This window comes from Pseudomonas sp. WS 5051 (assembly GCF_012985715.1).
GTDB lineage: Bacteria > Pseudomonadota > Gammaproteobacteria > Pseudomonadales > Pseudomonadaceae > Aquipseudomonas > Aquipseudomonas bubulae.
Window position 1 is genome coordinate 228,369 of the sequence record NZ_JAAQWV010000003.1, and the last position, 55,297, is coordinate 283,665.

General features: G+C 60.0%; 53 protein-coding genes and 1 pseudogene (2 of these 54 only partly in view). 26 read left to right on the top strand and 28 right to left on the bottom strand.

From position 1 onward, the window contains the following. Positions 1–446: the 5' portion of a TetR/AcrR family transcriptional regulator gene (locus HBN79_RS05810; RefSeq protein ID WP_094999788.1), read on the bottom strand. 223 nt of this gene lie to the left of the window's left edge; 446 of the gene's 669 nt are visible here — the first part of the coding sequence; the start codon lies at positions 444–446; its stop codon lies off the left edge, out of view. 158 nt (positions 447–604) lie between these two features. Here HBN79_RS05810 and HBN79_RS05815 point away from each other — a divergent pair, with 158 nt between their 5' ends. From HBN79_RS05815 to HBN79_RS05825, 3 genes are all read left to right on the top strand, one after another. Continuing rightward, positions 605–2,035, top strand: coding sequence for a coniferyl aldehyde dehydrogenase (locus HBN79_RS05815; protein ID WP_094999787.1), 1,431 nt, complete (start codon positions 605–607; stop codon positions 2,033–2,035). Positions 2,036–2,206: 171 nt separating this feature from the next. Then, positions 2,207–2,689, top strand: coding sequence for a pantetheine-phosphate adenylyltransferase (gene coaD / locus HBN79_RS05820; protein ID WP_004419754.1), 483 nt, complete (start codon positions 2,207–2,209; stop codon positions 2,687–2,689). 99 nt (positions 2,690–2,788) lie between these two features. Beyond that, positions 2,789–3,040 (top strand): YfhL family 4Fe-4S dicluster ferredoxin, encoded by a 252-nt coding sequence (locus tag HBN79_RS05825; RefSeq protein WP_016782613.1) that lies wholly within the window; start codon positions 2,789–2,791, stop codon positions 3,038–3,040. Positions 3,041–3,169: 129 nt separating this feature from the next. Here the strand turns inward: HBN79_RS05825 and mutM are convergent, their stop codons facing one another. After that, complete coding sequence (gene mutM / locus HBN79_RS05830) at positions 3,170–3,982, bottom strand: bifunctional DNA-formamidopyrimidine glycosylase/DNA-(apurinic or apyrimidinic site) lyase (RefSeq protein ID WP_095026833.1); 813 nt, start codon at positions 3,980–3,982, stop codon at positions 3,170–3,172. A 150-nt stretch (positions 3,983–4,132) separates the two neighbouring features. Between mutM and HBN79_RS05835 the strand changes: the two genes are divergently transcribed. After that, on the top strand, positions 4,133–5,329 hold the full coding sequence (locus HBN79_RS05835) for a class I SAM-dependent rRNA methyltransferase (protein ID WP_094999786.1): 1,197 nt from the start codon (positions 4,133–4,135) through the stop codon (positions 5,327–5,329). A 167-nt stretch (positions 5,330–5,496) separates the two neighbouring features. Here the strand turns inward: HBN79_RS05835 and HBN79_RS05840 are convergent, their stop codons facing one another. Then, on the bottom strand, positions 5,497–7,188 hold the full coding sequence (locus tag HBN79_RS05840) for a DUF4153 domain-containing protein (protein WP_169916442.1): 1,692 nt from the start codon (positions 7,186–7,188) through the stop codon (positions 5,497–5,499). A 381-nt stretch (positions 7,189–7,569) separates the two neighbouring features. Here HBN79_RS05840 and ilvD point away from each other — a divergent pair, with 381 nt between their 5' ends. Further along, on the top strand, positions 7,570–9,417 hold the full coding sequence (ilvD, locus tag HBN79_RS05845; RefSeq protein WP_094999784.1) for a dihydroxy-acid dehydratase: 1,848 nt from the start codon (positions 7,570–7,572) through the stop codon (positions 9,415–9,417). Between the two features lie 210 nt (positions 9,418–9,627). On the opposite strand, the gene HBN79_RS05850 is transcribed toward ilvD, so the two are convergent. Beyond that, positions 9,628–10,644 (bottom strand): haloacid dehalogenase-like hydrolase, encoded by a 1,017-nt coding sequence (locus HBN79_RS05850; RefSeq protein ID WP_232527654.1) that lies wholly within the window; start codon positions 10,642–10,644, stop codon positions 9,628–9,630. Positions 10,645–10,902: 258 nt separating this feature from the next. Between HBN79_RS05850 and HBN79_RS05855 the strand changes: the two genes are divergently transcribed. Continuing rightward, entirely contained in the window at positions 10,903–12,294 is a 1,392-nt protein-coding gene (locus HBN79_RS05855; RefSeq protein ID WP_083369724.1) for an L-cystine transporter, read from the top strand. Positions 12,295–12,415: 121 nt separating this feature from the next. Here the strand turns inward: HBN79_RS05855 and HBN79_RS05860 are convergent, their stop codons facing one another. Continuing rightward, positions 12,416–12,928 carry a dihydrofolate reductase gene (locus HBN79_RS05860; RefSeq protein ID WP_094999782.1) on the bottom strand — a complete coding sequence of 171 codons (513 nt, stop codon included), beginning with the start codon at positions 12,926–12,928 and terminating at the stop codon, positions 12,416–12,418. A gap of 90 nt (positions 12,929–13,018) precedes the next feature. On the opposite strand from HBN79_RS05860, the gene HBN79_RS05865 reads away from it, so the two are divergent. Then, positions 13,019–14,401, top strand: coding sequence for a DUF2868 domain-containing protein (locus tag HBN79_RS05865; protein WP_133144082.1), 1,383 nt, complete (start codon positions 13,019–13,021; stop codon positions 14,399–14,401). Then, complete coding sequence (locus tag HBN79_RS05870) at positions 14,394–15,758, top strand: GTPase/DUF3482 domain-containing protein (protein WP_095024869.1); 1,365 nt, start codon at positions 14,394–14,396, stop codon at positions 15,756–15,758. Before HBN79_RS05865 ends, HBN79_RS05870 begins: the two co-directional genes overlap by 8 nt. 106 nt (positions 15,759–15,864) lie before the next feature. Here the strand turns inward: HBN79_RS05870 and HBN79_RS05875 are convergent, their stop codons facing one another. From HBN79_RS05875 to HBN79_RS05905, 7 genes are all read right to left on the bottom strand, one after another. Further along, on the bottom strand, positions 15,865–16,422 hold the full coding sequence (locus HBN79_RS05875) for a phosphonate degradation HD-domain oxygenase (RefSeq protein ID WP_095017838.1): 558 nt from the start codon (positions 16,420–16,422) through the stop codon (positions 15,865–15,867). Further along, positions 16,422–17,561: a TIGR03364 family FAD-dependent oxidoreductase gene (locus tag HBN79_RS05880; protein WP_169916443.1), complete on the bottom strand. Its 1,140-nt coding sequence runs from the start codon at positions 17,559–17,561 to the stop codon at positions 16,422–16,424. The genes HBN79_RS05875 and HBN79_RS05880 overlap by 1 nt, the downstream gene beginning before the upstream one ends. A 139-nt stretch (positions 17,562–17,700) precedes the next feature. Then, positions 17,701–18,723 carry a putative 2-aminoethylphosphonate ABC transporter substrate-binding protein gene (locus HBN79_RS05885; RefSeq protein ID WP_094999977.1) on the bottom strand — a complete coding sequence of 341 codons (1,023 nt, stop codon included), beginning with the start codon at positions 18,721–18,723 and terminating at the stop codon, positions 17,701–17,703. 35 nt (positions 18,724–18,758) lie between these two features. Beyond that, positions 18,759–20,483 (bottom strand): putative 2-aminoethylphosphonate ABC transporter permease subunit, encoded by a 1,725-nt coding sequence (locus HBN79_RS05890; protein WP_095017840.1) that lies wholly within the window; start codon positions 20,481–20,483, stop codon positions 18,759–18,761. A gap of 1 nt (position 20,484) precedes the next feature. Further along, positions 20,485–21,561 carry a putative 2-aminoethylphosphonate ABC transporter ATP-binding protein gene (locus HBN79_RS05895; RefSeq protein ID WP_095026828.1) on the bottom strand — a complete coding sequence of 359 codons (1,077 nt, stop codon included), beginning with the start codon at positions 21,559–21,561 and terminating at the stop codon, positions 20,485–20,487. A gap of 125 nt (positions 21,562–21,686) precedes the next feature. Next, positions 21,687–22,550, bottom strand: a complete 864-nt coding sequence (locus tag HBN79_RS05900; RefSeq protein ID WP_095017842.1) for a LysR family transcriptional regulator — start codon at positions 22,548–22,550, stop codon at positions 21,687–21,689. Between the two features lie 16 nt (positions 22,551–22,566). Beyond that, positions 22,567–24,822 carry a heavy metal translocating P-type ATPase gene (locus HBN79_RS05905; RefSeq protein WP_169916444.1) on the bottom strand — a complete coding sequence of 752 codons (2,256 nt, stop codon included), beginning with the start codon at positions 24,820–24,822 and terminating at the stop codon, positions 22,567–22,569. 86 nt (positions 24,823–24,908) lie between these two features. Here HBN79_RS05905 and cadR point away from each other — a divergent pair, with 86 nt between their 5' ends. The 6 genes from cadR (at position 24,909) to HBN79_RS05935 (ending at position 30,078) form a co-directional block, all read left to right on the top strand. Continuing rightward, positions 24,909–25,358, top strand: coding sequence for a Cd(II)/Pb(II)-responsive transcriptional regulator (gene cadR / locus HBN79_RS05910; RefSeq protein WP_094999775.1), 450 nt, complete (start codon positions 24,909–24,911; stop codon positions 25,356–25,358). Between the two features lie 106 nt (positions 25,359–25,464). Beyond that, positions 25,465–26,505 carry a DUF5924 family protein gene (locus HBN79_RS05915; RefSeq protein ID WP_094999774.1) on the top strand — a complete coding sequence of 347 codons (1,041 nt, stop codon included), beginning with the start codon at positions 25,465–25,467 and terminating at the stop codon, positions 26,503–26,505. Between the two features lie 79 nt (positions 26,506–26,584). After that, positions 26,585–27,715 carry an MlaE family lipid ABC transporter permease subunit gene (locus tag HBN79_RS05920; RefSeq protein WP_094999773.1) on the top strand — a complete coding sequence of 377 codons (1,131 nt, stop codon included), beginning with the start codon at positions 26,585–26,587 and terminating at the stop codon, positions 27,713–27,715. A gap of 8 nt (positions 27,716–27,723) precedes the next feature. Then, complete coding sequence (locus tag HBN79_RS05925; protein ID WP_153326752.1) at positions 27,724–28,515, top strand: ATP-binding cassette domain-containing protein; 792 nt, start codon at positions 27,724–27,726, stop codon at positions 28,513–28,515. Between the two features lies 1 nt (position 28,516). After that, on the top strand, positions 28,517–29,455 hold the full coding sequence (locus HBN79_RS05930; protein WP_094999771.1) for an MlaD family protein: 939 nt from the start codon (positions 28,517–28,519) through the stop codon (positions 29,453–29,455). Then, complete coding sequence (locus HBN79_RS05935; protein ID WP_094999770.1) at positions 29,452–30,078, top strand: ABC-type transport auxiliary lipoprotein family protein; 627 nt, start codon at positions 29,452–29,454, stop codon at positions 30,076–30,078. Before HBN79_RS05930 ends, HBN79_RS05935 begins: the two co-directional genes overlap by 4 nt. Before the next feature lie 229 nt (positions 30,079–30,307). Here the strand turns inward: HBN79_RS05935 and HBN79_RS05940 are convergent, their stop codons facing one another. From HBN79_RS05940 to HBN79_RS05950, 3 genes are read right to left on the bottom strand one after another with little or no spacing between them, the layout of a single operon-like run. Further along, a complete protein-coding gene (locus HBN79_RS05940; RefSeq protein ID WP_094999769.1) occupies positions 30,308–33,370 on the bottom strand; it encodes an efflux RND transporter permease subunit in 3,063 nt (1,020 codons plus the stop codon). After that, positions 33,367–34,434, bottom strand: coding sequence for an efflux RND transporter periplasmic adaptor subunit (locus HBN79_RS05945; protein ID WP_094999768.1), 1,068 nt, complete (start codon positions 34,432–34,434; stop codon positions 33,367–33,369). Before HBN79_RS05945 ends, HBN79_RS05940 begins: the two co-directional genes overlap by 4 nt. Beyond that, positions 34,431–35,522: an efflux RND transporter periplasmic adaptor subunit gene (locus HBN79_RS05950; RefSeq protein WP_095020494.1), complete on the bottom strand. Its 1,092-nt coding sequence runs from the start codon at positions 35,520–35,522 to the stop codon at positions 34,431–34,433. Before HBN79_RS05950 ends, HBN79_RS05945 begins: the two co-directional genes overlap by 4 nt. A gap of 117 nt (positions 35,523–35,639) precedes the next feature. Between HBN79_RS05950 and HBN79_RS05955 the strand changes: the two genes are divergently transcribed. After that, positions 35,640–36,803, top strand: a complete 1,164-nt coding sequence (locus HBN79_RS05955) for an AAA family ATPase (protein WP_169916445.1) — start codon at positions 35,640–35,642, stop codon at positions 36,801–36,803. 51 nt (positions 36,804–36,854) lie between these two features. Here the strand turns inward: HBN79_RS05955 and HBN79_RS05960 are convergent, their stop codons facing one another. The 3 genes from HBN79_RS05960 to HBN79_RS05970 form a co-directional block, all read right to left on the bottom strand. Next, positions 36,855–37,637: a MetQ/NlpA family ABC transporter substrate-binding protein gene (locus HBN79_RS05960; protein WP_095017848.1), complete on the bottom strand. Its 783-nt coding sequence runs from the start codon at positions 37,635–37,637 to the stop codon at positions 36,855–36,857. A 222-nt stretch (positions 37,638–37,859) separates the two neighbouring features. Next, on the bottom strand, positions 37,860–38,756 hold the full coding sequence (locus tag HBN79_RS05965; RefSeq protein ID WP_169916446.1) for a sigma 54-interacting transcriptional regulator: 897 nt from the start codon (positions 38,754–38,756) through the stop codon (positions 37,860–37,862). A gap of 49 nt (positions 38,757–38,805) precedes the next feature. Next, the gene (locus tag HBN79_RS05970; protein ID WP_094999763.1) at positions 38,806–39,387 is read right to left on the bottom strand and encodes an alpha/beta hydrolase; all 582 of its coding nucleotides are present in this window, start codon (positions 39,385–39,387) and stop codon (positions 38,806–38,808) included. Between the two features lie 121 nt (positions 39,388–39,508). On the opposite strand from HBN79_RS05970, the gene HBN79_RS05975 reads away from it, so the two are divergent. After that, entirely contained in the window at positions 39,509–39,988 is a 480-nt protein-coding gene (locus HBN79_RS05975; protein WP_094999762.1) for an Mpo1-like protein, read from the top strand. 100 nt (positions 39,989–40,088) lie between these two features. Here the strand turns inward: HBN79_RS05975 and HBN79_RS05980 are convergent, their stop codons facing one another. Both HBN79_RS05980 and HBN79_RS05985 read right to left on the bottom strand, forming a co-directional pair. After that, on the bottom strand, positions 40,089–40,736 hold the full coding sequence (locus HBN79_RS05980; protein WP_095024863.1) for an HAD family hydrolase: 648 nt from the start codon (positions 40,734–40,736) through the stop codon (positions 40,089–40,091). A gap of 22 nt (positions 40,737–40,758) precedes the next feature. Beyond that, on the bottom strand, positions 40,759–41,307 hold the full coding sequence (locus HBN79_RS05985) for a gamma carbonic anhydrase family protein (protein WP_095017850.1): 549 nt from the start codon (positions 41,305–41,307) through the stop codon (positions 40,759–40,761). Between the two features lie 75 nt (positions 41,308–41,382). Between HBN79_RS05985 and prlC the strand changes: the two genes are divergently transcribed. Further along, a complete protein-coding gene (gene prlC / locus HBN79_RS05990; RefSeq protein WP_153326711.1) occupies positions 41,383–43,461 on the top strand; it encodes an oligopeptidase A in 2,079 nt (692 codons plus the stop codon). Further along, on the top strand, positions 43,458–43,736 hold the full coding sequence (locus tag HBN79_RS05995; RefSeq protein ID WP_094999759.1) for a YheV family putative zinc ribbon protein: 279 nt from the start codon (positions 43,458–43,460) through the stop codon (positions 43,734–43,736). The genes prlC and HBN79_RS05995 overlap by 4 nt, the downstream gene beginning before the upstream one ends. Positions 43,737–43,862: 126 nt before the next feature. Here the strand turns inward: HBN79_RS05995 and HBN79_RS06000 are convergent, their stop codons facing one another. The 5 genes from HBN79_RS06000 to oscA form a co-directional block, all read right to left on the bottom strand. Next, positions 43,863–44,843: a sulfate ABC transporter ATP-binding protein gene (locus tag HBN79_RS06000; RefSeq protein ID WP_094999758.1), complete on the bottom strand. Its 981-nt coding sequence runs from the start codon at positions 44,841–44,843 to the stop codon at positions 43,863–43,865. Between the two features lie 3 nt (positions 44,844–44,846). Continuing rightward, positions 44,847–45,719, bottom strand: coding sequence for a sulfate ABC transporter permease subunit CysW (gene cysW / locus HBN79_RS06005; protein ID WP_094999757.1), 873 nt, complete (start codon positions 45,717–45,719; stop codon positions 44,847–44,849). A 13-nt stretch (positions 45,720–45,732) separates the two neighbouring features. Further along, positions 45,733–46,551 carry a sulfate ABC transporter permease subunit CysT gene (gene cysT / locus HBN79_RS06010; protein WP_095017851.1) on the bottom strand — a complete coding sequence of 273 codons (819 nt, stop codon included), beginning with the start codon at positions 46,549–46,551 and terminating at the stop codon, positions 45,733–45,735. Positions 46,552–46,641: 90 nt separating this feature from the next. Further along, entirely contained in the window at positions 46,642–47,655 is a 1,014-nt protein-coding gene (locus HBN79_RS06015) for a sulfate ABC transporter substrate-binding protein (protein ID WP_095017852.1), read from the bottom strand. A gap of 65 nt (positions 47,656–47,720) precedes the next feature. Continuing rightward, positions 47,721–47,903 carry a sulfur starvation response protein OscA gene (gene oscA, locus HBN79_RS06020; RefSeq protein ID WP_016782652.1) on the bottom strand — a complete coding sequence of 61 codons (183 nt, stop codon included), beginning with the start codon at positions 47,901–47,903 and terminating at the stop codon, positions 47,721–47,723. Between the two features lie 430 nt (positions 47,904–48,333). On the opposite strand from oscA, the gene HBN79_RS06025 reads away from it, so the two are divergent. Further along, positions 48,334–48,582, top strand: coding sequence for a TIGR02647 family protein (locus HBN79_RS06025; RefSeq protein WP_094999754.1), 249 nt, complete (start codon positions 48,334–48,336; stop codon positions 48,580–48,582). Between the two features lie 33 nt (positions 48,583–48,615). Continuing rightward, positions 48,616–49,860, top strand: a pseudogene (locus tag HBN79_RS06030) (class I adenylate cyclase); the annotation flags it as partial. A 23-nt stretch (positions 49,861–49,883) separates the two neighbouring features. Here the strand turns inward: HBN79_RS06030 and rnk are convergent. The 3 genes from rnk to cyaY form a co-directional block, all read right to left on the bottom strand. Continuing rightward, the gene (gene rnk / locus HBN79_RS06035) at positions 49,884–50,297 is read right to left on the bottom strand and encodes a nucleoside diphosphate kinase regulator (protein ID WP_019828269.1); all 414 of its coding nucleotides are present in this window, start codon (positions 50,295–50,297) and stop codon (positions 49,884–49,886) included. A gap of 292 nt (positions 50,298–50,589) precedes the next feature. Then, on the bottom strand, positions 50,590–50,808 hold the full coding sequence (locus HBN79_RS06040; RefSeq protein ID WP_153326713.1) for a DUF1289 domain-containing protein: 219 nt from the start codon (positions 50,806–50,808) through the stop codon (positions 50,590–50,592). Further along, the gene (gene cyaY, locus HBN79_RS06045) at positions 50,805–51,137 is read right to left on the bottom strand and encodes an iron donor protein CyaY (RefSeq protein ID WP_094999751.1); all 333 of its coding nucleotides are present in this window, start codon (positions 51,135–51,137) and stop codon (positions 50,805–50,807) included. The genes HBN79_RS06040 and cyaY overlap by 4 nt, the downstream gene beginning before the upstream one ends. 203 nt (positions 51,138–51,340) lie before the next feature. Here cyaY and HBN79_RS06050 point away from each other — a divergent pair, with 203 nt between their 5' ends. The 6 genes in view from HBN79_RS06050 to HBN79_RS06075 are tightly spaced (at most 13 nt apart) and all read left to right on the top strand, a layout consistent with a single transcriptional unit that may run on beyond the window. Then, complete coding sequence (locus tag HBN79_RS06050) at positions 51,341–51,496, top strand: lipoprotein (protein ID WP_019828266.1); 156 nt, start codon at positions 51,341–51,343, stop codon at positions 51,494–51,496. Positions 51,497–51,505: 9 nt separating this feature from the next. Continuing rightward, positions 51,506–52,753 (top strand): diaminopimelate decarboxylase, encoded by a 1,248-nt coding sequence (lysA, locus tag HBN79_RS06055; protein WP_094999750.1) that lies wholly within the window; start codon positions 51,506–51,508, stop codon positions 52,751–52,753. A 4-nt stretch (positions 52,754–52,757) separates the two neighbouring features. Then, positions 52,758–53,588, top strand: coding sequence for a diaminopimelate epimerase (gene dapF, locus HBN79_RS06060; protein ID WP_094999749.1), 831 nt, complete (start codon positions 52,758–52,760; stop codon positions 53,586–53,588). Between the two features lie 13 nt (positions 53,589–53,601). After that, a complete protein-coding gene (locus tag HBN79_RS06065; RefSeq protein WP_095017855.1) occupies positions 53,602–54,318 on the top strand; it encodes a DUF484 family protein in 717 nt (238 codons plus the stop codon). After that, positions 54,319–55,215, top strand: a complete 897-nt coding sequence (gene xerC, locus HBN79_RS06070) for a tyrosine recombinase XerC (RefSeq protein ID WP_094999747.1) — start codon at positions 54,319–54,321, stop codon at positions 55,213–55,215. Beyond that, positions 55,212–55,297, top strand: partial view of an HAD-IA family hydrolase gene (locus tag HBN79_RS06075; RefSeq protein ID WP_094999746.1) — the 5' portion only. It continues 601 nt past the right edge of the window; 86 of the gene's 687 nt are visible here — the first part of the coding sequence; it begins with the start codon at positions 55,212–55,214; the stop codon falls past the right edge of the window. Before xerC ends, HBN79_RS06075 begins: the two co-directional genes overlap by 4 nt.

Below are 55,297 nucleotides of genomic sequence, written 5' to 3' on the forward strand. Positions count from 1 at the left end.
TCAATTTGCCGGGGGCTCATGCACAAGATTTCGGCCTCGACAAAGCCAGCGTATATGGCCTGGGCCTGTGTGAGGCAGTGCTGGGAAAAACGTCGATAGCGGATGGCCAGTTCCGTGTCGCTGTGCAATAAATGCTCGATATCTCGATACAAAAAACGGTAGCGCCACATGGCATCCAGCAGTTGCTGCAGGTAGTGGTGCTTGTCGGCAACGGTTGGCAAACGCCCTTGGGGTGGGTGCAAAAAGCTCAATACCAGCGCTTCGTACTCGCTGAACAAGACCGCGATAATCGCCTGCTTGTTGGGGAAGTGGTAGTACAGATTACCGGGCGAAATTTCCATATGGGCCGCAATGTGATTAGTGCTCACACTGCGTTCGCCCAACTGGTTGAAAAGCTCCAGGCTGCTGTTGGCGATGCGCTGACTGGTTTTTAGTCGTATGGCCATGGGCTTGCGCTTAAATTAAAAACGAAAGGCATCTTACGGCCTAACCTTGAATCGATAAACAACACGGGGCAGGCCTTCAATTGACAGGTTAGAGCACAAGCTCTAAAAACATAGTGCTCTTCTACGATAAATACCGATAAAAACCGCCTGGAGCCATCATGCCTGTCGACAGCACTCACACTCACGACGCCCCGGTTCAACCGGACGCTCTCCAGTCCCTGCTCGACAAGCAGCGCCAGGCCTATGCCGCTCATCCATTCCCGCCACTTGCGCAGCGCCAGCAATGGCTCAAAAGCCTGCGCCAGCTGTTGAGCCGCGAGCGCGAGGTGCTGATCGATGCCATCAGCCAGGATTTCAGCCATCGCAGCCCGGACGAGACCCTGTTTGCCGAATTGATGCCGTGCTTGCACAGCATTGATTATGCCCTCAAACACCTTAAGCGCTGGATGAAACCTTCCTCACGCAGCGTAGGCATGATGTTCGCGCCCGCCAGTGCCAAAGTGATGTATCAGCCGCTGGGGGTTGTGGGAATTATTGTGCCGTGGAACTACCCGCTGTATCTGGCCATCGGCCCGTTGGTTGGCGCATTGGCTGCCGGCAACCGGGTCATGCTCAAGCTCAGCGAGTTCACCCCGGTCACCGGGCACTGGCTCAAGGATTTGCTGGGGCGGATCTTCCCCGAAGACATGGTTGCGGTGGTACTGGGCGAGGCAGATGTGGCGGTGGCGTTCTCCGGGCTGGCGTTCGATCACTTGCTGTTCACCGGTTCCACCCATGTGGGCAAACGGGTGATGCGTGCGGCTTCTGAAAACCTGACCCCCGTAACACTGGAGCTGGGTGGTAAATCTCCCGCTATCGTGTCGGCCGATGTACCGCTCAAAGACGCTGCCCAGCGCATCGCCTGGGGCAAAACACTCAACGCCGGGCAAACCTGTATCGCTCCGGATTATGTGCTGGTACCCCAGGATCGGGTAGACGGCTTCGTCGATGCCTACCGCCAGGCCGTTCACAGCTTTTATCCGACCCTCATCGACAACCCGGACTACACCGCAATTATCAATGACCGGCAGCTGGCGCGCCTTGAACGGCTGCAAACCGACGCCACCCTCAAGGGCGCACGGTTGATCCCGCTGTATGAACAGGGCCAGGGGCGGCGCATGCCCCATACGCTGGTGCTGGATGTAAACGACGAGATGCACGTCATGCAGGACGAAATCTTCGGCCCTCTACTACCCGTTGTGCCCTACTCCAATCTGGATCAGGCAATGGCCTACATCAACCGTAGACCCCGCCCTCTGGCACTGTATTACTTCGGCTACAACAAAGCCGAGCAACAGAGGGTTATCCACACCACTCACTCGGGCGGGGTCAGCATCAACGAAACGTTGTTGCATGTGGCTATCGACGACCTGCCTTTTGGCGGCGTCGGGCATTCAGGCATGGGGCATTACCACGGCCACGAAGGTTTCCTGACCTTCAGCAAAGCCAAGGGCGTGCTGTGCAAGCAGCGCCTGAACAGCTCGCCGATGATCTATCCGCCTTATGACCGGCAACTGGTACGCATGATCCAGAAGCTGTTTATCCGCTAACGGGCTTTATCGAAAAACTGGCGAGCCTACTGGGCCAACGCCTGAAAAAATCATGAAAAAGCAGTAAATTCGTCGCGTCTATAGTGCTTTCTTCTGCGAATGGCGACTTGGCCGACCGGGAATGCTGCGATACCATCCGACTCCCCAACGGATTCCCGCCAGGACGACGCGATGAACCGAGTGTTGTACCCAGGTACATTCGACCCTATTACCAAGGGCCATGGCGATCTGGTCGAACGCGCTTCGCGCCTGTTTGACCACGTGATCATTGCTGTCGCTGCCAGCACCAAGAAAAACCCGCTATTCCCTCTGGAACAGCGGGTGGAGCTGGCTCGTGAAGTCACCAAACACCTGCCCAATGTTGAGGTGGTCGGTTTCTCGACGCTGCTCGCGCACTTTGCCAAAGAACAGAATGCCAATGTGTTCCTGCGTGGCCTGCGTGCCGTGTCGGACTTCGAATACGAGTTCCAGCTGGCGAACATGAATCGCCAACTGGCCCCCGATGTCGAGAGCCTGTTCCTCACGCCGTCAGAACGTTATTCGTTTATATCCTCGACGTTGGTGCGCGAAATCGCAGCATTAGGCGGTGATATCAACAAATTCGTACACCCGGCCGTGGCTGATGCCCTGACCGAGCGTTTTCGCAAGAAATAACCACTGAAGCGGCGTCCGCGTGCACTGCGGGCGCCAATGCGGCACAATTGCCGCATTCGATTTCAGTTGCCCGGGCCGAGCGCCCCGGCCGGAGTACCCATGTCCCTGATCATCACCGACGATTGCATTAACTGCGACGTCTGCGAACCCGAGTGTCCGAACGCCGCCATTTCCCAGGGTGAAGAGATCTACGTGATCGACCCCAACCTGTGCACCCAGTGCGTTGGCCATTACGATGAGCCGCAATGCCAGCAGGTGTGCCCGGTTGACTGCATCCCGCTGGATGAAGCCCACCCGGAAACCGAAGAACAGCTGATGGAAAAGTACCGGGCAATTACCGGGAAGGCCTGATTCATCGTCTATGCGATGTATGTGGGAGCGGGCTGCTCGCGATAGATTCACTGCGATCGACCCGTTCGATCGAGGTGGTTGCATCGCGAGCAAGCCGGCTCCCACAAGAGTTCAGCGCAGGACTGGTGGCTACGTCTGGCAACGCGGGCAAAACACGCTCGCACGCTGGCCCAGTTTGACGTCACGCAGTTCCGTGCCGCAAACCTTGCACGGTTCATAACCACGCCCGTATACAAACAGCTCCTGCTGAAAATAACCGGGCTGGCCATCGCCACCAATAAAGTCGCGCAATGTGGTGCCGCCCCGCTCGATAGCGGCCGCCAGAATCCGCTTGATCTCAATCGCCAGCTTCAAATAGCGTGCCCGGGAAATACTCCCGGCGGCGCGACGCGGGTCAATACCTGCGGCAAACAGCGCTTCGGTCGCATAAATATTACCCACGCCCACCACCACCGCGTTGTCCATGATGAACGGCTTGACCGCCATCGAACGCTTGCGCGACAGCTGAAACAGCCGCTCACCATCAAACAGGTCGGTCAGCGGCTCCGGCCCCAGGCGCACCAGCAGCTCATGGTTCAGCGGGTCAAGGCTCCAGAGCATCGCCCCGAACCGGCGCGGGTCGGTATAACGCAGGGCCAGCCCGGACTCCAGCTCGATATCCACATGCTCATGCCTGGCCGCAGGTAACCCGGCCTCCACCAGCCGCAGGTTGCCCGACATGCCCAAGTGGCTGATCAGTGTCCCAACCTCGGCATTGATCAGCAAATACTTGGCCCGGCGCTCGACCAGCACAATACGCTGCCCCGACAACCGCACATCGAGATCCTCAGGGATCGGCCAGCGCAAACGACGCTCGCGCACAATCACCCGACTGACCCGCTGCCCTTCAAGGTGCGGGGCGATGCCGCGGCGGGTGGTTTCGACTTCAGGTAATTCAGGCATGGGGGCTCCGCACTCTGGAATAGCTGGCGATTCTAGCGGAAATTTCAGCGCCACTGACCCCGTGATCCGACGCAATGCGGTGAATCAGCCAAGCCTCAGGGTTGCGTCTAAGGCTATAATCGCGCCCTTTTCAATACCCGGAGCGACGTCATGTCCCTGCCAAGCCTGCGCCTTAAAGCCAATGCCGATCGACGCCTGCGCGCCGGCCACCTGTGGGTCTACAGCAACGAAATCGATGTAGCTGCCACACCACTGAACGGTTTTAAGGCCGGCGACCAAGCGGTACTCGAAACCGCCGGCGGCAAGCCGCTGGGTATCGTTGCCATGAGCCCCAACAACCTGATCTGTGCACGCCTGCTGTCGCGCGACATCAAGCTGCCACTGGACAAGTCGCTGCTGGTACACCGCCTGAACGTGGCCCTGTCCCTGCGTGAGCGTCTGTTCGACAAGCCTTACTACCGCCTGGTCTACGGCGACTCCGATTTGTTGCCGGGCCTGGTGGTTGACCGTTTCGGCGACATTCTGGTGGTTCAACTGGCCTCGGCCACAATGGAACACCACAAAGAAGACGTGATCGCAGCCCTGGTGCAAGTCATCAAGCCAAGCGGCATCCTGTTCAAGAACGACTCGGCTGCCCGTGATGCCGAAGGCCTTGAACGCTACGTTGAAACCGTCTTCGGCCTGGTACCGGAGTGGGTTGCCCTGGAAGAAAACGGCGTGAAGTTCGAAGCACCGGTGATCGCCGGGCAAAAAACCGGCTGGTTCTATGACCACCGCATGAACCGTGCGCGTCTGGCCCCGTACGTCAAAGGTAAACGCGTACTGGATCTGTACAGCTACATCGGCGGCTGGGGTATTCAAGCCGGTGCGTTTGGCGCCAGCGAAGTGTTCTGCGTTGACGCCTCGTCCTTCGCCCTTGACGGCGTTGAGCGCAACGCTGCGCTGAACGGCTTTGCCGAGAAAGTCACCTGCATGGAAGGCGACGTGTTTGAAGCTCTCAAGGAGCTTAAAGCCAACGAAGAGCGTTTCGACGTGATCGTGGCCGACCCACCGGCGTTCATCAAACGCAAAAAAGACCTGAAAAATGGCGAAGGCGCTTACCGCCGCCTGAACGAGCAAGCCATGCGCCTGCTCAACAAGGACGGCATTCTGGTCAGCGCATCGTGCTCGATGCACCTGCCCGAAGACGACCTGCAAAACATCCTGCTGACCAGCGCCCGCCATCTGGACCGCAACATGCAGCTGCTGGAGCGCGGCGGCCAGGGCCCGGACCACCCGGTGCACCCGGCCATCCCGGAAACACGCTACATCAAGAGCATCACCTGCCGTTTGCTGCCTAACAGCTAAGACGCACATCACCTCGTAGTAGCTGCCGAAGGAACGAGGCTGCGTTCGATTGCGAAGCAATCGTAAAACCTGAACTCCCGGTCTGTTAGTTAAACCGCGGGCTCAGGTTTTACGACGGCTGCGCCGCCGAACGCAGCCTTCGTTCCTCGGCAGCTGCTACGGGGGGCTCAAGGCTTGCGAAGCTTCTCCAGCTTCGGCGTCAGCTCAACCTCGCCAATCTGCAACGATTGATAAGTCGGCTTCACCACCTTCACATTGCCCTGGCGGATCTTCTCGATCAGCTCCAGCGCACTCTCATCCCCCAGGTAAGTCCCGGCTCGCCGCCATTTGCCCTGAGCATCACGCTTGAAGAAGTGCAACGGTTCGGACCACTTGTTCTTGGGTAATTGCAGGACCTCCGGCTGCCCGTCCTGATCCAGATCCACGGCCCACAGGGCGCAACCTGGCGCCAGGCACAACTGCCCGTCAAACCCCTTGTCTTCAAACTGCTCACTGCCCTCGACCTTGGGCCCGATCCATTCCAGCAACCGCTCCGACCCTCTGGGGCCATTGCCCGAACCTGCTTCCTTGAGGCGTTTCAGCAAGACTTGCCGCTGCGGCCCGGTCAGTACCAGCCCTTGCTCGACTTGCACCAACAACGCGTCATACGCCTGCTTGCCCTGAGGCCCCAGACGATTGCGCAAGGTATCTGCATCAAAGGTATCCACCGCAGTCTTGCCGCTGAGCAAGCGCTGCACCTGATTGTTCGCACTCAACTTGAGCGGGCTGAACCACGGCGTATGCAACCCCAGCAGCACCACCACGCACAGCAGCGCAATTAGCGGATTGCTGGCGCGCAAGCTGCCCAGCCAGACGGCCCTTGAAGCAAACACGGCCCAAACCGCCGCCAGGCTGTGAACAAAAATAACCAGCACCAGCACGATGGCGAGGATCCGTGACGGGGTCAGGCCGTACTGCTCGATACGCAGCCAGGTCGAATACCCTGCCAACACCACCAGCACCGGTAAACACAGCAGGCACAGGTCGATCACCCGCACCAGCCAGACCGGGTACCCGCTGCCCTGGGTGCCATCCTGAAACACGCCATTGAGCAAAAACAAACTGACCGCCACCAGCCACAGCATGATCGGCGTCGAATAACCGGTATCCCAGATCGGCTCCAGCCCGGTAAAGGGCAAAGCGAAGGTGAACACAATGACAATCAACGCACTCAACGGCAGCAAAAAGCGGCATAGCGCCAGCAGAATCCCGCGCAGCAGCCCGATCACCCGGTCCTTTTCACGCCCCATATGAACGCCCAGGGCAAACACCATCGCCGAACTGACATACATAAACCCGTCAGTTGAGAACAGCTTGTTGAGCGCCACGATGCCGAGCATCTTGAACAGCCCGCCCCACAACAGCAGCAATGCCCAGAACACGCCATTCAACAGCAACCCCAGAAGCACGATAAACACCGTGTCCCAAGCATGGCGAAACAGGTCCTGGTAGCGTGGGTAGCGCTCTTCACGGATCGGCCAGCTCAGAATAAAAACCGTACACACATAGGTAACGACTACGGCAAAGAAGGTCCAGCTGCCCACCAGCCAGCTGCCTGAGCGCCAATACTCATCGCCGTCCCAAAATACCCAGACACTGATTGACGTCATGACTGCCGTGAGTCCGAGCACCCGCCATACCGTGCCACGCTGGCGGATATTCTCATCCAGCAGCAACAGGTTGATGCCACCCACCAGCACTGCCGTCATCAGGCCATAACGGACTCCCGGCTCGCCTATGGCGGTGCTCAGCCACAGCAACAGCCCTTGCACCAGGCCGATGACCAGATACGTTTTGACAGATCGCTCAAGCGTCAGCATTTGGAACCCTCACTACAAAACCAATCGCACACTATTACTTGATTGCCGTTAAATGGTCGTGCCACTTATTAAAAATAGTTCTTTCCCACACAAAAGCAGGCCCGGCCTTACTAGAGCTGATTGCCTCATGCAGTATCCCAAGTCGCTCATTTGTACCCTGGCGCAACCCTCGGGCCCATTCCCTCCCGCCGCCAGCCGTGTAGAATCGACGCATTCATCGCCAATCATCCCCGGCGGGTTTATGAGCTCAAGCCCAGACGCGCGGCGATCCCGCAGCGTTTACGGCAACTCGCGGATACGTGGTCATTTTCTGTGTGATCCGCCTGTCATTAGAAGCTCACTTCCCTGTTTGTTACCTGATTAGCCGCCCGGAGTTGCTCCATGCCTGACTATCGTTCGAAAACCTCCACCCATGGCCGCAACATGGCCGGTGCCCGCGCTTTGTGGCGCGCCACGGGGATGAAAGATGCCGACTTTAAAAAGCCGATCATCGCCATTGCCAACTCCTTCACCCAGTTCGTACCCGGCCACGTCCACCTCAAGGACATGGGCCAGCTGGTAGCCCGCGAGATCGAGCGCGCAGGCGGCGTTGCCAAAGAATTCAACACCATTGCCGTCGACGACGGCATCGCCATGGGCCATGACGGCATGCTGTACTCGCTGCCTAGCCGCGAGATCATCGCCGACTCCGTGGAATACATGGTCAACGCCCACTGCGCCGACGCCATTGTGTGCATCTCCAACTGCGACAAGATCACCCCTGGCATGCTGATGGCCTCCTTGCGCCTCAACATCCCGGTGATTTTCGTTTCCGGCGGGCCGATGGAAGCAGGCAAGACCAAGCTCGCCAGCCACGGTCTGGATCTGGTAGACGCCATGGTGATCGCCGCCGACTCCAGCGCTTCTGACGAGAAAGTTGCCGAGTACGAGCGCAGCGCTTGCCCGACGTGCGGTTCGTGCTCCGGCATGTTCACTGCCAACTCTATGAACTGCCTGACCGAAGCCCTGGGTCTGGCCTTGCCGGGCAACGGCTCGGCACTGGCTACCCACAGCGACCGCGAACAATTGTTCCTGCAAGCCGGACGCACCATCGTTGATCTGTGCCGCCAGTACTACGTCGAGAACGACGAGTCGGTGTTGCCGCGCAATATCGCCAACTTCAAGGCGTTCGAAAACGCCATGACGCTGGACATCGCCATGGGCGGTTCGACCAACACCATCCTGCACTTGCTGGCTGCGGCCCAAGAAGCCGAAATCGACTTCGACCTTAAAGACATCGACCGCCTTTCACGTCATGTGCCGCAGCTGTGCAAAGTGGCGCCGAACATTCAGAAGTACCATATGGAAGACGTTCACCGCGCCGGTGGTATTTTTTCCATCCTTGGCTCGTTGGCCCGCGGCGGCCTGCTGCACACCGATTTGCCGACCGTACACAGCAAGACCATGGCCGAAGGCATCGCCAAATGGGACATCACCCAGACTGACGACGAAGCCGTGCACACGTTCTTCCGTGCAGGCCCGGCCGGTATTCCGACGCAGACTGCATTCAGCCAGTCGACCCGCTGGGACACCCTCGACGACGACCGTGAAAACGGCTGCATCCGCAGTGTCGAGCATGCCTACTCGCAAGAAGGCGGCCTGGCCGTGCTGTACGGCAACATCGCTCTGGATGGTTGCGTGGTTAAAACCGCGGGCGTCGACGAGTCGATCCACGTGTTCGAAGGCAACGCCAAGATCTTTGAAAGCCAGGACAGCGCCGTGCGCGGCATTCTGGCGGACGAAGTACAGGCCGGCGACATCGTGATCATCCGTTACGAAGGCCCTAAAGGCGGCCCGGGCATGCAAGAGATGCTCTACCCGACGTCGTACCTGAAATCCAAAGGCCTGGGCAAAGCCTGTGCGCTGCTCACCGACGGTCGTTTCTCGGGCGGTACTTCGGGCCTGTCCATCGGTCATGCTTCACCGGAAGCAGCCGCTGGTGGCGCGATTGGCCTGGTGCAGGACGGCGACAAAGTGCTGATCGACATCCCGAACCGTTCGATCAACCTGTTGATCAGCGACGAAGAGATGGCAGCCCGTCGTGCCGAGCAAGACAAGAAAGGCTGGAAGCCGGTGGAAGTGCGTCCGCGCAAAGTCACCACGGCCCTCAAGGCCTATGCGTTGCTGGCCACCAGCGCCGACAAGGGCGCGGTGCGTGATAAAGCGCTGTTGGACAAATTGGTGCCATAAGCCAATACGTTGAACAAAAATCCCGGCCATGTGCCGGGATTTTTGGTTCATACACCAACTCTGTAGCAGTTGCCGTAGGAACGAGGCTGCGTTCGGCGGCAAAGCCGTCGTGAAATCAGACACTTCGGTACATCAGAAATATTGAAGACTCAGGTTTACGACGACTACGTCGCCGAACGCAGCCTTCGTCCCTCGGCAGCTGCTACGTCACTACTGGATCTGATCCGGCTTGACGATTACCCAGTTTTTATCCGCCGTTACCGGCAACCCCTCTTTGGCTTGCGCCGCCGCATTCTTGGCCATCATGCCTTCCAGTTGCGCCATGTATTTGTCTTTGCGGTTGATCCACAAGTGCACCCCGCCCTTGGCCACGTCCACGCCGTGAAATAGCATATAGCCATCACTGGACGGCGTATCGCCGCCCACCAGCACCGGCTTTTTCCACTGGTCGATATAGGTCAGGATCGCCGCCTGCTTGCCCGCCATCCATGTCGCCGGAGTCCACAGATAAGGGGTCAACTCCAGCCCCAGGTTGGCTTTCTCGTTGTATGTACCGGCGCTGATCTGTTTGCGGGCAGTGGTCAGCTCACCAGTTTTGCGGTCCTTGAGCAGCGTACTCACGCCAATCACGTTTTGCGGTTTGACGTTGTAACCGTACTTGGGATCGGCCGCGACCATGCGCACCAGCTCTTCCGAAGCCGCGGTCATGACATAGACCTCAATGCCGTTTTCCATCAGTTTGTTGAACAGTTCGACCTGTCCGGTAAACACCTTGGGCGGCTGAACCTCGGAGGTCTTGACCACATCCCCCTCGAAGTAAGTCACTGGCACCGGTTTGCCCGAGGCCATCAGCTCATCCACGTAACCCTTGAGCTGTTGCAGGGTAAAGCCGGAAAACACCTGGGCCACCCACGGGTAACACACCATGTCGTCCACTTCGCACAAGCGATAGTAGTAACTGAACAGGCTTTCTTTATGTTCGGCAGTGTCTTTGAACGGGATCAGTTTGAGCGACGGGTCGAGACTGTCACGGGTGATCAGGCCCTTGTTTTCCATAAACGGCAGCAGCGCTTCTTCCAGATCGTTGCGGTAGCTGGTGTTATCCATGTCAAAGACCGCGAAATTACCCTTGTTCGCGTTGGCCGCAATCATGGCGTCCAGTTGCCTGGCCTGATCGGCGGGCCAGTGTTTGAGTTCTGTGGCCAACACCTGGCCCGCAAGCCCCATACACAGAGTTAACGCTGTCAGCTTGGCGGTCAGGTTCATCAGCTATGCTCCTAGTCAAAAGCACAGACGCTAACAAACCTGTATGACAGTTTTTGGCTTGGGCACGACTATCATCGTCCTGTCTGCGTCACCTGCTTATTCCAAAAACCTTGGTTGTCATTCCACATCGGTATATTTGTAGATATATCAACCTGTTACGATTTCCGGTTCGCAATAGTTACATCCAAGACTGGTACAAGTCGTCCCCTCGGAGCTTTCATGAATTTCCCGCTGATCCTCAATCTGCTGGTGTTCCTCGCGTTGCTGTTCGGCTTGTCGCTGACCCGCCACACTGCGTGGAGCCTGGCGAAAAAAGTCTTGCTGGCACTGGTTATAGGCGTGGTCTTCGGCCTGTGCCTGCACCTGACCTACGGTACAGACAGCCCGACACTGAAAGCCTCCATTGGCTGGTTCGACCTGGTCGGCAGTGGCTACGTGCAATTGCTGCAAATGATCGTGATACCGCTGGTATTCGCCTCGATCCTCAGCGCCGTAGCCCGTCTGCATAACGCTTCGTCCCTCGGCAAGATCAGCTTCCTGACCATCGGCACATTGCTGTTTACCACCATGATCGCGGCACTGATCGGTATCGGCCTGACCAACCTGTTCGGCCTCACCGCCGATGGCCTGGTGGCCGGTGCTGCAGAAATGAGCCGCCTGCAAGTGATCCAGAGCGACTACGCGGGCAAGGTGTCGGACCTGAACGTGCCACAACTGCTGCTGTCGTTTATCCCGCAAAACCCGTTTGCCGACCTGGCCCGTGCCAAGCCGACCTCGATCATCAGCGTGGTGATTTTCGCGGCATTCCTGGGCATCGCCGCGTTGCAGCTGTTCAAGGACGAGCCGGAAAAAGGCGGCAAGATCCTCAGCGCCATCGACACCCTGCAAGCCTGGGTGATGCGCCTGGTGCGCCTGGTGATGAAACTGACCCCCTACGGCGTACTGGCCTTGATGACCAAAGTGGTCGCCATGTCCAACGTGCAGGACATCATCAAACTCGGCAGCTTTGTGGTGGTGTCCTACATCGCCCTGGCGCTGATGTTTGTGATTCACGGCGTGATCGTGTCGTTTTCCGGGGTTAACCCGCTGCGCTTCTTCCGCAAGGTATGGCCGGTTCTGACCTTTGCTTTCACCAGCCGTTCGAGCGCGGCCAGCATCCCGTTGAGCATCGAAGCGCAAACCCGACGCCTGGGCATTCCGTCTTCGATCGCCAGCTTTGCCGCTTCGTTTGGCGCGACCATTGGCCAGAACGGCTGTGCCGGTCTGTACCCGGCCATGCTGGCGGTGATGGTTGCCCCGACCGTGGGCATCAACCCGCTGGACCCTGTGTGGATCGCATCGCTGGTGGCCATCGTGACCTTGAGTTCGGTAGGCGTGGCCGGTGTGGGCGGTGGTGCAACCTTCGCTGCACTGATCGTGTTGCCGGCCATGGGATTGCCGGTGTCGCTGGTGGCATTGCTGATTTCGGTCGAGCCCCTGATCGACATGGGCCGTACGGCACTGAACGTCAGCGGTTCGATGGTGGCAGGCACCGTCACCAGCCAGATCCTGCACCAGACCGACAAGGCCATCCTGGCTGAAGACGATCATGGTGATCTGGCGCACGCCTAAAAGCTTGCCCTAACCCTCTCCCGGAGGGAGAGGGGACTAAAGACAAAAGCAGATTTGCGTAACACCACAGATCAGCCCCCTCTCCCTCCGGGAGAGGGTTGGGGTGAGGGGCTTTTTGTAACTAAGCCCTTTCCCACACCTCAAAACTGAACGCCGGCTTGCCCTCTGCAGCCTCGTGCAATTCCTCTGATACCCGTTTCCACTGCGCCTGATCGAACTCAGGGAACCACGCATCGCCTTCCGGGCTCAGGCCCACTCGCGTCAGGTACAACCGGTCGGCATCCACCAATCCCTGGGTGTACAACTGCGCGCCGCCAATCAGCATCACTTCACTGACGCCTTGCTCGATTGCCCACGCCTCGGCACGCTCCACAGCCGCCTCAAGGGATGCAAATACCTCGGCACCTTCAAGCTGCAAGCCGGTCTGACGACTGACCACCAGATTAAGCCGGCCCGGCAACGGGCGGCCCAGCGAATCCCAGGTCTTGCGACCCATGATGATCGGCTTGCCCAGGGTGGTGGCCTTGAAATATTTGAAATCCGCTGGCAAATGCCACGGCATGCTGTTGTCGACGCCAATCACGCGGTTTTCAGCGAGTGCCGCGATCAGGCTAAGGGGGAGTGTTTTTTTCATGGCGCCGAGGATACCAGAGCCACCCGCGCCGACAGTACCCTGCCTGACTAACAGCGGTTATGCTCATGGCTCACTTGAATGGACTGGCCTGTGAATCAACTTTCCCCATTACAACGCCTCTGGCTGACCGAGACCGTGCGCCTGCGCGAAGAACACGCCGGCCCGCTGGACGATCTTGAAGCCAATCGGCGCGCCCGCACCAGCGCCGGCGACCTGCCCACACGCCTGCAAAACCGTGCCCTGTGGCTGGCGGAACGGGATGGCTTGCTCGCCGCCATGCAGCACTGGCTGCAAGGTGCGCGGCTGGCGCTGCTGGTATTGGCCGTACTGGCGGTACTCAGCGGCGCCGGGCTGGCCTTTGCCGCCCTGGGCAACGGGCAAACCCCGGTCAATGTGTTCTGGGCGCTGGGCAGCCTGCTTGGCCTCAATCTGATCCTGCTGTTGAGCTGGGCGCTGGGCCTGCTGTTTGCCGGTGAACACGGCGCCAGCCTCGGCCGCCTGTGGCTGTGGCTCAGCGAAAAACTCGCCCGCGACGCCAAGGCCGCACAACTGGCCCCCGCCTTATTGCTGTTGCTGCAACGGCGCAAGCTCAATCGCTGGGCACTCGGCACGCTGGTCAACGGCCTGTGGTTGCTGGCGATGCTCAGCGCGTTGGTGATGATGCTGCTGCTAATGGCCACCCGCCGTTACGGGTTTATCTGGGAAACCACGATTCTTGGTGCCGATGTGTTTGTCGCCGCCACCCGCGCCCTTGGCGCCCTGCCCAACTGGCTGGGCATGAGCGTACCCACCGTGGAGATGATCCGCATCAGCAACGACACCAACCTCTATGACAATGAACTGGTGCGTCAGGCATGGGCAGTCTGGCTGGTGGGCGTGGTCCTTATTTACGGGGTGATTCCGCGTCTGCTACTGGCGGCATTCTGCCTGTGGCGCTGGAATGCCGGGCGCAACGCACTGCAACTTGACCTTAATCTGCCCGGTTACAGCCAGCTGCGCGAACGTCTGATGCCCAGCAGCGAGCGCCTGGGCGTAAATGACATAGCCCCCGAGCAGTTGCATAACGTGCAGGCCGGGCACAGCGACCTGCACACCGATGGCGCCTTGATCGTGGCCATCGAGCTGGACGATCAACACCCTTGGCCACCCACGTTGCCGGCTACGGTCAAGGATGCGGGCATTCTCGACAGCCGCGAATCCAGGCAAAAACTGCTCGAACAAATGACCCGTTTCCCCCCGGCGCGCCTGGCCATTGCCTGCGACCCGCGACGCTCGCCGGACCGTGGCAGCCTGGCGCTGATCGGCGAACTGGCCCGCAGTGCCCGCGAAACCCGCATATGGCTACTGCAAGCCCCCCCCGGCCAGGCACTGGACGCTGATCGCCTGGGCGACTGGCACACGGCGCTGGAGAAACTGGGTTTACCGTTCGCCGCCAGCGCCCCCCTGAACTGGCTGGAGACAGGCCATGACTAAGCCACTGACGCTGGCCGTGGTGGGCCATACCAATGTCGGCAAAACCTCGTTGCTGCGGACCCTGACCCGAGATGTCGGTTTTGGTGAAGTGTCCCATCGTCCCAGCACCACGCGCCATGTCGAAGGCGCACGGCTGTCGGTCGACGGCGAGCCGTTGCTGGAGCTGTACGACACGCCGGGGCTGGAAGATGCCATCGCCCTGCTCGACTACCTTGAGCGCCTCGACCACCCCGGCGAACGCCTGGATGGGCCGGCGCGGGTGGCGCGCTTTCTCGAAGGCAGCGAGGCGCGCCAGCGCTTTGAGCAGGAAGCCAAGGTGTTGCGCCAACTGCTGGCCTCGGACGCCGGGCTGTATGTGATCGACGCCCGCGAGCCGGTGCTGGCCAAGTACCGCGACGAACTCAGCGTACTGGCCAGTTGTGGCAAACCGCTGTTGCCCGTGCTCAACTTTGTCAGCAGCCCGCAGCACCGCGAACCCGAGTGGCGCGAAGCCCTGGCCCGTCTGGGCCTGCATGCACTGGTACGCTTCGACAGCGTGGCACCGCCCGAAGATGGCGAACGCCGTTTATATGAAAGCCTGGCGCTGTTGCTGGAGCATTCGCGGGGCGCGCTGCAACGACTGATTACCGATCAGGAGGCCCAGCGTGAAGCCCGCAAGCACAGCGCCCTGCGCCTGATTGCCGAACTGCTGATCGACTGCGCCGCCTGCCGACGCAGCGTGGCCAGCGAAAAAACCGCCGAACAACAAGCTACCCAGCAGTTGCGCGAAACGATTCGCCAACGCGAGCAACGCTGCGTAGAAGCCCTGCTCAAGCTGTACGGTTTTCGCACCAGCGATGCGGCGGCCAGCGACTTGCCGCTACTCGACGGGCGCTGGGGCGATGACTTGTTCAACCCCGAGACGCTCAAGCATCTGGGCGTGCGGGTCGGTAGCGGGATTGCCGCAGGTGCTGCGGCCGGGGCTGGCGTGGACTTGATGGTGGGCGGCCTGACGCTGGGCGCGGCGGCGCTGGCCGGGGCCATTGCCGGCGGTGCGCTGCAAACCGCGCGCAGCTACGGCAGCCGCTTGCTGGGCAAGTTCAAGGGCCAGCGCGAGTTGACCGTGGACGACAGCGTGTTACGCCTGCTGGCGTTGCGCCAACGGCAATTACTGCACGCTCTCAATGCTCGCGGGCATGCGGCGGTGGACAGCATCAAGGTCGCCACCCCGCAGGACAAGACCTGGCGCGAAGGCAAACTGCCCGAAGCCCTGAACAAGGCGCGGGCGCACCCGCAATGGTCGTCGCTCAACCCGCATCCGAAGTTGAGCCAGGCTGAGCGTCAGGAGCAGATTGAGTTGTTGGCCGGGCAGATCTAAGTACCGGCTTACCCCCCGTGGGAGCGAGCCTGCTCGCGATTGGATCATCACTGATACACCGCGTCGTTTGTTTCGCGAGCAGGCTCGCTCCCACAAGAATGGGTACTTAACCCTCTAACAGGCGGACGGCTTTGGCCTTGAGGATTTGCAGGTCGATAACTGGCACATGCATCTGCTTGGCCTGTTCATCCCACACCCGCATGCGCAGGCTCAACCCGCACAACGGGTCCTGCTCGAAGGCATCCGCCTCGGCCTCGCTCATCACCCCGCCCTGATAACCCAGGGTGCGAATGCTCGCCTCACTCAACAAATCGAAATACCCCGGCTGACGCAAGGTCAGGTAACGCTTGGCCTGTACATGGTATTCCACCAGTTTGGCCAGCCGCTCGCTAAACCCGGCACGGCGCAGATAATCGGCGCCCACCCGCTCATGGCTGACTACACCGTATCCATCCATGTTCTTCGCATCATTGACGCAAAAGTGCCCGATATCGTGAAAGAACGCGGCCAACACCACTTCATCGTCATAACCTTCATCCAGCGCAAGCTGTGCGGCCTGGGACATATGCTCGATCTGTGACACCGGCTCGCCGATGTAATCATCGGTACCGTATTGCCGGTACAAGCCAAATACTTCTTCAACCACTTGCTGTGCGTGTGTCATCACATCTCCTCCAGCATCCGGGCGATATTGCCCTCGGCCATTGCCGGGCCCACGCTCATGCCCACGCTCATGCCCACGCCCGTGTGCATCAGCGCCGCATTCAGACCGGGCGCCACCTGCAGCCAGGTAAAAGGCCTGGCCCCTTTGGCACCATAGACGCCCTGCCAGCGCTCGACCACCTGCACTTCACAGCCCAGTGTGTCTTCGCACAGTTGCAGCATCCAGTTATCCACCTGTTCGCCGTTGAAGGGTGAGGGATCCTCACTGTAATCATGAGAATCGCCGACGATCAAATCACCATAAGGCGTCGGGCTGATCAGCAGGTGAATGCCGTGCTGCTCCAGATGCGGGCTGTCACGCTGGATTTCGGCCTGCACTGGCGCCGCTTCGGGCAAGTCGGCAAAAGCGCCGTAATGCACACAGCTCAGGCCGGTCAGCAGGGCGTGTTGCAGCCTCAAGTTGACCTTGGGCCGCACGCGCAGCATTTGCAGGCGACAGATCCTCGGGTTGAGCCGGGCCAGTGGCTCGGCCAGCAGGGTCAGGTAATCGTGCCCCGAGCACACAATCACCTGCGAACCCTTGAAACTCCCCGCCGTGGTATGGACCTGACCGGGTTCGACCTCGCGCACCAGGGTCGAAAAATGAAATTCGACGCCCAGCTCACACTGCAAATAGTTGATAAGGGCCGGAATGGCTTCGCGTGAATACACCTGCTGGTCGTCAAGGCCATGCAAAGCGGCGCGATGATGGCTGAACTGGCCACCGTACAGCGCATCCATTTCTGCACCGCGCAATAATTCGGCGCGGTAGCCGAACTCGCGTGCACGACCTTGGCAGAACGCCTCAAGCAAGTGCTCTTCGGCTTCGGTGCGGGCGAACAGGTACGAGCCGTTGCGCTTGAGATCAAAGCCTGCGCGCTGCGCCCAGACTGCCCAAATGTCGCGGCTGGCACGGGCCAGATCGAGCATCACGCCCGGTGGTTGGCCGGTGACCAGCGCCTGGCCGAAATTGCGCACCGAGGCGCCCAGTGGCGTGGCGGTGCGTTCGAAGACGCGTACCTTGAGACCGCGTCTTGCAGCGGCGTAGGCGTGGGACAAGCCCAGAATGCCGGCGCCGACGATAAGGATTGGTTGAGTCATCACGATGTCCTGAAGGGCAATTTCACTTCCCTTGTGGGAGCGGGCTTGCTCGCGATACAAGCGCCGCGGTGCGGCTGTCCAACCGCAGCGATCCAATCGCGGGCAAGCCCGCTCCCACAGGTCTTTTGTGGCTACAAAACTACTGCGCCGCTTTCTCGGACTTGCCGTCATAGCGTTTGCGCCACTCGGCCAGGATGCTGTCGCGATTCTGCGAGGCCCAGGCGAAGTCGTTCTTGATCAGGCGCTGCTCGTAGTCGGCTGGCAGCTCGGTCTGTGGCTTGGCGATGCCGGGCTGGGCGAGTACCGCGAAGTTCTCTTTATAAAGCTCCATCGCCGCGGGGCTTGCGGAGAAGTCAGCCAGCTTTTTTGCTGCCTCTTCGTGCGGCGTCCCCTTGATTACAGCCGTCGCTTCGATTTCCCAACCCAGGCCTTCTTTAGGCAACACGATATCCAGCGGTGCCCCCTGACGCTTGAGCTGTACGGCCGGGTATTCAAAGGAGATACCGATCGGGAATTCCCCCGCAGCTGCCAGCTTGCAAGGCTTGGAACCTGAATGAACGTACTGGCCGATGTTCTGGTGCAGGTCGTCCATAAATTGCCAGCCCTGTTTCTCGCCGAAGGTCTGCAGCCAGGCGCTCACATCCAGAAAGCCGGTGCCGGACGAGGCCGGGTTGGGCATCACGATTTTGCCCTTGTATTCAGGCTTGGTCAGGTCCTGCCAGCTCACCGGCTTGCTCAGGCCCTGTTTTTCCGCCTCGATGGTGTTGAAGCAAATGGTCGCGGCCCACACGTCCATGCCCACCCAGGCCGGCGGGTTGGCCGCATCGCGGTAGTTGCCGCCGATCTTGGCCAGGTCCCTGGGGGCGTAGCTTTGCAGCATGCCCTGCTGGTCGAGGATCGCCAGGCTGGATGCCGCCAGGCCCCACACCGCATCTGCTTGCGGACGGGCTTTTTCCGCCAGCAGCTTGGCGGTGATGATGCCCGTGGAATCGCGCACCCACTTGATCTCGATGTCCGGGTTGGCCTTTTCAAAGGCCTGCTTGTAGGTCTTGAGCTGTTCGGCTTCCAGGGCCGTGTACACGGTCAGTTCAGTTTTGGCAGCGAACGCATTGAAGCTAAAAGCAGTGAGGACAGCAGCGGCAAGAGCAAGAGGCTTGAACATGGTGCGGTTCCTTTTGGGGTGTAGGGGCAGGGTTGTTATTGCGCGGGCGCACCCTGGCGCCAGGCCTGGGAGCGGCGCAGCAAACCGCGCGAAGCCCATGCCAGCAGCAAGGACATACCCGCCGAAGTGAACAGGATCAGGGTCGACATCGCCGCCGCGCCGCCAACGTTGCCGGCGTCGTCCATGTTCAGCACCGCCACCGCCGCGAGGATGGTGTCGGGGCTGTAAAGGAAGATCGCCGCCGACACGGTGGTCATCGCCGAGACAAACAGGTAGCGCATGATGTCCAGCAGTGCGGGCAGGCAGATCGGCACGGTGACGCGCCAGTAATGGCGATAGAGCGGCGCCTTGAGCGACAGAGCGGCGGCTTCGAATTCGCCGTCGAGCTGGCGCAGGGCCGTGGTCGCAGTCATTTGTGCAGTGGTCAAATAATGCGCAATGGTGCAGGCCACCAGCAGGGTCATGGTGCCGTAGAGCACATGCAGCGGGTTGCCCGGCAGGTTGAAAAAGAACACGTAGCCCAGTCCCAGCACCAGCCCCGGCACGGCCATCGGCACAAAGCTGAGCATGCGCAGGGCCAGGTTGAGGCCTTTCTGGCTTCTGGTTTTCTCCATCAGATAGGCGCCGGTGAAGATCACCAGACTGCCAATCACCGCCGTACACAGCGCCATCGTTACACTGTTGCGATAGGCCAGCCAGCCGCCGCCTGCGGTGTCGTTGAACTGGTAGTGGTTGAGCGATAGCGACAGGTTATATGGCCAGAACTTGACCAGCGACGAGTACACCGCCATCCCGAAGACCAGCAGCAGGGTGGCGCAAATCAGCAGCACAATGGCCAGATAACAGCGGTCACGGCCCTTCGACGGCACGGGTTTGAACACCTGGGCGCGGCCACTCATCGAATCGCCATGCTGGCGGCGCAGCCAGGCATCAACGCCGAAACTGAACAGCGCAGGCAACAGCAGGACCATGCCGATCAAGGCGCCGCGACCGAATTGCTGCTGGCCGACCACGGCCTTGTAGGCTTCAAGCGCCAGCACCTGATAGTCGCCACCCACCACCACGGGCACACCGAAGTCGGTGATGGTCAGGGTGAAGACCAGGCAGAACGCGGCAAACACGGCCTGTTTGGTGCCCGGCCAGGTAATGCTGCGAAAGGCCTTGAAAGGCCCGGCCCCCATGCTCGATGCAGCGTCAAACAAACGTGCATCGGCCAGAGACAAAGCCGACAGCAAAATCATCAAGGCGTGCGGGAAGGTGTAGATGGCCTCACCGAGAACGATGCCCCAGAAGCCGTAGATATTGTCGCTAACCAGCCCACGTAACATGCCCTGGTTACCAAACAGATACACCAGCGCGATGCCCGGCAGCATTGAAGGTGCCATCAGTGGCAGCAACGACAACCCGCGCCAGATGCGTTTGCCGGGGATCATGGTCCTTTGCAGGGCGTAGGCAAACAGATACGCCAGCGGTACGACGATGGCCGCCACGCTGAGGGAAACCTTAAGGCTATTACCCAGCAGCCAGTGAAAGTTGGCGCTGGTGACCAGTTCTCGCGCCGCGACCCAGCCGCCGCCCTGGCCGTCTTCGGCACTGAAGCCGCGCCAGAAGATAGCCAGCAACGGCATCAGCACCGCCACGCTCAACAACAGCAGTAACAGCAGCTTGCCGCCGACCACGAAGATACGGTCACCGAGTTCCGCTCTGCTGGCTTGGCGGGACATTTTGCCGGGCAATGGCAGGGCCATTTCAGCGGCCATGTCAGGCAAACACCTGCAGGCTGCCGGGTGGCAGGGCGACAAAAATATCCGGTGTGCCGAGGCGCGGCAGGTCCTGACTGCCGACTTCGGCCGTCAGGGCATGACCCGGCAGGTGGTTGAGTTCGAAGCTCATGCGGCAGCGATTGCCAAGAAAGGTAATTTCCCGAACCCGGGCCGGGAACAGGTTTTCCTGATGCAGTACCGGATTGACGCTGATGGCTTCGGGACGGCAGAACAAACGCCCCGAGGCGGCGCGGCCAGCGTCATCTGCCAGGCGCATGTTCATGCCGCCGACCTGAGCGTGGGTGGCACTGTTGCGCAAAAACGGTAGCCAGTTGCCCTGCCCCACAAATTCGGCGACAAACGGCGTGGCCGGCTTGTCGTAGATTTCTTGCGGGGTGGCGTACTGCTCGACCTTGCCGTTGTTCATCACAGCAATACGGTCGGCCATCAGCATGGCTTCGTCCTGATTGTGGGTGACCATCAGCGTGGTGATGCCCAGGCTGCGCTGCAATTGGCGCAGTTCGGTACATAAATGCTCACGGACGCGGGCATCCAGGGCCGACATTGGCTCGTCGAGCAATAGCAGAGACGGCGATGGCGCCAGGGCACGGGCCAGGGCGACCCGCTGCTGCTGGCCACCGGAAAGCTGACCCGGGAATTTCTTTTCGCTGCCGGTCAGGCCCACCAACTCCAGCATGTCGCCGACGCGCTTGCGCACCACCTCACGATTGCTGCCAGCCAGGCCGTAGGCAATGTTGGCCTCAACAGTCAGATTTGGGAACAAAGCATAGGACTGAAACAGAATCCCGTAATCACGGGCCTGCGGCGCCAGCTCGGAGACATCGCGATCACCCAGGTACAGTGCGCCGTTGTCCTGATGCTCCAGGCCTGCGATACAACGCAACAGCGTGGTCTTGCCGCAACCGGACGGGCCGAGCAGACACACCAGCTCGCCTGCAGCCACCTCCAGCGAGACGTTATCCAGCGCGGTAAAGGCGCCAAAGCGCTTGCTCACATTGCGCACCTTCATCGGCACGCCGGGCTGGGTAAAAGCGGTTGTGTTCGAGCTGTTCATGGATGCACCTCATCAAGCAGATAAGGGCCATCCTAGAGATGCAATGCGTACAAGATGTGGCAGCAAGGCCAAAGCAGCCGATAGTGGTATTGGTGGATTTGGGTATGGGTGCAGGGTCATTGTGGTCAGGCCGGGGCCATTTCCTGCGCCAGCCCCAGAAACGCCGCCGGCAAACGCGCGGCTTTTCGCTCTTTGAGGCAGTACAGGTACTCATGGATCACTGGCGCATTCTCAAGGGTCAGTACCCGTAACTGCGGGTCATGAGGTACTTCCTGGCGAGCGATGATGCTGATGCCGATATTGCGCAGCACCGCTTCGCGGATCGACTCCCGGCTGCCAATTTCCAGCAGCGGACCAAAACTCACCCCGGCATTGGCCAGCAGGTCTTCGGTCAACTGGCGCGTAGTCGAACCTTGCTCACGCATCAACAAGCAATGCCCGGCCAGCGCACTGAGCGGTACATGCTCTAGCTTGGCCAACGGGTGATTGCGATGCACCGCCAGCACCAGCGGATCGGCACCCAGGACGCGGCGGATCAGGCGCGGGTCTTCCACCAGTTGTGAGGAAGCCGCGATATCGACCCGGTATTCGTCCAGTGCCTCCAGCACCTGCTGGGAGTTGCCGATATCCACCGCCACCTCGATCTGCGGCAAGCGTTCGCGAAAGGCTTTGACCAGATCCAGGATGTAATACGGCGCGGTCGCGGCAATGCGCAGCATGCCGGTGCCCTGGCCGCTGTTGCGCAAAAAGAATTCGATATCGGCTTCTTGCTGCAGCAACGCCTTGACCATCGGCAGCAGGCGTACGCCGTCATCGCTGAGGGTCAGGCGCCGGCCGCCACGGTAAAACAGCTCTACACCGTACTGGCTTTCGAGGTTGCGGATTTGCGTGGTCACAGTCGGCTGGCTCAGCCCGAGCTTTTTGGCGGCCTGAGTAATGCTGCCCAGTTGGGCCACCCGGTAAAACGCTTTCAGCTCGGCACTCAGCACAACAGCCCCTCTTGATCTATTTGCGCAACAGGCGCAAACCGTTGAACACCACCAACAGGCTGACGCCCATGTCGGCAAACACGGCCATCCACATGGTGGCCAAACCGAGGAAGGTTACCGCAAGAAAGATCGCCTTGATGACCAATGCCAAGGCAATGTTCTGTTTCAGGATGCTGGAGGTCTGCCGTGACAGGCGAATAAAAGCCGGTATCTTGCGCAGATCGTCGTCCATCAGGGCAACATCGGCGGTCTCGATCGCGGTATCCGTACCTGCCGCGGCCATGGCAAAACCGATCTCGGCACGGGCCAGGGCCGGAGCGTCATTAATGCCGTCGCCCACCATGCCTACATGATGGCCCTTGGCATACAGCGCTTCGATCGCCTTGAGCTTGTCTTCCGGGAGCAGGTTGCCCTGGGCTTCGTCGATACCGACCTGGGCGGCAATGGCGTTGGCCGTGTGAGGATTATCGCCGGTCAGCATCAGGGTCTTGATGCCCAACTCATGCAACTCGCGGATCGCTTCACGGCTGGTTTGCTTGACCGTGTCTGCCACGGCGAACAGCGCCAGCGGGCCTGCGCTGTCGCACAGCAAGATCACGGTTTTGCCCTGTTCTTCCAGCGCAAACAGCTCGGTCTCGAGTTCAGGAGAGCACAGGCCCAATTCTTCAACCAGGCGGTGATTGCCCAGGTGGTAGAGCTTGCCGTCGATTTCGCCACGCACTCCGCGCCCCGCCAGCGCGGTGAAGTTATCCACAGCACTCAAAGGCAGATTCTTATCCACAGCAGCATTAGCCACAGCCAGCGACACCGGATGATCGGAACGGCTTGCAAGGCTGGCGGCCAACAGCACCGCGCTGTCAGTGACCAGCGGATCAAGGGGCAGGTAATCGGTTTGCACCGGTTTGCCGTGGGTGATGGTGCCGGTCTTGTCCAGGGCCAGGAAGTCGAGCTTGTGGCCGCCTTCCAGGTACACCCCGCCCTTGACCAGAATCCCCTTGCGGGCCGCAGCCGCCAGGCCGCTGACGATGGTTACCGGCGTCGAAATCACCAGCGCACAAGGGCACGCCACCACCAGTAACACCAGCGCACGGTAGATCCAGTCAAACCATACGCCGCCCATAAACAACGGCGGGATCACCGCCACTGCCAGGGCAAAGGCAAACACCAGCGGGGTATAGATTTTCGCGAAGCTGTCGACGAAACGCTGGGTCGGTGCCCGGGCGCCCTGGGCCTGCTCTACAGCGTGAATGATCCGCGCCAGGGTCGAGTTGTTGGCCGCTGCCGTCACCCGGTATTCCAGGGCGCCGGACTGGTTGATGGTGCCCGCGAAGACTTTGTCGCCCAGCGCTTTCTCGATGGGCAGGCTTTCACCGGTGATCGGCGCCTGATCGACTGTGGAGTTGCCCGCTACCACTTCACCGTCCAGGCCGATACGCTCGCCCGGCCGTACCCTGACCAGGCTGCCCAGGGCGATGTCTTTGACCTCAAGCTCAATCCAGCTGCCATCCGCCTGCTGCACGGTGGCCTTGTCCGGCGCCATTTGCATCAGGCCACTGATGGCATTGCGCGCACGATCGAGGGATTTGGCTTCGATCAGTTCGGCCACGGTAAACAGGAACATCACCATCGCCGCTTCCGGCCATTGGCCGATCAACACGGCCCCCGTCACGGCGATGCTCATCAGTGCATTGATGTTCAGGTTGAGGTTTTTCAGGGCGATCCAGCCCTTTTTATAGGTGGTCAGGCCGCCGCTGAGGATCGACACCAGCGCCACCAGCGCAATCACCCAGGTGGGTGCAGCATCGGTAAAGTGCAGCACTTCAGCCGCCAACGCGCCCGCACCGGCCACGGCCAGAGGCCACCAGTGTTTTTTCGCAGGCAGTGCAGGCGGGGCCGCATCCGCACCGGAATTGATGGGCTCGGCGTGCATGCCGAGGGATTTGATTGCGTCGACAATCGGCCCGACGGACGGCAGGTCGTGGGTCACGCCCAATACCCGGTTGATGAGGTTGAATTCCAGTTGCTGCACACCCGCCAGCTTGCCCAGCTTGTTCTGGATCAGGGTCTGCTCGGTGGGGCAGTCCATCGCTTCAATGCGAAAGCTGCTCAGGCGCGCGCCCGCAGTGGCCGCGGCGGCCAGCTTGACGACGCTCGGTCCCGCTGCGCCGGGGCAGCAGCTATGGGCGTGAGCGTGCGTGTCGCCATGCCCATGTTCGTGATCGTGATCGTGATCGTGATCATGCTTGTTCGGTGCGTGAATGGAATCGCTCATCAGATTGCGTCCGGGAAAGGTGCCTGTTGCCAAGTAAAGACCCTGTAGCCACTATAGGGTCAAGCATCCTTTTGGAGATCTGCTTGATGAAAATTGGCGAACTGGCGAAATTGACCGACTGTCAGGTCGAAACCATCCGTTATTACGAACGCGAAGGGCTGCTGCCAGAGCCTGCGCGCAGTGAAGGCAACTACCGTTTGTACACCCAGGCCCATGTTGAGCGGCTGACGTTTATCCGCAATTGCCGCAGCCTGGACATGACCCTGGAAGAAATCCGCAGCCTGCTCAACCTGCGTGACAGCCCCCAGGATCAGTGCGAAAGCGTGAATGCGTTGATCGACGAACATATTCATCACGTCAAGGCGCGGGTCGACAGTTTGCTGGCCCTGCAGGCGCAATTGCTCGACCTGCGGCAAAAGTGTGGCGAGGGGCCTGACGGGGAGCATTGCGGGATTTTGCAGCAGCTGGAAGTCAGCGGCTCGGTCAGCCCGCCGGAAGGCGAGCCCAGCCATGTGGGCAGAAGCCACGGGCATTGATTGCAGGGCGCCGATGCAGGCCGGGGCCCCTTCAATCGTGCCGGACGCGGAGCGCCTAAAACGCTATTCTGTCCAGGTTTTCCCCTTACAGAATGTGAACTGCCAAATGCCAGACTGGAACCACTACCTACAGCGCATCCTTGAGTTGATGAAGCGCTATCCAGGGCTGATCGCGGCGTTTGGCTTTTGCTCGGGGGTGGGCAGTTTCATTCTGGTGGACCGCCAGCAAGGCATGGCCCGCTGGATTGCGGTGATCCTGCTGGTGAGCTGGGTCTGGTTGATGCTGGAAAACACCTTCACCCGGCTGTTCAGCCGGGTGTTCAAGCGCGAAATACCTGAACCGCTGCTGCGCTATGCCACCCAGATGATCCACCAGGAAAGTTTTTTTTTCGTCCTGCCATTTTTCTTTATCACCACCACCTGGAACAGTGGCCAACTGGTCTTTACCGGACTTCTGGGCGTGTGCGCACTGATCGCCATCACTGACCCGTTGTATTACAAATGGCTGGCCCCCCGGCGCTGGCTGTTTCTGGCCCTGCACACCCTGGCCCTGTTCGCGGCCATGCTGACGGCGTTGCCGATCATCCTCAACCTCACCACCTCCGAGAGCTACAAACTGGCGCTGGGCACCGCCGTGCTGCTGTCAATTCCCAGCTTGGCCGTGAGCCTGCCGCTGAAAACCTGGCGTGGCTGGCTGGTATTGCCCTTGATAGTCCTGGCCCTGGGCGGCACCGGCTGGCTGCTGCGATCCTGGGTGCCACCAGCTACGCTGTGGATGACCGAAGTGGCCGTCACCACCCAGTTGCAGGACCGCACGCCGGGCGAGAGCATCAAGCACATCAGCGTCAGCGAGCTGCGCAGTCGTGGCCTGTACGCCTATACCTCGATCAATGCGCCCCGGGGTTTGAATGAGCGGATTTACCATGTGTGGCAACTCAACGGCCAGGAGGTCGACCGCATCGCCCTGGATATTCATGGCGGGCGCAAAGAGGGTTATCGCGCCTGGACCCACAAGCAGAATTTCCCGCCGGACCCGGTGGGTCGCTGGCAAGTCCGGGTGTTGACCGAGGATGGGCAACTGATCGGCGTTTTGCGCTTCAGGGTTAACCTGGATCAATCTGCGCCTGCGGTTGTTAAGGCAAACTGAAGCACTTTTGCCGGATTGTGCTATTACATAAGGTCTGCGTTCAAACGTACCGAGCTGGGAGCTTAAGACTATTACGGCCATGGCGGGCAATGCCCAACTAGACACTTCCGGTAATCCGGCGCGACTGCTGATCAGCGGCGACTGGACGCTTGCCCATTACACACGCCTCAAGCAGCAGACCGAACAACTGGTCGGCAAGTACGATGCCCAGACCGCCATCAACCTGGACGACGTGTCCAGCATCGATACGGCCGGGGCTTCGCTGCTGGTGGAGCTGCTGGGGGCAGAGCGCGTCAGCCAGTTGACCGATACCGCACAAAAACTCCCCGCCGCCGACCGCGCCTTGCTGCAAACGGTCTATTCCTCGATGCGCGATTTTTGCGTGCCGGTCGCAGCCCAGGAACAGAACGTCGGCATCCTCTTGCTCAGCCGCATCGGCAGCGCGGTCTACAAGCTGTGGCAAGACTCCCTGCAACTGCTGGGGTTTATCGGCCTGATCCTGCAGACCCTGGCGCGCAACCTGTTTCGACCCAAACAATGGCGCATCACCCCGGTGGTGGCGCATATCGAGCAGATCGGTCTTAACGCCGCGCCGATCGTGGTGTTGCTGACCTTTATGGTGGGCGCCGTAGTGGCGTTTCTCGGGGCCACGGTACTGGCCAACTTTGGTGCGGGGATTTTTACCGTTGACCTGGTGGCGTTTTCCTTCCTGCGTGAATTCGGCGTGTTGCTCACCGCCATCCTGCTCGCCGGGCGCACGGCCAGTGCCTTTACCGCACAAATCGGCTCGATGAAGGCCAACGAAGAAATTGACGCGATCCGCACCCTGGGCCTCGATCCGATGGACTTGCTGGTGTTGCCACGGGTGCTGGCGCTGTTGATTTCCCTGCCGCTGCTGACATTCATGGCCATGATGGCGGGCATCCTCGGCGGTGCCGTAGTCTGCGTGGTGTCCCTGGGTATCTCGCCGGACATGTTTATTTCGCTGCTGCACTCGGATATCGGCGTGCAGCACTTTTTGGTGGGCATGGTCAAAGCGCCGTTCTTTGCCTTCCTGATTGCCGCGGTCGGCTGCCTTGAAGGCTTTAAAGTCAGCGGCAGCGCCGAGTCGGTGGGCGCCCACACCACGTCCAGCGTGGTCCAGTCGATCTTTATCGTGATCGTCCTCGACGCCGTGGCCGCGTTGTTCTTTATGGAGATGGGCTGGTGAGTACGTCCCTGCGCAAACCCGGCGAGACCGTGATCGAGGTGCGTGACCTGTGCAACCGCTTTGGTAGCCAGACCGTGCATGAACACCTCGACCTTGATGTGTACAAAGGTGAGATTCTCGGCGTGGTCGGCGGCTCCGGCACCGGCAAATCCGTGCTGCTGCGCAGCATTGTCGGTTTGCGTCGGCCCACTGAAGGGCAGGTCCGGGTGTTTGGCCAGGACTTGATGAGCCTTGATGAACAGGCGCGCTCGATGATCGAGCGGCGCTTTGGTGTGCTGTTTCAGATGGGCGCGCTGTTTTCTTCACTGACGGTAAAAGAGAACATCGCCCTGCCCCTGATCGAGCACGCCGGCCTGAGCCGGCCTGATGCCGAGCACCTGGCGTGCGTCAAGCTGGCGCTGTCGGGATTGCCCCTGTCGGCAGCAGACAAGTACCCGTCTTCACTGTCCGGGGGCATGGTCAAGCGCGCAGCGCTGGCCCGGGCGCTGGCGCTGGACCCGGACATCCTGTTTCTGGACGAACCCACCGCTGGGCTGGATCCGATCGGCGCGGCGGCCTTTGACCAACTTATCCTGACACTGCGCGATGCGCTGGGGTTAAGCGTGTTCCTGGTCACCCACGATCTCGACACGCTGTACACCATCACTGACCGGGTGGCGGTGCTGTCGCAAAAACGGGTGCTGGTGGCGGCACCCATCACTGAGGTCGAAGACTACGACGACCCGTGGATTCATGACTATTTCCATGGCCCCCGTGGCCGCGCCGCGTACGAAGCGGCAACCCACCTCAAGGAGCAATGACATGGAAACCCGTGCCCATCATGTATTGATCGGCCTGTTCAGCGTCCTGATTGTCGTCGGGGCCATGCTGTTTGGCCTGTGGCTGGCCAAGGCGAGCATGGACAGCACGTTCAAGGATTACGAAGTGGTGTTCAACGAAGCCGTCAGCGGCCTGTCCAAAGGCAGCTCGGTGCAATACAACGGGATCAAGGTCGGCGACGTGATCGAACTGCGCCTGGACGACAAGGACCCGCGCCGGGTACTGGCGCGCATTCGTCTGGCGGCCAACACCCCGGTCAAGGTCGACACCAAGGCCAAGCTGGCGCTGACCGGCGTGACCGGGACTTCGATCATCCAGCTCAGTGGCGGTGACCCCAACAGCCCGCCCCTCAAGGGCAAGGACGGCAAGCTGCCGGAAATCGTGGCTTCGCCCTCGCCCATTGCCCGCCTGCTCACCGACGGCTCTGACGTGATGGCCAACGTCAATATGCTGCTGCATAACGCCAATGCGTTGTTCTCCGAAGACAACGTCAACCGTGTCAGCAAGACCCTGGACAACCTTGAGCAAACCACTACGGCCATTGCCGGTCAGCGCGGCGATATCAGCCAGACATTGAAACAGCTGGCCCAGGTCGGCAAACAGGCCAGCGTCACGCTTGAGCAAACCAACGTGCTGATGCGCAACGCCAACGGCCTGTTGAGCACCGAAGGCAAACAGATGTTCAACAGCGCCGAGCAGGCCATGAACTCCCTGCAGCAGAGCACGGCGACGATCAACAAACTGATCAACAACAATGAGGACTCGCTCAACAGCGGCCTGCAGGGGCTGAATCAGCTCGGCCCTGCAGTCAATGAACTGCGCGAAACCCTTGGCACATTGCGCTCGATCTCGCGGCGCCTGGAATCCAATCCAAGCGGTTACTTGCTGGGCCGCGAGCAGAACAAGGAATTCACCCCATGAAGCGCACCTATCGCCTGGCAGGTTCCATCGCCCTTGCTACTGGCCTGAGCCTGCTCAGCGCCTGCTCGATTTTGCCTAAACCCGAGATAGTCGACGTGTATCGGCTGCCGGCGGCGCAAGCACCCATGGCCGTCAGCCAGAGTACGCCAGTGAAGTGGTCATTGCGTCTGGAAAAGCCGATGACCACTGGCGCGTTGAACAGCCAGAACATCGTGGTGGTGCCTGAGGGCAACCTGATCAGTAACTACAAAGGTGCCCGCTGGAGCGATACGGCCCCGGTGCTGTTGCGCAACCGTCTGCTTGAGGCCTTCTTGCAGGATGGCAGGATCCAGGGCTTGAGCACCGATGACAGCAACTTGCAGTCCGATTACGAACTGGGGGGCGAATTGTTGGCGTTTCAGACCCACTACAACGGCAAAAGCCCGGAAGTGCTGATCCAGTACAACGCCCGCCTGGTACGCAGCAGCGATCAGCGGGTGATTGCTTCCAAACGCTTTGAGACGCGCCAGCCGCTGAGCAACCCGATGGTACCAGGCGTGGTCGCAGGTTTTGGCCAGGCCAGTGATGTGCTGATGCCACAAGTGGTGCAGTGGGTGATGCAGCAGGGGCAGGCGCAGCGTTAAAAAGCCCGAAGCAAGAGCCAAAAGCCCCTCCCCCCAACCCTCTCCCTGCGGAGAGGGTTGAAACCAGGTTCACACCTCCCTTCAATTAAAGACCGCTGTCTTGATACCGGCATTCGTAAATTCACACTAATCACCCTGCTGCAGGAGCGGGCTTGCTCGCGATGGGATCGACGCGGTGTGTCTGTCAGACCACGTCGTCCGAATCGCGAGCAAGCCCGCTCCCACTGGGTTACGCATGTTCTGGCGGCGGGTTCTTGTTCTCCTTGATCTTGTACGAAGCCACATACAGCGCTGGCAAAAACAACAGCGTGAGCAAGGTGGCCGATAGAATGCCGCCGATCATGGCGTAGGCCATCGGCCCCCAGAACACGTCCCGGGCAATCGGAATCATGCCCAGGCTGGCCGCTGCCGCGGTCAGCAGAATCGGCCGACGACGATGCTGGGTGGCTTGCATCACCGCGTGCCACGGATCGAAGCCGTCGCGTTCGTACTGGTCGATCTGGGTCACCAGGATCACCGAGTTACGCACGATGATGCCCACCAGCGCCAGAATCCCCAGGATCGCTACAAAGCCCATCGGCGTGCCGGTAGGCACCAGCGCCAGCACCACACCGATCAGCCCCAGCGGCGCGACACTGACCACCAGGAACATCTTGTGCACGCTTTGCAGCTGGATCATCAGGAAGGTTGCCATCAAGAACAGCATCAACGGCACGACTTTGGCGATCGGGCCCTGGGCCTTGGCGCTCTGCTCTACCGTACCGCCGGTTTGCACGTTGTAGCCTTCTGGCAGGTTGGCGGCGAACTTGTCGACTTCGGGCTTGAGCACCTTGACCAGATCGGTCGGTTGCATCGAGCCGCGCACCGAGGCCTTGAGGGTCAGGGTGGGGATCCGGTCACGGCTCCAGATCAGCGGCTGCTCCAGCTCGTAGCGCACCGTGGCAAAGGCCAATAGCGGGATCGAGGTGCCGCTGGGGGTGGTGATCTGCAGGTTGAGCAGGGTTTCCGGGGTACCGCGCTCGTTGCTGTTGGCCCGCCCGACGATATTGATCAGGTAAATGTTGTCCTTGACCTGGCTGACGGCGGCACCGCTGACGATGCTGTTCATCACATGGGCCACGTCTTCGGATGACAGCCCGAACTGGCGGGCCTTGTCCTGGGCAATGTCGATACGCAGCACCTTGCCGGGCTCGTTCCAGTTGAAGATGGTTTCACCGACATTGGGGTTGGCGTCGAGCACCGAGGCCAGGTCGATCGAGTACTTGCGCACCAGGTCGATATTCGGCCCGCTGACCCGATATTGCAGCGGCTGGCCCACCGGCGGCCCCAGTTCCAGGGTGTGCACGAAGCTGCCCACCCCCACAAAGTCCTCGCGCAAGCGTTTGTTGAGCCGTTCGATCAGGGCATCACGGCTTTCCAGGCCTTTGCTGACAATCACCAACTGGGCATAGAAAGGGTTTTGCAGTTGCTGATCGAGCGGCAGGTAGAAACGGATCGCGCCTTCACCGATGTACGAGCTCCAGCGCACGATATCGTCATCGCCCTTGAGCGACTCTTCAAAACGCTGGGTGACCTTGAGCGTCTCCTGGATCGAGGCGTTTTGCGGCAGGTTCAGGTCCACCAGAATCTCGGGGCGGTCAGAGGCCGGGAAAAACTGGTTCTGCACCAGGCCCATGCCGAACACCGCCAGTACAAACATCAGCACTGTCGCGCCAATGGTCGTCCAGCGATAACGCATGCACCACAGCAGCGCGGTGTCGAAGGCCTGGGCCAGGCGCCCGGGTTTCTCGGGCTTGGGTTTGACCTTGGCGCTGAGGATATGCACGCCCAGCACCGGCGCGAACAGCACGGCCACCACCCACGACACCAGCATTGCCACGGCAATCACCGCGAACAGGGTGAAGGTGTACTCCCCCGCCGAGCTGTTGTTAAGGCCGATGGGCACAAAGCCTGCCACGGTCACCAGTGTCCCGGTGAGCATCGGGAACGCCGTGGAATGATAGGCAAAGGTCGCCGCCTGCTCCTTGGTTTCCCCAAGTTCCAGCCGGGTGATCATCATCTCCACCGTGATCATCGCATCGTCCACCAGCAGGCCCAGGGCGATGATCAGCGCACCCAGCGACACGCGCTGCATGGCGATGCCGGTAAATTCCATAAACACGAACACCAGCGCCAGCACCAACGGGATCGAGATCGCCACCACCAGACCGGCGCGCAGGCCCAGGCTGATAAAACTCACCGCCAGTACAATCACCACCGCCTCAAACAGGGCGCTGGTGAAGCCGCTGACAGCTTCCTCGACCACTTGCGCCTGATCGGACACCATATGCACGCCCACACCCACCGGTAACTGCGCGGTCAGGTCGTCGATGCGCTGCTGTAGTTGCTTGCCGAACTCCTGAATGTTGCCACCATCAATCATGGCGATTGCCAGACCAATGGCCGGCTTGCCGTTGTAATGGAACATGGGGGCCGCGGGGTCGACATAGCCACGGGTGATTTCGGCAATGTCGGCCAGGCGGTAAAAACGGTCGTTGACCCGCAGATTCACGGCGGCCAGATCCTCAACGCTGTGGAACTGCCCCGAGGTGCGTACCGACATGCGCTCCGGCCCGGCCTCGATTACCCCGGCGGGAGTGACGGCGTTCTGCTCTTGCAGGCTTTCCAGAATGTGCTGTTGGTCGAGGCCCAAAGCTGCCAGTTTGCGAGTCGAGAAATCCAGGTAGAAAGTTTCGTCCTGTTCACCGATGGTCATCACCTTGCCGCGATTGGGTACATCGCGAATGCCGGTGCGCACTTGCTCTACATAGTCGCGCAGCTGACGCATGGTGAAGCCGTCGCCGGTGAAGGCGAAAATGGTGCCATAGACATCACCGAACTCATCGTCGAACCCCGGGCCTTGAATGCCCTGGGGAAAGTCGCCGCGAATGTCGCCGATCTTTTTGCGCACCTCATACCAGATATGCGGGATGGCATCGGCTTTGGTGGTGTCCTTGAGGAACACAAACACCGTCGACTCACCGGGCCGGGTGTAACTTTGCACGTAGTCGAGGGAATCCAGCTCCTCAAGCTTTTTCTCGATGCGGTCGGTGATTTGCAGGCGGGTTTCGTCGACCGTAGCACCGGGCCATTTGGACTGGATGACCATGGTTTTGATGGCGAAGGACGGGTCTTCAGCGCGCCCCAGATTGATGTATGAAAAAATCCCGGCGACCACCGCGACAAACATCAAATACCAGACAAATGACTGATGCTTCAGAGCCCACTCGGACAGGTTGAACTTCCCATTCATTGCGAGCTTTCCTTATCGAGTCTGACTTTCTGCCCGGGGGTGAGGCTGTACACACCTGCACTGACCACCCTGTCGCCGGTTTTGATACCACCCGACAACAGCACGTTGCGGGCGTCGCGACGCAGTACGCTGACGTCACGCGGGCTGACGGTTTGAGTGGCGCTGTCAATGATCCATACGCGGCTGTGGCCGTCGACTTCCTGCAGGGCAGTGAGCGGCAGCTGGAAGTGCTCGGCCGTCGGGCTGCTGACGGTCACGCTCACCGAGCTGCCAAGACGGAATGCCGCCGGCGTCTGGTCCAGTGTCAGGCGGGTGCGCCGGGTGCGGGTGGCGCTGTCGGCTTGCGGGGCGATTTCGCGGACATGGGCGCGGGTGTTGATAGTCGGGTCGAGCTGGCCGGCGACGAGGAATTCGATACCTTTGGGCAGTGCTTCGGCCAACGGACCCGGGAGGTCGATGACCGCCTCCTTGATTTCAGGGCGGGCCAGTGTGACCACTTCCTGGCCAATGCTCACCACTTGCCCGGCCTCGGCATGCCATTGGGTAATCACGGCATCATGGTCGGCGCGCAGGTTGCAGTAGCTGAGCTGGTCCTGAGCCTGATTGACCGCAGCCTGCGCCTGCTGCATCGAAGCCTGTGTGGTCTTGAGGTCGGCTTGCGCGGTGTCCAGTTGGGCCTGGGCGCCCACACCACGGTCGAACAGCTCTTGCTGACGACGGGCATTGGCCCTGGCGTTGATCAATTGTGCCTGTACCTTGGCCAGATCACCCTGGGCCGCACGCAGCTGGTTTTGCTGATCGGTGGGGTCGAGGTTGGCCAGAATGTCACCCTGTTTCACCACCGCACCCACATCGTAATAACGGCGCACGATGCGCCCCGGAACACGAAAGCCCAGGGTGCTTTCATAACGAGCTTCGATACTCCCAGCAAAGCGGCCCAGATCCTGAACCAGCTCGGGCCGGGCAATCACATACAGCGCCGGGCGAACGGGTTCCGGCGGCTGTTTCTCCGAGCAGCCCATCAGCATTGCAGCAGCCAGCGGCATCATCCATAAACGCCTCATAGCTGCACCCCTTCGGCCGGTGCGGGGACGATTTCAACTTTCATGCCCGGGTGTAACAACTGCCCCCCTGCAACCACGACTTTTTCTCCATCCTTGAGGCCTTCGCTGACAATCACGCTGCCGGTCAGGTAGCGCCCGACCTTGACCCGTTGCAGGCGTACATTGCTTTGCTCGTCGGCGATCCATACGGCGGGCTCGCTGATGTCCTTGGTCAGGGCCGACCATGGCAGTTCAATGCTGGCGCTGGGCGGCGGGGTCAGGTTGACACTGACAATCGAGCCCAGGTCCATGCCCTTGGGCAAGGCGTCGAGCTGCACCTTGATCTGCAGCGTGCCGCTTTGTGCCGCAACCGTGGGAGTGATTTCACGGATCTGGCCGTTGACCTTGATTGTCGGATCGCTCAGCAGCGTGACCTGTACCGTGGGGTCTTTGGGGGGTTCGATAAACAGCGATTCATACACGTTGAATACGGCATCCCGTGCGCCATCGCGGGCCAGGGTAAAAATCGGCATGGTGGCCTGTACCACCTGCCCGACTTCGGCCTGGCGCGCGGTGATGATGCCCGGTGCCTCGGCCTCCAGGTTGCTGTAACTCAGTTGTTCGCGGGCGTTGGCCAATTGCGCCTGGGCCGCTGCGAGGGCACTTTTGGCGCTCAGTTGGGCGGCATTGGCAGCATCGTATTCGCTTTGGCTGGTGTAGCCCTTTGGCAGCAGCTTTTGCTGACGCACAAACGCCGCGCGGGTTTGCACCACTTGCGCCTGTTGCGCGTTAACGCTGGCCTGGGCGGTCTCGACCTGGATCTTCAGGTCTTTGGGGTCGAGACGGGCCAGCACCTGATGGGCCTGGATATGGTCACCTACATCCACCTTGCGCTCGATAATCTTGCCACCCACCCGGAATGACAGCTGGGTTTCGACCCGGGCCTGAATATCACCGCTGAGCTGGATCGGTGGGGCGAACTCACGGGTACTCACCTGTTGCACATACACCCGGGGGGACAGAGGCTCTTTGGGGCCCTCCTTGCCGCACGCGGTGAGAAGCGCCAACAGGCTCAAGCCCAAAATGCCCGTGTTCAGTGGACCAGCCATGCAAGCTCCTTTGCGTGATGCCGTTTAACATGCGGATACGGTTGATAGCGTAGAACAGTGTTCAGCGTCTGTGGGACTCTATTACCGCCTATCAGTTTCACGAAATGAGGTCACCCCATGCTCACCACCCTGGCCGTGGCCAACTACCGTTCCATCAATCAGTTGGTGGTGCCCCTGGCCCGGCTGAATCTGATCACCGGCCCCAATGGCAGTGGCAAATCCAACCTTTATCGCGCCCTGCGCTTGTTGGCCGAAACCGCCCAGGGGGGTGTGGTCAATGCCCTGGCCCGTGAAGGCGGCCTGAGCTCGACGTTCTGGGCCGGGCCTGAGGTGATCTCCCGCCGCATGAAGCTGGGCGAGGTTGATGTCAACGCCAGCGTGCGCCAGGAAGCCAAGCGCCTGCGCCTTGGTTTTGCCGGAGAAGACTTCAGCTACGCCATCGCCCTGGGCTTGCCGATACCCGGACGCACGCAGTTCAACCTCGACCCGCAGATCAAGCATGAGAGCCTCTGGGCAGGGCCTTTTTACCGCCCGGCCAGCGAGCTGGTTGAACGTAAAGGCCCCATGATCCGCGCCCGTGACGGCCGCAACTGGCAGGTGTTGGCACAGCACACGCCGCTTTTCGACAGCCTGTTCGATCAGGTCGGCAGCTTGCAGGCATCCCCTGAAGTGTTGCAGTTGCGCGAGTCCATCCGTGGCTGGCGTTTTTACGATCACTTTCGCACTGACCCCGACGCGCCTGTGCGCCAACCACAACTGGGCACGCGCACGCCGGTGCTGCATCATGATGGCCGTGATCTGGCCGCTGCGTTGCAAACAATCCTTGAGGTCGGCAACCCTGAAGCCTTGCATGCCGCGATCAGCGATGCATTCCCTGGCGCACGGCTGGAAATCGAATGTGTGCCCGGCGGGCATTTTTATATCGAGTTTTATCAAGAGGGGCTGCTGCGCCCGTTGTCTGCCGCCGAGCTCTCGGACGGTACCTTGCGCTATCTGCTGCTGGTTGCGGCTTTGCTGACCCCGCGTCCGCCGAGCATGATGGTGCTCAACGAACCGGAAACCAGCTTGCACCCCGATTTGTTGCCCGCGCTGGCGCGGCTGATCATCAGTGCTTCGCAGCACTCGCAGGTGTGGGTGGTATCCCATGCCCGGCGTCTGATCGCCGCCCTGCAACAAGACCCTGAGTGCAACTGCATCGTGCTGGAAAAAAACCTTGGCCAGACAGAAGTGGTCGGCCAACGCATGCTGGACAAGCCCGCCTGGTATTGGCCCGACAAATAAAAACGCCGACGCTATAAAAGCCGTCGGCGTTTTCAGTAGCCTGGCGTGTAATCAGAACGCTGGCAGTACCGCACCTTTGTATTTTTCAGCAATAAAGGCTTTTACTTCAGGGCTGGTCAGGGCCTTGGCCAGCTTCTGGATTGCGACGCTGTCCTTGTTGTCAGGGCGGGCAACCAGGAAGTTCACGTATGGCGAATCAGCACCTTCGATGATCAGCGCGTCAGTGGCCGGGTTCAGGCCTGCTTCCAGCGCGTAGTTGGTGTTGATCATGTCCAGGTCAACCTGGTCCAGCACCCGTGGCAGCAGTGCGGACTCAAGTTCCTTGAACTTGAAGTTGTGCGGGTTCTTGGCGATGTCCTTCGGGGTCGACACAGCGTTGGTCGGGTCTTTGAGTTCGATCAGACCGGCCTTTTGCAGCAGAATCAGGGCACGGCCGCTGTTGCTGCCTTCGTTAGGGATAGCGATGGTTGCGCCGTCTTTAAGCTCGGACAGGTTTTTGACTTTCTTCGAGTAGCCACCGAAGGGTTCAACGTGAACACCGATCACGGTGGTCAGGTTGGTGCCTTTGCCTTTATTGAAGCTTTCCAGGTATGGAAGGGTCTGGAAGTAGTTGGCGTCCAGGTGTTTTTCGGCCACTTGCACGTTAGGTTGCACGTAGTCGGTGAACACTTTGATTTCCAGATCCACGCCTTCTTTGGCGAGGGTTGGTTTGATCAGCTCAAGGATTTCGGCGTGAGGCACCGGCGTAGCGGCAACCACCAGTTTTTCGCCAGCCTGTGCCAGGCCTGCAGTCAAAGCAGCCGCCAATGCGGTAAACAACAGAACCTTTTTCATGCGATACCCTTATGTGTGTGACCGTTCGTATGACGGTTTTCCTGGAAGACGAAGCGGACAATACCGAGTTTCTTTATTCCAGAACAATAATATTTATTCAGCTTCTTATGCCATTTTGTTCACTTGAGTTTTTTGGGGAGCGGGCTTGCCCGCGATAGGAACGCCGTGGTGTGACAGATACACCGCGTCGCTGCCATCGCGGGCAAGCCCGCTCCCACAGGGTCAAGGCAACAACTGCCTGATCGCCGCCAACTCCTGCGCCGTGGCGCCTTTTATAAACAGCTCGATCTGGCTCAGGGCGTCAGGCAGGTTCAAGTGCTCGGGCTGGATCTCCTCGCCCGTGCTCACCAGCAAAGCAAAATGAATCACGTTTTCCAGCTCACGGGTATTGCCCGGCCAGCTGTGGCGCTCAAGTACCCGCTGGGCTCTGTCGCTGATAAACGGCACGGGCAGGTTCAGGCGCTGGCTGTAGATGCCCAGGAAATATTCGGCCAGCGAAAGGATGTCCCCCGGCCGCTCGCGCAACGCGGGCAAGTCCAGCCGCCCTTCGCTGAGGTAGTGATACAGCCGCTCGTGGAATTTTCCGGCAGCCACCGCCTGCGCCAGATCGATACTGGTGGCCGCCACCAGCCGTACGTCCACCGGGCTCGGTTGATGGGCGCCCACACGGGTGACTTCGTGGGTTTCCAGGGCCGCCAGCAGCTTGGTCTGGATTGCCCACGGCAAGTCGCCGATTTCGTCCAGATAAAGAGTCCCGCCATTGGCCGAACCAAACCACCCGGCGCGGCTGCTGGCCGAACTGCTGTGTGCTCCAGCGGCATAGCCAAACAGCTCGGCGTCGGCGTAAGTGGGGCTGATGGCACCGCAATTGACTGACACAAACAGGCCGGTGCGGTCACTGGCGCGGTGGATATGTCGAGCCAGCAACTCTTTGCCGCTGCCGGTTTCACCACGAATCAGCACGGGCAAGGCGCGCGGCGCGAGCAGCTCCAGATCGTTGCGTAATTGGCGCGAGCGGGGGTCGACAAACACCAGCGCTTTGGCGCGAATGCTCAGCGGGCTTTTTTCCGCGTCAGGAAAGGTCAGCAGCGGCTGACCGAAGGTTTCATGCAGGCTCATGGCAGGCTCCCGCCCGCCGCCGGAGGGTGGGCGCGGGCGTTACAGGAATTCACGCGCGACGCAGGGCGCCGTGCTCGATACGGGTTTGCAGGCGGTATAAAAAGGCGAAGCCTTGCTCCCAGCGCTGGTGTCCGGATTTAACGTTGATATGCCCGGCGCCGCTGATGATGCCGATCTCGGCGCCCCATTGACGGGCAAATTCCATAGCCCGTGGCGCGCTGACAGCACCATCGTTATCCGAGCTGACGATGTGGCTTGGAAAAGGCAACGACCGGGTCGGGATCGGGGCAAAGTTGCGCAAGGCCGGCGCACAGGCCGGGCGCTCGACGTCTGCCGGGGCCACCAGCAACGCGCCGCGCACTTGGTTTAACAGGCTTTCTGGCGCACGCTCGGCCCAATGGGCTACGGTAATGCAACCCAGGCTGTGGGCGATCAGGATCACGGGGGTGCTGTCGGCAGCAATGGCTTCGGCCAGGGCGGCGATCCAGTCTTCGCGGCGGGGCGTCAGCCAGTCGGCCTGCTCCACCCGGGCACTGTTCGGCAAGCTGTTTTGCCAGTGGGTTTGCCAATGATCGTCGGACGAACCTTGCCAGCCCGGCACTATCAAATAGCGAATCGAATCGTTGCCCATGGGTGTGCGCCTCCAGCGGTATGTGTGTTACCGAGTCAGTATAGGGACGGTTTTTAGATTCGCTAAGGAATAAGAAGCTATTTGTTTATAACTAAAAATAAAAACTTGAGGGTTCTGCACCATGAAAAGCCTGGTCGACCATTTGAGCCAATATGCTGCCTATCACCGCGACCCGCACAATATCGCCACGCATTTCGTGGGCATCCCGCTGATCGTGATTGCCGTTGCAACGCTGCTGTCGCGCCCGCAATGGATGGGTATTTCACCGGCAGTGCTGGTGATGCTGGCCAGTGCCGTGTTTTACCTGCGCCTTGAGTTGCGCCTGGGGTTGTTGATGACGCTGCTGCTGGCTTTGACGGTGTGGCTGGGGCACGCGCTGGCGGGGTTGGGCACCGCTGCCTGGCTGGGCTGGGGCATTGGACTGTTTGTGGTGGGCTGGGTGTTCCAGTTTGTCGGGCACTATTACGAGGGGCGCAAGCCGGCGTTTATCGATGACGTCACCGGGCTGATCGTGGGACCGCTGTTCGTGGTGGTGGAACTGGGGTTTTTGCTGGGCTGGCGCGAGGATTTGCGTCGAGAGATGGCGCTGCGCGCCGGTTAGCGCATTGTGGGAGCGGGCTTGCTCGCGATTGGGCCACCGCAGGGTGAAAGAGTCACCGCGTCGTGGCCATCGCGGGCAAGCCCGCTCCCACAAGGGCAGGTCAGTGTTTGAACGCCTGATGCAACTGCGCCAGGGTTTCGAAGTGGTACTTGGGTGCAAACGAGTTCAGCTCTTCAAAGCTGCCAAAGCCATAGCCCACCGCCGCTGCGTCCATGCCGTTGTCGCGGGCACCGATCAGGTCGTGCTTGCGATCACCGATCATCAGGGTTTGCGCCGGGTCCAGTCCTTGTTCGTTGACCAGATGGGCAATCAGCTCAACCTTGTTGGTGCGGGTACCGTCCAGCTCGCTACCGTAGATCACCTTGAAGTGCCTGGCGAAATCAAAGTGGCGGGCAATTTCGCGGGCATAGATATGCGGCTTTGAGGTAGCGATAAACAGTTGGCGGCCCTGTGCAACCAGCTCTTCCAGCAAGGGAGTGACACCCTCGAACACTTCATTTTCGTACAGCCCGGTCACGGCAAAACGCTCGCGGTAAAAGCCCATCGCCTCCCACGCCTTCGCCTCGTCGAAGCCATAACTGGCCATGAACTGTTGCAGCAGCGGCGGGCCGATAAAGTGCTCGAGTTTGCTCAGGTCTGGCTCATCAATGCCCAGTTTGCTCAAACCGAACTGGATCGAGCGGGTGATCCCTTCCCGTGGGTCGGTCAGGGTGCCATCGAGGTCGAACAATACGTTCTGGTAATGCATGCAGGGCTCCAAAAAGGGGGGCTTAAACGGGCTGGGCGTAGCCTTCGGCCAAGTGCTGGTCCTTGAGCTTGACGTAATTGCCGGCACTGTAGGTAAAGAAGGCCTTTTCTTTTTCGGTCAATTCGCGCACTTGCTTCACCGGGCTGCCCACATACAGAAAGCCGCTGGCCAGGCGTTTGCCCGGTGGCACCAGACTGCCCGCGCCGACGATCACGTCGTCTTCAATCACGGCGCCGTCCATCACGATGCTACCCATGCCGATCAGGATGCGGCTGCCCACGTTACAGCCGTGCAACATGACTTTGTGGGCGATGGTCACGTCATCACCGATCAGCAGCGGGAAGCCTTCAGGGTTGAAGGGCCCGGCGTGGGTGATGTGGAGTACGCAACCGTCCTGCACGCTGGTGCGCGCACCGATGCGGATGCGGTGCATATCGCCGCGAATCACGGTCAGTGGCCAGATGGAACTGTCGGCGCCGATTTCGACGTCACCGATCACCACCGCCGAGCGATCGACAAAGGCACGCTCGCCCAAGGTCGGTGTGTGCTGCTGGAATGGACGAATGGACACAAATAGCTTCCTTCTTTAGCCGTAATAGGGCGTTGCAATGCTGCGGTCAGCGTCGATTGTAATTAAGATGAGCCAATGTTTCTTCCAGCCAAGGTGCCAAACGTGAGCGAGAACAACCCTCTATTGCAGCCCTATGACCTGCCGCCGTTCTCGGCGATCCGTCCTGAGCACGTACAGCCGGCCATCGAGCAGATCCTCGCCGACAACCGTGCCGGCATTCAAGCCATCCTCAAGGATCAGGGCCAGAACCCGACATGGGCAGGCCTGGTATTGGCGATGGATGAGTTGAACGACCGGCTGGGCGCGGCCTGGAGCCCGGTCAGCCACCTTAACGCGGTGTGCAACAGCGCAGAGCTGCGTGAAGCCTATGAGGCCTGCCTGCCGGCATTGAGCGCTTACTCCACCGAGATGGGCCAGAACCGCGAACTGTTCCAGGCCTTTGAAGCCCTGGCCCACAGCCCGCAAGTCGGCGACTTCGACCAGGCCCAGAAAACCATTCTTGAGCATTCGCTGCGCGACTTCCGCCTGTCGGGTATCGACCTGCCGGAGGCCGAGCAAAAGCGTTACGCCGAGGTACAAAGCAAGCTTTCCGAGTTGGGCAGCAAGTTCTCCAACCAGTTGCTGGACGCCACCCAGGCCTGGACCAAGCACATCACCGACGAAACAGCACTGGCGGGCCTGACCGACTCGGCCAAGGCGCAAATGGCGGCTGCCGCACAGGCCAAGGGCCTGGACGGCTGGCTGATCAGCCTCGAGTTCCCCAGCTACTTCCCGGTGATGACCTACGCCGAAGACCGCGCCCTGCGCGAAGAAGTCTACGCGGCTTACTGCACCCGCGCCTCGGACCAGGGCCCGAATGCCGGCAAGTTCGACAACGGCCCGGTAATGGAAGAAATTCTCGACCTGCGTCAGGAGCTGGCCAAGCTGCTGGGTTTTGCCAGCTTCGCCGAGCTGAGCCTGGCCACCAAAATGGCCGAGACACCGGATCAGGTGCTGACCTTCCTGCGTGACCTGGCCAAGCGCAGCAAGCCGTTCGCTGCCCGCGACCTTGAGCAACTGCAAGCCTACGCCAGCGAGCAAGGCACCCCTGAGCTGAAAAGCTGGGACACCGGCTTCTTTGGCGAAAAACTGCGTGAGCAGCGCTACAGCGTGTCGCAAGAAGCCCTGCGCGCCTACTTCCCGATCGACAAGGTACTGGGCGGGCTGTTCGCCATTGTCCAGCGCCTGTACGGCATCGAAATTGCCGAAATCAAAGGTTTCGATACCTGGCACCCGGATGTTCGCCTGTTCGAAATCAAGGAAAACGGCCAGCACGTCGGGCGCTTCTTCTTCGACCTCTATGCCCGCGCCAACAAGCGTGGCGGTGCCTGGATGGACGGTGCTCGCGACCGTCGCCGCACCGCAGCCGGCAAGCTGCAAAGCCCGGTGGCCAACCTGGTGTGCAACTTCACTCCAGCCGTTGCGGGCAAGCCTGCACTGCTGACCCACGACGAAGTGACCACCCTGTTCCACGAATTCGGCCACGGCTTGCACCATATGCTGACCGAGATCGAACACGCGGGTGTGTCGGGCATCAACGGCGTAGCCTGGGATGCGGTCGAACTGCCGAGCCAGTTCATGGAGAACTGGTGCTGGGAACCTGAAGGCCTGGCGCTGATTTCCAGCCACTACGAAACCGGCGAAGCACTGCCAAAAGACCTGCTGGATAAAATGCTCGCAGCCAAGAACTTCCAGTCCGGGCTGATGATGATTCGTCAGCTGGAGTTCTCGTTGTTTGACTTCGAACTGCACGCCACCCACGGTGACGGTCGCAGCGTTGCGCAGGTGCTTGACGGCATCCGCGACGAAGTTTCGGTGATGCGTCCGCCTGCCTACAATCGCTTCCCGAACAGCTTTGCGCATATTTTCGCCGGCGGTTACGCCGCGGGTTACTACAGCTACAAGTGGGCAGAAGTGCTGTCGGCCGATGCGTTCTCGCGTTTTGAAGAAGAAGGCGTGTTCAACCCGCACACCGGCAAAGCGTTCCGCCAGGCGATCCTGGCCCGTGGCGGCTCGAAGGCCCCGATGGAGCTGTTCAAGGACTTCCGTGGCCGTGAGCCGTCGATTGACGCCCTGTTGCGTCACAGCGGCCTGACCGAGGACTCGGCAGCATGAGTGATGCACCGGTGAACGTGAGCAAAAAACGCTTTATCGCCGGGGCTGTCTGCCCGGCGTGCAGCGAACCTGACAAGTTGATGATGTGGAACGAAGACGAAGTGCCGCACCGCGAATGCGTGGCCTGCGGTTATTCGGATACGTTGAATGAACAGGGTTTGTCGGTGCCCAAGGAGTTGGGTACGCGGGTCAATACGTCAGCGCTGAAAAAAGCACCGGATCCCAAGGTGCAGGCGGTGCAGTTTTTTCCTAATCCGAAACTGAAAAAGCCCTGAAGATCAACAGCCCCTCACCCTCTCCCGGAGGGAGAGGGGACTGAAGTCAAAAGCAGATTCACGCAACGCCATAGATCAAGCCCCCTCTCCCTCCGGGAGAGGGTTGGGGTGATGGCGCTCGTGCTTTTAAGCCTTCTGCCACACCTTGGGCTTGAAGAACAACGTCTCGCCGCGCGCCAGATCGGTCAGGCTGTCATGGTCCTTGACCACTTCCACTTCGATCAACTCGCTCTGCCCTTCAACCTTCAATGTCACCCGGGTGGTTGCACCCAATGGGCGAATGTCACGCACCTCTGCAGCATGATGGTCTTCGATCTCGTGACGCGACAGTGACACTTCATGCGGACGGAACAGCACATGCTGGTCCTCACCGATATGCAGGCGGTTGGAGTCACCCAGGAAGTGATACACAAAGTCGCTGGCCGGGTTTTCATAAACTTCGCCCGGTGAGCCGATCTGCTCGATTACACCCTTGTTCATCACCACGATACGGTCGGCGACTTCCATCGCTTCTTCCTGGTCATGGGTCACGAACACGGAGGTCAGGTTGATATCTTCGTGCAGGCGCGCCAGCCAGCGGCGCAGTTCTTTGCGCACCTTGGCGTCCAACGCACCAAACGGTTCGTCCAGCAGCAGTACCTTGGGTTCTACCGCCAGGGCACGGGCCAGGGCGATACGCTGACGCTGACCGCCTGACAGCTGCTCAGGGTAGCGATCCGACAGCCAGTCCAGCTGCACCATGTTCAGCAACTCGTGGACTTTTTCAGCGATGCGGGTTTCGCTCGGGCGTTCCTTTTTCGGCTTCATGCGCAGGCCGAAAGCCACGTTATCGAACACCGTCATATGGCGGAACAAGGCGTAATGCTGGAACACAAAACCGACGTTGCGATCACGCACATCGTGCCCAGAGACGTCTTCACCGTGGAACACGATGTTGCCTTCGTCCGGGGTTTCGAGGCCGGCGATAATGCGCAGCAAAGTGGTCTTGCCGCAGCCCGACGGGCCGAGCAGGGCCACCAGCTCACCGCTATGAATGTCCAGATTGATGCTGTTCAGGGCCTTGAAGGCATTGAAGTTCTTGCTGACGTTACGGACTTCGATCGACATGGTTTATTCCTCCGCGGCGCTGGCGCGCAGGCGGTTAATACGGGATTCGCTCCACTGCTTGAGCAGCAGGATGAAGAGCGCCAGGATCAGCAACAGGGTGGCCACGGCGAAGGCGGCAACGTGGTTGTATTCGTTGTAGAGAATCTCGACGTGCAGCGGCAGGGTGTTGGTCACCCCGCGAATGTGCCCGGAAACCACCGACACCGCACCGAACTCACCCATCGCCCGCGCAGTACACAGCACCACGCCGTAGATCAGGCCCCATTTGATATTGGGTACGGTCACGTGCCAGAACATTTGCCAGCCGTTGGCGCCCAGCAGGCGTGCGGCCTCCTCTTCCTGAGTGCCCTGCTCCTGCATCAGCGGGATCAGTTCCCGGGCCACAAAGGGCACGGTCACGAAGATGGTGGCCAGCACGATACCCGGCAAGGCGAATACGATCTGGATGTCGTGGTCCTGCAACCACGGACCGAGAAAGCCCTGCGCGCCAAACATCAGCACGTAGACCAGACCGGCGATCACCGGTGAGACCGAAAACGGCAGGTCGATCAGGGTGACCAGGATGCTCTTGCCGCGAAAGCTGTACTTGCTCACGCACCAGGCCGCGCTGACGCCGAAGACCACGTTCAGTGGCACCGAAATCACCACGGCGATAATGGTCAGCTTGAGGGCCGACAGGGCGTCGGGTTCGAGGATGGCGTCGAAAAAAGTACCGACCCCCATTTTCAAACCCTGGGACACCACGATCAGCAGCGGCAGCAGCAGGAACAGGGTAAAAAACAACCAGCCGAAGCCGATCAGCAGGCGCCGCGACAGCGGGCTGCCACGGCGGGCGGCATTGGCCACGGATGAAGCGCTCTGTGTTGAGCTGGACATGGTCAGGCCTCCTTCACGGTTTTTCGATGCGACGCTGAATCAAATTGATGATCAGCAGCAAAATGAAGGAAACCACCAGCATCATCACGCCAATGGCCGTGGCGCCGGTGTAGTCGTACTGGTCCAGCTTGACCATGATCAGCAGCGGCAGGATTTCGGTTTTGAACGGCATGTTACCCGCGATAAAAATCACCGAGCCGTACTCGCCCACACCGCGGGCAAAGGCCAGGGCAAAACCGGTCAACCAGGCGGGCAGCAAGGCTGGCACCAGGATGTAGCGGAACACTTGCAGGGGCTTGGCGCCCAGGCAGGCAGCGGCTTCTTCGATTTCACGGGGGATATCGGCCAGCACTGGCTGCACGGTGCGCACCACAAACGGCAGCGTGACGAACGTCAGTGCCAGGGTGATGCCCATCGGGGTGTAGGCAATCTTGAAACCCAGGTCGTTGGCGAACTGGCCGATCCAGCCGTTGGGGGCGTACAGGGCTGTCAGGGCGATACCGGCCACGGCAGTCGGCAGGGCAAACGGCAGGTCGATCATGGCATCGATGACCTTGCGTCCGGGGAAGGTATAGCGCACCAGCACCCAGGCCAGCACGGTGCCGATCACGCCGTTGATAATGGCGGCGACAAAGGCGGTGCCAAAGCTCAGTTGCAGGGCGGCCAGCACCCGGGGGGCAGTGATAATGGCCCAGAACTGGTCCCAGGTCAGTTGGGCGGCATGCACGAACATCGCAGCCAGCGGGATCAGCACAATCAGACTGAGGTACACCAAGGTGTAGCCCAGTGTCAGCCCGAAGCCGGGTATGACGGGGGAGATACGACGAGACATAAGAGTCCTTGGTTAACGCACGAAGCCCGCAACTCGGTCGCGGGCTCTATGTTCTAGCTTTCAGCGAGGCCAAAGGCCCCACCCCACAGGTTACTGCGCCTGGTAGATCTGGTCGAACACACCACCGTCATTGAAAAATTTCGGCTGCGCAGTTTTCCAGCCACCGAAGTCTTTGTCGATAGTCACAAGCTCCAGTTTCGGAAACTGCTGTGCGTACTTGGCAGCGATTGCTGCGTCACGCGGGCGGTAGAAATTTTTTGCAGCAATTTCCTGGCCGGCCGGGCTGTACAGGTGTTCGAGGTAGGCTTTGGCGATTTCGGCATTGCCCTTTTTATCGGCGTTTTTGTCGACTACAGCCACTGGCGGCTCAGCCAGGATCGACAGGGAAGGTACGACGATGTCGAATTTATCGGTACCGCCATCCTCCTTGAGTGCCAGGAATGCTTCGTTTTCCCAGGCCAGCAACACATCACCCTGACCGTTGTTGACGAAGGTGATGGTCGAACCCCGGGCGCCGGTGTCCAGTACGGGCACATGCTTGAACAGAGTCTTTACATATTCTTTGGCTTTTTCTTCGTTGCCGCCGTTGGCTTTCAGGCCGTAAGCGTAGGCTGCAAGGAAGTTCCAGCGCGCGCCGCCGCTGGTTTTAGGGTTCGGGGTAATGACCGATACGCCGTCCTTGGTCAGGTCGCCCCAGTCCTTGATGCCTTTAGGGTTGCCCTTGCGCACCAGGAACACGATGGTCGAGGTGTACGGGGTGCTGGCGTCCGGCAGGCGGGTTTGCCAGTTTTCCGGCAGCGAGCCCTTGTTCAGCCTGGCGATTTCGTCGATGTCACCGGCCAGGGCCAGGGTTACCACGTCAGCGCGCAGGCCGTCGACCACGCCGCGGGCCTGTTTGCCCGAGCCGCCGTGGGATTGCTGGATTTTGACGTTGTCACCCGGGTGGCTGGCTTTCCAGAACTGGGTGAACTCAGTGTTGTAATCCTGGTACAGCTCGCGGGTTGGATCGTAGGAAACGTTCAACAACTCGTAATCTTTGGCTACAGCGGAGCCAGCAAAAATGGCACTGGCCAGCGCGGCCAAAGCGTAACGGCGTAGGGACATAGGTGAGGCTCCAAAGCATTTTTTAATTTTTATTGAGCGCACTCAGGTGAATGCGCTTGAACGATTCAGGCGTTTTTCTGACTCGGGTTTTGCAGGCGGAATTTCTCTTTGCGTTCGATCTGCACCACTTGCGCGTTATGCACAGTGATTTCCACAGCACCAAAGCGCAGGTCTCGCAGCGCGCTCTGGATTTCCCGCAGGATGGTTGCTTCGTCCTGGCCGTCAACGCTACGCAGAGATGCGCTCATGGTGCTGCTCCTGAAAATGGGGTGCCGACAGGGTTGCTGGCGTAGGGGCAATAGTAGTGAGGTGTAGATATTCTTAAAAATACTATTTAAGAATGTTTATATAACTGAAAGCTCAAAACAGGCACTTGAGCACCATGTGTAGCAGCTGCCGAAGGCTGCGTCCGGTTGCGAAGCGACCGTAAATACTGCCCGCGATATTTTTCTGACACAGCGCAGGGCTCGGTTTTACGACCGCGGCGCGGCCGGACGCAGCCTCGTTCCTTCGGCAGCTGCTACGAATTTCCCAGCGGCAAAGTGGGACGCGACTACACTCCAACTGCCTTATAACGACAGGATGTTTTGCAAAGGTGGGAACTGTTGCTGGACAGTCAGCACAAGTGGGATCACCTTAGAGCGGCTGTCGTCTTTTCCTGCATAGTCTGGAGTCTTTATGTCGTTTACCCCTGAGTTGGTTGCCGAACTGGAAGTCCTTGCACTGTTTGACTTGGAAAGTACCCTTGAGGGCCTGAAGATTCATCAACATGCCGCGCCAGAAAAAGTCGCCGCGGCGCAGCGCCTGTTCGAGAAAAAACTGATCGATCAACCCGATGGTGGCTATCTGACAAGCCTGGGACGTGATGCTGCCGAAAGTGTCCAAGTACTGCTGTCGATTCTTGTTGAATCCAAAGAAGTTGCCTGACGCCACGCCCCGCCCTCGGGATCTGAACGATTAATGATTCCGCGGGCACACTTATCTCCGCCCGCACTGAACCAGAGAACTGAGCGACAGGTTCTCCAGCAGTTGCGTGGGCGCTTTTTGCGCGTCAATCAGGGTCGCCTGGCCCGAGCGGTAGAGGGGCTGGCCCCTCGCCAACAAGCGCTACTGAACCTGTTGGCGCTGCTCTTTCATATCAATCACCCGCTCTTGCCCGGTTATGTGTCTGACTGCACTCCCGCCGGGGTGTCGGGTTATAAACCTGACGCACTCGCCCTCGCCTCTGCCCGACATCTGATTCACGACTTTTCTTGCAGCATGGGCAACGCTTGCCAGTCACAACCGATCCATGGGCTTTTTTTGATGGGCAGCCTCGGCACATTGGCCCAGACCGCGCAAAGCGATATGGACGTGTGGGTTTGCCTCGCTCCGGACTTGAATGATGCCGCCGTGTCGGCCTTGCGCAAAAAATGCCGACGCCTGGAAGCCTGGGCGACGAGCCAGGGCTGTGAAGCACACTTCTTTTTGATCGATGCACAATTGCGCAACGACGAGGGCGACGAGCCACGACAGAGGTTGTTGCTCGATGAGTTTTATCGCACCGCCATCTGGCTCGCCGGGCGCACACCGATGTGGTGGTGGGTGCCGGTGCATGAGGAAGCGCGGTACGCTGAATTCGCCTGTGGGCTACTGGAAACAGGGGTAATCGACCGTGACGAAACCATTGATCTTGGCCACCTGGCCCATATTGCCCCCGGCGAGTTTCTGGGCGCCGGGCTGTGGCAATTGCTCAAGGGCATAGAGGCGCCCTACAAGTCGCTGCTCAAGCTGCTGCTGATTGAGGTGTACGCCAGCGAGCACCCGCAGGTGAGCTGCCTGAGCCTGGGGTTCAAACAGAGGGTGTACGCCAATCAACTGGACCTGGATGAGATGGACCCCTACGTGGTGGTTTACCGACGTATTGAGCGTTACCTGGAGGGCCGGGGTGAGTTGCAGCGACTGGAACTGGTTCGCCGCAGCCTCTACCTGAAGGTCGGCCACGAGTTGAGCAATGGCGAGGCAGGCATGTTGTGGCAGCGGCGGTTACTCAAGCGCCTGACCCGCGAATGGGGCTGGGATGAGCAGCACCTGGCAATGCTCGACAATCGCTCGCAATGGCAGGCGCAGCAGGTCAGTCATGAGCGTCGGGCCCTGGCCCGGGAGCTGAGCGTCAGCTACCGGTCTTTGCGTCAGTTTGCCCGTGACGAGCAAACGCCTGCGCTGTGACATGACTGATCCGGAAGGTCTTAAGCGCTGAAATCGCTTGCTGCTTTTGGCTGGTATTCCACTTCAAGCAGTTCCAGCTTGAGGGTCTTGCCACCGGGAGCAGGCCAGTTGATGTGCTGGCCAACTTGCAGCCCCAGCAACGCGCTGCCCACAGGGGCCAGAATCGAAATCTTGCCTTCGTCGGCGTTGGCGTCTTTTGGGTATACCAGCGTCAGGCGGTAGTCCTTGCCACTGCTTTCTTCGCGACAATGCACACGGGAATTCATGGTCACGACGCCGGCAGGCACTTCTTCGTGGCCAACGATGGTTTCGGCGCGATCGAGCTCGGCTTGCAGTGCCTCAATGCCAGGAGTCGTTTCTGGCAAGCTGTCGATCAATTGCTCCAGACGCTGTACGTCCAGGCGGGTGAGGATGAGTGGGGTTGGTGTGCTCATGACCTGGCAGACTCCTTTTTTCTGCACGAAAAAGCAAAACCCCGCCGGAATATGGCGGGGTTTTGACGAACCTCGTTAGTGCGAGGCGAACCCGGACACTACCACAGCAAAATAAATACACAAGCAGGGGGGACACTGCCCCCTGATTGCGTACGACGATTATCCGTAGCAGCTGCCGCAGGCTGCGTTCGGCGACGCAGTCGTCGTAAAGTCAGGCTCTGCGGTGTGTCAGTTGAACAAAGGACTCAGGTTTTGCGATTGCTACGCAATCGAACGCAGCCTGCGGCAGCTGCTACGGGAGCCGCTGCCGCAATTGGGCCTGTTCACAAATCACCCGGCGCCGCTGGTCGTCTGCCGAGCGCCACTCGCGAATATCTTCAACGTGGCGAAAACAGCCCAGGCAGACTTTGTGCTCATCCAGCCGGCAGGTGCTGATGCAGGGGGACGGCACTGCCGGACTAACGTTACTGTAGAGCGGTTTTGCAGGTTTAGCAGAAGCGGTCACTGTCAGATCTCTTCAAATTCCAGCTCGGCGCCTGCATGTTCCAGTGTCAGGCGCTGAACCATTTCGCTGAGCAGCTCGTCGCTTTTATCGCACTTCCACGAACTGCGTTTTTCATCGTAGTCGAAGTGAAAACCGCCGCTGGGGGCCGCCAGCCAGAGCTGCAGCAGCGGCGCCTGACGGCTGAAGATCAGGGCTTTGCCATTCTCGAACTTGATTGTCAGGATGCCGGCGGAATTCTCTACATCTACATCCAGATCAGAGTCATCAAAGATGTCTTCCAGATTTTCCTGGGTGGCATCGACCAGATCGTGAAAACGGGCTTCAGTCAAACTCATGGTGGAACCTCGTAATATCTAGTCATGCTCGGAGCTCGCAAGATACGGGCGCTCCAGGCCGATTGCAAACCCCATAACAGCCATCTGCCCGCGACCACTGATCATCCACACAGGACGTAACGCTCGGCCGCTCTGCTGCATAGGCAAGCTGGTGGGTGCTCGGTATACTCGGGCGCAATTAATGCTTTTCAAAGGATTTCGCCATGAAGCGCCTGATCTCTTCTATTGCTGCGCTCGTCGCGGTCGCCTGCCTTGTTTCTGCCTGTGGTCAAAAAGGACCGCTGTATCTTCCCGATGACAGCAAATCCCCTGAAGACCAAGCGAAGTCGTCGCAATCGCAATCGCACAAGCACCAATAAGGGAACACCATGGACGCTTTTAATTACCGGGACGGCGAGCTGTTCGCCGAAGGTGTTGCGCTGACGGCCATTGCCGAGCGTTTTGGCACGCCGACGTATGTTTATTCCCGGGCACACATCGAGGCGCAGTACAACGCTTTCGCCGATGCCCTGAACGGCATGCCGCACCTGGTGTGCTTCGCGGTCAAGGCCAACTCCAACCTGGGCGTGCTCAATGTCCTGGCGCGTCTGGGCGCCGGTTTTGACATCGTGTCCCGTGGCGAGCTGGAGCGTGTTCTGGCCGCTGGCGGCACGGCTGACAAGATCGTGTTTTCCGGTGTCGGCAAAACCCGCGATGACATGCGTCGCGCTCTGGAAGTGGGCGTGCACTGTTTCAACGTCGAGTCCACCGAAGAGCTTGAGCGCTTGCAGGTGGTGGCCGCCGAAATGGGCGTTCGCGCCCCGATTTCGCTGCGGGTCAACCCGGACGTCGATGCGGGAACCCACCCGTACATCTCCACCGGTCTGAAAGAAAACAAGTTCGGCATCGCCATCGCTGACGCCGAAGATGTCTACATCCGTGCCGCTCAATTGCCGAACCTGGAAGTGGTCGGTGTCGATTGCCATATCGGCTCCCAACTGACCACCCTCGAACCGTTCATCGACGCTCTCGACCGCCTGCTGGCACTGATCGACCGACTGGGCGATTGCGGCATCTACCTGCGCCATATCGACCTCGGTGGCGGCCTGGGCGTGCGTTACCGCGATGAAGAGCCGCCACTGGCCGGTGATTACATCAAGGCCGTGCGTGAGCGCCTCGACGGGCGTGACCTGGCGCTGGTGTTCGAGCCGGGTCGTTACATCGTGGCCAATGCTGGCGTGCTGCTGACTCAGGTCGAGTACCTCAAGCACACCGAGCACAAGGATTTCGCCATCGTCGATGCGGCGATGAACGATCTGATCCGCCCGGCCCTGTACCAGGCCTGGATGGACGTGACTGCAGTTCGCCCGCGTGACAGCGAAGCCCGCGCCTACGACATCGTCGGCCCGATCTGCGAAACCGGTGACTTCCTGGCCAAGGACCGCCAGCTGGCGCTGGCCGAAGGTGATTTGCTGGCCGTGCATTCGGCCGGTGCCTATGGTTTTGTCATGAGCTCGAACTACAACACCCGTGGCCGCGCCGCCGAAGTACTGGTGGATGGCGATCAGGCGTTTGAAGTGCGTCGTCGCGAGACTGTTGCCGAGTTGTTTGCTGGCGAAAGCCTGCTGCCGGAGTAAACCCATGTTGCTGCGTTTTACCAAAATGCACGGCCTGGGCAATGATTTCATGGTTCTCGACCTGGTCAGCCAGCACGCGCACATCCTGCCCAAGCATGCCAAGCAATGGGGTGACAGGCACACGGGTGTCGGCTTTGATCAGCTATTGATCGTTGAAGCACCGAGTAACCCGGAGGTGGACTTCCGTTACCGGATCTTCAACTCCGACGGTTCCGAAGTGGAGCAATGCGGCAACGGGGCGCGCTGCTTTGCGCGCTTCGTGCTCGACAAGCGCCTGACCACCAAGCGCCAGATCAAGGTCGAAACCAAGAGCGGCATTATCGAACTGAACGTGCGCAGCGATGGGCAAATCAGCGTCGACATGGGGCCGCCGCGCCTGGTTCCGGCAGATATCCCGTTTGTGGCCGACGCCCAGGCGTTGAGCTATGAGCTGGATGTCGATGGCCAGACCGTCGAGTTGGCTGCCGTTTCGATGGGCAACCCCCATGCGGTGCTGCGCGTAGACGATATCAACGCTGCACCGGTGCATGAACTGGGCCCCAAAATTGAACACCATCCGCGCTTTCCCGCACGGGTCAATGTCGGTTTTCTGCACGTGATAGATCGTCAGCGCGGGCAACTGCGCGTCTGGGAACGCGGCGCCGGGGAAACCCAGGCCTGCGGCACCGGCGCCTGTGCAGCGGCCGTGGCAGCCATCAGCCAGGGCTGGATGGACTCACCGCTGATCCTCGATCTGCCTGGTGGCCGGTTGTCCATCGAATGGGCAGGCCCTGGCCACTCTGTGATCATGACCGGCCCGGCCATGCGTGTTTACGAAGGACAAGTCCGTTTATGAGCGAGCGCAACCGATGACCGACAAGACGCAGCCAGCAGCACTCGACGTCCCTGTGGATAACTCGCAAGCCGCAACGGTTGTAGCGTATCTGCAGGAGCATCCGGATTTCTTCAGCCAGCGCGAAGAGCTGTTGCTGTCGCTGCGCATTCCGCATCAGCGTGGCGACACCATTTCGCTGGTGGAACGTCAACTGGAGCTGCTGCGCAGTCGCAATATCGAGATGCGTCATCGCTTGTCGCAACTGATGGACGTGGCCCGTGACAACGACCGTCTGTTCGAAAAAACCCGTCGCCTGAACCTGGCCCTGATGGACGCCACCAGCCTCGAAGAGCTGGTGATTGCCGTCGAAGACAGCCTGCGCCAGGACTTCCAGGTGCCCTTTGTCAGCCTGGTGCTGTTTGGTGACAACCCGATGCCGGTCGGCCGTTGGGTCAGCAGCGCCGATGCGCAACGGGCGCTGGGTGGCTTGTTGACTGAAGGCAAGACCGTCAGCGGCAGCTTGCGCGAGCACGAGCTGGACTTCCTGTTTGGCGAAGAGCAGCGCAAGCAAATCGGTTCCACGGCCGTGGTAGCCCTTAATCATCTGGGGTTGCACGGTGTACTGGCGATTGCCAGTCGCGATCCGCAGCACTACAAAAGCTCGGTGGGCACGCTGTTCCTCGGCTATATCGCCGAAGTGCTGGGCCGGGTGCTGCCGCGCTTTACCAACGCGCTGCGCTCGGTGCGCTAGATGGAACGGCAACTGGACGCTTACTGCATTCACCTGCGCAGTGAGCGCCAGGTGTCCCCGCATACGCTTGAGGCCTACCGCCGCGACCTGAACAAGGTGCTGGCGTTTTGCGCCAAGGAATCAATCCCCAGCTGGGCGGCACTGGATATCCAGCGCATGCGCCAACTGGTGTCGCGTCTGCATCAGCAAGGGCAGTCCTCGCGCAGTATTGCCCGTCTGCTGTCGGCGGTACGCGGGCTTTATCACTACCTCAATCGAGAAGGCCTGTGCGACCACGATCCGGCAAACGGCCTGGCCCCGCCAAAAGGCGAACGTCGCCTGCCCAAGACCCTGGATACCGATCGCGCCCTGCAATTGCTGGAGGGTGGTGTCGAGGACGATTTTCTGGCCCAACGCGATCAGGCCATTCTGGAGCTGTTTTACTCGTCGGGCCTGCGCTTGTCGGAGCTGACCGGGCTAAATCTGGAACAGCTGGATCTGGCTGACGGGCTGGTCGAAGTGCTCGGCAAAGGCAGCAAGACCCGCGTGCTGCCCGTCGGCAAGAAGGCCCGGGAGGCGCTTCAGGCCTGGCTGGCAGTGCGGTTGCTGGCCAACCCCAAGGACGACGCCGTATTCGTCAGCCAGCGTGGTACGCGCCTTGGGCCAAGGGCAATTCAAATGCGGGTCAAGGCTGCCGGTGAGCGTGAGCTGGGACAGAATCTGCACCCGCACATGCTGCGCCATTCATTTGCCAGCCATCTGCTGGAGTCCTCCCAGGACTTGCGTGCCGTGCAAGAGTTGCTCGGGCATGCGGACATCAAAACCACGCAAATTTATACTCATCTGGATTTCCAGCATCTGGCATCGGTCTACGACAGCGCCCATCCAAGGGCCAAACGCAGTAAGGACAGTGAATGACGATTGAGCTGATTACCTTCGACCTCGACGACACTCTGTGGGACACCGCCCCGGTGATCGTCAGCGCTGAAGCCGTGTTGCG

What these genes read in the sequence shown, in the direction of transcription:
- HBN79_RS05935 (WP_094999770.1), top strand. Translation starts at nt 29,452, where the DNA reads ATGAAGCGCACCTATCGCCTGGCAGGTTCCATCGCCCTTGCTACTGGC.
- HBN79_RS05930 (WP_094999771.1), top strand. Translation starts at nt 28,517, where the DNA reads ATGGAAACCCGTGCCCATCATGTATTGATCGGCCTGTTCAGCGTCCTG.
- HBN79_RS06000 (WP_094999758.1), bottom strand. Translation starts at nt 44,843, where the DNA reads ATGTCGATCGAAGTCCGTAACGTCAGCAAGAACTTCAATGCCTTCAAG.
- HBN79_RS05950 (WP_095020494.1), bottom strand. Translation starts at nt 35,522, where the DNA reads ATGGCTGGTCCACTGAACACGGGCATTTTGGGCTTGAGCCTGTTGGCG.
- HBN79_RS05835 (WP_094999786.1), top strand. Translation starts at nt 4,133, where the DNA reads ATGTCCCTGCCAAGCCTGCGCCTTAAAGCCAATGCCGATCGACGCCTG.
- HBN79_RS05980 (WP_095024863.1), bottom strand. Translation starts at nt 40,736, where the DNA reads ATGCATTACCAGAACGTATTGTTCGACCTCGATGGCACCCTGACCGAC.
- HBN79_RS05815 (WP_094999787.1), top strand. Translation starts at nt 605, where the DNA reads ATGCCTGTCGACAGCACTCACACTCACGACGCCCCGGTTCAACCGGAC.
- HBN79_RS06015 (WP_095017852.1), bottom strand. Translation starts at nt 47,655, where the DNA reads ATGTCCCTACGCCGTTACGCTTTGGCCGCGCTGGCCAGTGCCATTTTT.
- cysT (WP_095017851.1), bottom strand. Translation starts at nt 46,551, where the DNA reads ATGTCTCGTCGTATCTCCCCCGTCATACCCGGCTTCGGGCTGACACTG.
- HBN79_RS05855 (WP_083369724.1), top strand. Translation starts at nt 10,903, where the DNA reads ATGAATTTCCCGCTGATCCTCAATCTGCTGGTGTTCCTCGCGTTGCTG.
- HBN79_RS05885 (WP_094999977.1), bottom strand. Translation starts at nt 18,723, where the DNA reads ATGTTCAAGCCTCTTGCTCTTGCCGCTGCTGTCCTCACTGCTTTTAGC.
- HBN79_RS05890 (WP_095017840.1), bottom strand. Translation starts at nt 20,483, where the DNA reads ATGGCCGCTGAAATGGCCCTGCCATTGCCCGGCAAAATGTCCCGCCAA.
- dapF (WP_094999749.1), top strand. Translation starts at nt 52,758, where the DNA reads ATGTTGCTGCGTTTTACCAAAATGCACGGCCTGGGCAATGATTTCATG.
- cyaY (WP_094999751.1), bottom strand. Translation starts at nt 51,137, where the DNA reads ATGAGTTTGACTGAAGCCCGTTTTCACGATCTGGTCGATGCCACCCAG.
- mutM (WP_095026833.1), bottom strand. Translation starts at nt 3,982, where the DNA reads ATGCCTGAATTACCTGAAGTCGAAACCACCCGCCGCGGCATCGCCCCG.
- ilvD (WP_094999784.1), top strand. Translation starts at nt 7,570, where the DNA reads ATGCCTGACTATCGTTCGAAAACCTCCACCCATGGCCGCAACATGGCC.
- HBN79_RS05955 (WP_169916445.1), top strand. Translation starts at nt 35,640, where the DNA reads ATGCTCACCACCCTGGCCGTGGCCAACTACCGTTCCATCAATCAGTTG.
- coaD (WP_004419754.1), top strand. Translation starts at nt 2,207, where the DNA reads ATGAACCGAGTGTTGTACCCAGGTACATTCGACCCTATTACCAAGGGC.
- oscA (WP_016782652.1), bottom strand. Translation starts at nt 47,903, where the DNA reads ATGAGCGCATCTCTGCGTAGCGTTGACGGCCAGGACGAAGCAACCATC.
- HBN79_RS05960 (WP_095017848.1), bottom strand. Translation starts at nt 37,637, where the DNA reads ATGAAAAAGGTTCTGTTGTTTACCGCATTGGCGGCTGCTTTGACTGCA.
- HBN79_RS05995 (WP_094999759.1), top strand. Translation starts at nt 43,458, where the DNA reads ATGAGTGATGCACCGGTGAACGTGAGCAAAAAACGCTTTATCGCCGGG.
- HBN79_RS05970 (WP_094999763.1), bottom strand. Translation starts at nt 39,387, where the DNA reads ATGGGCAACGATTCGATTCGCTATTTGATAGTGCCGGGCTGGCAAGGT.
- HBN79_RS05860 (WP_094999782.1), bottom strand. Translation starts at nt 12,928, where the DNA reads ATGAAAAAAACACTCCCCCTTAGCCTGATCGCGGCACTCGCTGAAAAC.
- HBN79_RS05895 (WP_095026828.1), bottom strand. Translation starts at nt 21,561, where the DNA reads ATGAACAGCTCGAACACAACCGCTTTTACCCAGCCCGGCGTGCCGATG.
- HBN79_RS06065 (WP_095017855.1), top strand. Translation starts at nt 53,602, where the DNA reads ATGACCGACAAGACGCAGCCAGCAGCACTCGACGTCCCTGTGGATAAC.
- HBN79_RS05920 (WP_094999773.1), top strand. Translation starts at nt 26,585, where the DNA reads ATGGCGGGCAATGCCCAACTAGACACTTCCGGTAATCCGGCGCGACTG.
- xerC (WP_094999747.1), top strand. Translation starts at nt 54,319, where the DNA reads ATGGAACGGCAACTGGACGCTTACTGCATTCACCTGCGCAGTGAGCGC.
- HBN79_RS06025 (WP_094999754.1), top strand. Translation starts at nt 48,334, where the DNA reads ATGTCGTTTACCCCTGAGTTGGTTGCCGAACTGGAAGTCCTTGCACTG.
- HBN79_RS06050 (WP_019828266.1), top strand. Translation starts at nt 51,341, where the DNA reads ATGAAGCGCCTGATCTCTTCTATTGCTGCGCTCGTCGCGGTCGCCTGC.
- rnk (WP_019828269.1), bottom strand. Translation starts at nt 50,297, where the DNA reads ATGAGCACACCAACCCCACTCATCCTCACCCGCCTGGACGTACAGCGT.
- HBN79_RS05825 (WP_016782613.1), top strand. Translation starts at nt 2,789, where the DNA reads ATGTCCCTGATCATCACCGACGATTGCATTAACTGCGACGTCTGCGAA.
- HBN79_RS05940 (WP_094999769.1), bottom strand. Translation starts at nt 33,370, where the DNA reads ATGAATGGGAAGTTCAACCTGTCCGAGTGGGCTCTGAAGCATCAGTCA.
- HBN79_RS05880 (WP_169916443.1), bottom strand. Translation starts at nt 17,561, where the DNA reads ATGACTCAACCAATCCTTATCGTCGGCGCCGGCATTCTGGGCTTGTCC.
- lysA (WP_094999750.1), top strand. Translation starts at nt 51,506, where the DNA reads ATGGACGCTTTTAATTACCGGGACGGCGAGCTGTTCGCCGAAGGTGTT.
- HBN79_RS05840 (WP_169916442.1), bottom strand. Translation starts at nt 7,188, where the DNA reads ATGCTGACGCTTGAGCGATCTGTCAAAACGTATCTGGTCATCGGCCTG.
- HBN79_RS05975 (WP_094999762.1), top strand. Translation starts at nt 39,509, where the DNA reads ATGAAAAGCCTGGTCGACCATTTGAGCCAATATGCTGCCTATCACCGC.
- HBN79_RS05850 (WP_232527654.1), bottom strand. Translation starts at nt 10,644, where the DNA reads ATGGGGCTTGCGGGCCAGGTGTTGGCCACAGAACTCAAACACTGGCCC.
- HBN79_RS05945 (WP_094999768.1), bottom strand. Translation starts at nt 34,434, where the DNA reads ATGAGGCGTTTATGGATGATGCCGCTGGCTGCTGCAATGCTGATGGGC.
- cadR (WP_094999775.1), top strand. Translation starts at nt 24,909, where the DNA reads ATGAAAATTGGCGAACTGGCGAAATTGACCGACTGTCAGGTCGAAACC.
- HBN79_RS05905 (WP_169916444.1), bottom strand. Translation starts at nt 24,822, where the DNA reads ATGAGCGATTCCATTCACGCACCGAACAAGCATGATCACGATCACGAT.
- cysW (WP_094999757.1), bottom strand. Translation starts at nt 45,719, where the DNA reads ATGTCCAGCTCAACACAGAGCGCTTCATCCGTGGCCAATGCCGCCCGC.
- prlC (WP_153326711.1), top strand. Translation starts at nt 41,383, where the DNA reads ATGTTTCTTCCAGCCAAGGTGCCAAACGTGAGCGAGAACAACCCTCTA.
- HBN79_RS05965 (WP_169916446.1), bottom strand. Translation starts at nt 38,756, where the DNA reads ATGAGCCTGCATGAAACCTTCGGTCAGCCGCTGCTGACCTTTCCTGAC.
- HBN79_RS05915 (WP_094999774.1), top strand. Translation starts at nt 25,465, where the DNA reads ATGCCAGACTGGAACCACTACCTACAGCGCATCCTTGAGTTGATGAAG.
- HBN79_RS05875 (WP_095017838.1), bottom strand. Translation starts at nt 16,422, where the DNA reads ATGACACACGCACAGCAAGTGGTTGAAGAAGTATTTGGCTTGTACCGG.
- HBN79_RS05870 (WP_095024869.1), top strand. Translation starts at nt 14,394, where the DNA reads ATGACTAAGCCACTGACGCTGGCCGTGGTGGGCCATACCAATGTCGGC.